This is a genomic window from Aeromonas intestinalis, assembly GCF_054052485.1.
In genome coordinates this window covers 110,833-168,503 of sequence record NZ_JBSTYK010000008.1, presented here as the reverse complement: position 1 = coordinate 168,503, position 57,671 = coordinate 110,833, and the positions used below count along the sequence as shown (strand labels likewise).

The window sequence follows — 57,671 nt, the reverse complement described above, 5'->3', positions numbered from 1 at the left end:
AGCTGAAAGACGATGGCGCCCTGGCCACCGCCCTCAAGGGCGTGATCGCCGATGACAAGGGTACCAAGGGTACTGCCGTCGCCGCCGGTATCGATGACCAGACCAAGGCCACCGCCGCCATGGCCGAGCTGGACACCTTCTCCAAGGGGATCGGCGAGGCGCGTTCCGCCTTCGGTGCCAACATCAACCGTCTGGAACACACCGTCAACAACCTCTCCAACATGAAAGAGAACACCGATCTGGCGAACGGCCGCATCATGGATGCCGACTTCGCCCAGGAGAGCACCAACATGACCAAGAACCAGATGCTGATGCAGGCTGGCATGTCCGTGCTGTCCAATTCCAACCAGATGACCGGCATGGTGACTTCCCTGCTGCGTTGATGAGTTGCCTGGCCACCTCGAGAGGGGTGGCCTTGTTATTGCTTGTGCGTTGGAAAGCACCGACTCGGTTTTTTCCAACGGGCATGCCACCGATAAGTTGATAAGGATGTGATGATGCAAGTAGATCCGGCCAGCATGGCGATGCAACTGGTAGCCATAGAGCGCCAGAACATGGACAAGCTGCTGAAGAAGCAGCTGGACAGCGTCAAGGGACAGCAGAGCGCCATCAGCACGCTCACCACCAAGTTGTCGACCTTCCAGACCATGCTGAAGGATTTGAACAAGGCGACCAACCTGCAGGCCCAAAAGGCCACCATGTCCCAGGACGGAGTCATGACGGTCACCAGCAACGGCAAGGCCAGCTCGGGTCAGTACAACTTCTTCGTGGAGCAGCTTGCCCAGTCCCATCAGGTGGGTCTGCAGCTCGATAGCGACACCACTCCGCTGCCGACCGATGGCGTCTTCTCCCTGACGGTGAAGGGCAAGACCATCGACATCGATCTGGCGACCCTGCCGGCCGGCGCCACCGCGAAGGACCTGGTCTCCCACATCAACAATGCCAAGGACAACCCGGGGGTAAAAGCGACCCTGGTGCGCACCGATGGCAAGGTGAGCATGGTGCTGACCAGCAAGGATAGTGGTGTGGAAAACGCCATCACCCTGGGTTACAGCGGCGATGCCACCAATGCGTTGGGCACGGCCGTCGCCAGCAAGACGGACATCACCCAGGCACAGGATGCCAGGCTGCGCATGGGGGGCGACAACCCGCTGACCATCACCTCCTCCAGCAACAAGATAGAGAACGTGGTCGACGGCCTGACCTTTCAGCTGACCAAGGCCCAGAAGGTGGGGGATGCCCCCCTGATGGTGACCATAGATCAGGACAAGGAGGCGGTGACCGGCTCCCTCAAGAAGTTCGTCGACAGCTATAACGAGTTGATCGATGAGCTGGCCAAGATGACCTCCAGCGATCCCAAGGCACCGGGGGCCCTCTCCTCCGACAGCGGGGTGCGCAGCCTCAAGAGTGCCCTGTCCCGCAGCGTGCGCGAGTTGCCCAATGATCTGACACTGGGCAGCCTCGGCATCAAGACCGACAAGGCGGGCAAGCTCTCCTTCAACGAGACCGACTTCAACAAGACGCTGGAGAAGGATCCCGAGCTGCTCGGCAAGGCGCTGATGGGGGATGACGGCCTGCTCAAGCGGATGAGCGATTCACTCGACCCTTATACCAAGCGGGATGGCGCCCTGAAGGGACGCAAGACGGGTCTGGAGGCGAGTGAGAAGCGGGTGAACGAGCGGATGGAGGCACTGGATCGCCGTATGGAATCCGCGTATAAGCGCTACCTCAATCAGTTCACCACCATGAACCAGATGATGCAAACCATGGGCGCATTGTGAGTCGGTGAACGCCTATTCTCCTGAATGAGTGAGTCTTTCATGTTTGAACCCCAAGATGGCTACGATGCCTATCAGTTCGCCGCCACCCAGGCCAAAGCGGCGAGTGCCGATCCCCACCAATTGGTGCTGATGCTGATGGATGGATTGCTTGATGAAATGGCACGGGCCGAGGGCCACATCCTGGCCAAACAGTACGAGCGCAAGGGGCAGTCCATCAACAAGTGCCTGCAGATCCTGGGGGGGCTCGACAGCGCCCTCGACATGGATAAGGGCGGCGAGCTGGCCAGCAACCTGCATCGTCTGTACGACTACTGTGGGCAGCGGCTGTTCGAGATCAGCGTGGCCAACGATGTCGCCGGCTTCGCCGAGGTGCACCGCATCCTGCTGGAACTGAAAGAGGGTTGGGAAGCGATGGCACGCCACCCGCGCTGAGGCGGAAGCCTTCTTTCCCCATAGTGTATAAGTTGCAGATAACTTGTTGAAATACAACATATACACATCTGGCCTGTTCCTTGCTAGTTGGCAGGGTCGTTTTATATCGGGGCCATCATCATGTCCATGACCGGGTCTGTGCATCCCAGCACGGAACAAGAGACTCGCCAGCGCCAGTTACTGGGGTTGGGGCGTCTGATACTACAACAGGCCCGTGCCGGGCAGTGGGATGCAGTGCGCCTGGCGGATCAGCGCCTCGCCCAGTTCATCGGTCATCTGCGTCAACACCCCACCCTCTGGCAGGCGCTGGCACCGGCCCGCGATCAGGTTCGCGGCTGGCACCGGGAGGCCTTCTCGCTCTGCGAGCAGGAGACCAGGCTGCGCAAGCAGGAGTGGCAGTCCCTGTCCGACAAGCGGGAAGGGCTCCAAGCCTATGACGAGGCGCAAACATGGGCATGATCCCCTTCATCGCGGCCGAGCCGGTCGCAACTTCGTCTTCGAGCGGCTTTACCCGTCTCTCTCGTCAACCCGACGGGCAGGGGGAGGCCTATCAGCCGCTGGATCTCCCGTTGGAGGCGAGCGCCTCCCCCGTCGTAGAAGAGATTGCCGTCAGAGAGCCTAACGGCGAGACGACAGATCAGCCTATGCCCGAGGTGGTGGAGCAACTGCACGCCTTTACCCATATGCCCCCAGTGTTTATCCGCCCTGAGGAAGCGTCGCGACTGCTGGTTGCCCGTCAATCGGCGGATCCCGTGCCCCAAAGCGTCACCGTTCATGAGGTCGGAGACGGTTCCCCATCCGTCTCGGCGGCGCTGCGCTCCCTGTCACGCTTCGAGCGGCAGGAGGCCGAAAGGACCCCCGTGGTGCTGCCTGCCGAAGTGAGCAAGGAGAGAGTATCCCAGCTCACGGGAGAGGCCGCCAGGATGCTGAGCCGGTCGATGGGCCAGGACGGCAAGCAGCCACCCTCCGACAAGCTGGTTGCCGGTTTACCGCCCCTGCCGGGGGCGGAGGGACGATCCGAGCGGGATGGGGTGATCACCGACCTCAAGGCCATGGCCGGGCAGCCGGTGCCCACCTCCTTGACCCGAGCGGCGGAATACCAGTGGGCACCGGCCCGTCTGGCGGACAGCCCGGCCCAGTGGGGCCAGCAACTGGTCGAGGTGCTCAAAGACAAGGTCGAGCTGCAGGTGAACCAGAACATCAAACAGGCTCATATCCGCCTCGATCCCCCCGAGCTGGGTCGCCTGGAACTGACCGTCAGGATGGATGGAGATCGCCTCAACGTGCAGCTCAACGTGACCAACCCGGCGGTGCGCGAGGCCTTGATCCAGTCGATGGAGCGGCTGCGCATGAGCTTGGCCCCCCATCATGCCGGTGGGGTCGAGGTGAATGTGGGTCAGGGGGGTGAGCAGGAGCGGGGAGAGCGCTGGCAGCAACAGGACGGGATCCTGGCGGGGCGGCGACTGTGGCAGGAAGAGCCTGGCTCGACGGACGAGCTTGCCCGGGACTGGCTCAATACCCTGGTTTGATTTTTCCATTATCCAACGATAGCGAGAGTGATTTCATAATATGCGGCGAGTCATGAAGTGGTTGATGATGGTGATAATGGCTCTGTGCCTGCTGGTGGCGCTGGCCTATGGCGCTTATCTCAAACGGGATTCCTTAGCCGTCTGGCTGGGGTTGGCAGAGGCCAAGCCCGAGCTGAGCAAGACCCCCCTGTTCAAGCCCATGGAGCGTTTCGTCATCAGCCTTGAGGGGGATAGAGAGCCCCACTATCTGGTGCTGGAGCTGGCGCTGGTCACCCATAACCCCGCCCAGCTCGAGACTCTCAATGAACTAACCCCCCTGATCCGCAATGCCATGGTGCAATATTTCAGTCATCGCTCCCACGATGCGGTGAAGAAGGAACTGCAGAATATCTCGGCTCTGCAGTCGTCCCTGCTCAGCAAGGTGGTCACAACGCTGCAGGGGTATGGCTACAAGCCCTATCTGGATGAGGTGTTGGTCACCAAGGTGCTGGTGCAATAGAGCATGATGGACGTCGGCTGGGATACCCATGACGATCACGCTGTCTCGCCCCCCCGTACCGGCGAGCAGGCGATCCTGATCCGTTACCTGTCACTGGTGAAGCGAGCCGCCAGCCACCTGCGCAGCCAGGTCTCGGCCAGCTTCGATCAGGAAGACATGGAACAGGTCGGCATGATGGGTCTGCTGGAGGCCTGGCGCCGCTACGGCAGCGAGCCTGATGCCCAGTTCGAGAGCTATGCCTTCAAGCGGATCCGTGGTGCCATGCTGGACGAACTGCGCCGCCTCGACTGGCGTCCCCGCCAGCTGCGCCAGCAGGTTCATGGCCACAATCAGGCACAGCGTGAGCTGTTCAACCGCCTTGGCCGCAACCCGACCGAACAGGAGCTGGCCGAAGCACTGGCGTGCTCCGTCGAGGAGGTGCGCCAGCTTGCTTATGCCAGCCAGGCCGAAGCCCTGCAGAGTCTGGAGGAGTGGCTGGAGAACGGCGGCAAGGCTCCGGCCACGGAATCCGGTGATGTGGATATGGCCATGACCCTCGGCAAGGTGCTTCGCTCCCTGGACAAGCGGGAGCAGTTGCTGCTTTCCCTCTACTACCAGCAGGAGCTGAACATGAAGGAGATAGCCCTGGTGCTAGGCCTGACCGAGTCGCGGGTGTGTCAGTTGCACAAGCAGTGCGTCCTTCAGCTCAAGCAGCGTTTGGTCGATTCCATATAGATAGTGCCTCTCCCCCGCGGCGAGGCTTGTTGATTTCTGCGGGAGCATTCATGCAAAAACAGATTGGTATTGGTGTTATTTTCGTTTGTGTGCTGGGAGGCTTCATGATGGCTGGTGGTCGGCCCATAGCCCTGTGGCAGCCGGCCGAACTCATCATCATCATTGGTGCCGCAGCCGGCTCCATGTTCCTTGGCAACTCCAAGGAGGTGATGCACGAGATGTGGCGCCAGGTAAAACTCTGCTTCAAGTCCAACAAGGATGAGAAGGAGATCTACCGCGAGTTGCTGACCCTGATGCATCAATTGCTGGAAGAGACCCGAAGCAAAGGGATGAAGGCGCTGGACGAGCATGTGGAGAACCCGCAGCAAAGTTCCGTCTTCCTGATGTATCCCCAGGTCTCCGAGGATCCGCAACTGCTTGGTTTCATCATCGACAACCTGCGCCTGCTTGGTATGGGCAAGATCACTCCCCACGAACTGGATACCATTCTGGAGCAGGAGATCATGGCCATCGAGGAGGATATGCTCAAACCCTCCCATGCCCTGCACAAGACAGGGGAAGCCTGCCCCGGCTTTGGCATACTGGCGGCCGTCATGGGGATCATCATTACCATGCAACAGCTCGATGGTCCCCTGAGCAACATAGGGGTCCATGTGGCTGCCGCCCTGGTCGGGACCTTTATCGGGATCTTCCTCTGCTACTGCCTGTTGGAGCCCATCAGCAACGCCATGGAGGAGATGGTGAAACGTCGTATCGGCATGCTGATGTGCATCAAGTCTATCCTCATCGCCCAGTTGCGCGGCAAGACCCCGCTGCTCTCCGTCGATGCGGGCCGCAAGATGCTGGAACCTGACGTGAAACCCAGCTTCCTCGAATTGGAAGACTGGGTGACGAATAGGGCGATGTAATGCGCAACCACGAGCAGATCATCATCAAGCGCCAGCAACGGCGCAGCAGCGGGCCCAAGAGTGGCGGTGCATGGAAGGTCGCCTTTGCCGATTTCACTTTGGCGATGATGGCCTTTTTCATGGTGCTTTGGATCCTGGCTGTCTCCAGCCAGGAGGAGCGGGAAGTGGTGGCCAGCCGCCTGCGCGACTACAGCATCATGGACAGCGAGGCGAATCCGTTCGACATCAGAAACAGCCCTTATCCGGTTGATCTGGGGGGCAATCCGTCCGTATTGGAGGAACTGAGCCCTCAGTTTGTGGAAGAGGGGCAACGCATGCCGAGACACATGGAGCGCAATCGCAGTATCTTCAATGACGGTGCCGAGGGTGGCTATGAGAGCCTGCTGGTGGGCAAGATAGAAGGAGAGCTGCAGATGAAGCAACTGGCAGGTTTCATCGGCTCCATGGCGGATCAAATGCAGGCCAAAAACAACCTGGAGCTACAGCTGGTTCCCCAGGGCTTGCGCATTCTTATTCGCGATGATGATGAGCGGGAAATGTACAGTCGCGGCAGCGCCCGCATCAGCCCTTTCTTCCGCCACCTATTGATGGCCCTGGCCCCTGTATTCCAGCGAGTGGAGAACCGGGTAATGATCTCCGGCCACACCGACAGCACCCCCTTTGCGGGAGACAACTACAGCAACTGGGAACTCTCCTCTGATCGGGCCATGATGGCAAGACGGGTATTGCTTGCCGGTGGCATGCCGCCGGAGCGAGTTGGCCAGGTGGTCGCCATGTCGGATACCATGCTGGAGAACGCAACGGATCCCAGGGGCAGTCAGAATCGCCGTATTGAACTGCTGGTGATGACGACCCAGGCGGAGAAAAATCTGGAACAGCTGTTCAGTACCCAAACCCAAGCCGCCACTCAGCAAGCCAAGGATGCCACTGCCCATGGGAACCTCTGATAGCGAACTGCCGGAATGGACCGAGTTCAACGATCCCAGACGCAAGGTTCCCCGCTGGTATCTGCACGACGGTTCCACACCCCTGGAGTCCCAGAGCTGCGGTATTGCCGCCCGCCTCATGGTCTCTGGTTTGTTGTTCGACAAGCGTATTGGCAGAGCGGTTATCAAGGATATTGGCCCGGGTGGAGTCGGCTTCCTGACTCCTTCCCGCTTCACCTTGCCTGATGTGGTCAGCCTTTGCCTGTCACCCAAGATAGTGCTGGAGTGCCAGATCACCCACAGGCGCCCCATCGGCCAGTACCTTAGTTTTTATGGTGCCCGCTGGGCCAATCCAGCGTCCGTGGATCTCGCACCCGTACTCAGCCACTGGCGGCACTGCTTCATGGCGTCAGTAGAGGGCGGGCCTGCTTCAATCCCAGCGGATCCGGCAGCGGTGCAAGGCTGAGGCCGCCACGTCCCATGTCCAGCCCTCTCGCCGGCTGCAGGAGCAGGGGGTCGTGCAGACTCTCGAGGGATACCGCCCTCACCAGCAATGGCTTGTTACTCGGCCGGGTACCGCCGGGCGCCTGACTACGGCCATAGACGATGGGGCAGTTGGTCACCCCCTGACCATCTGGCAGCTGCCAGGCGGGGTTCCAGCGGCTGGCTTCATTCATGGCAACGCCTTTTGCCTGTGCCCAGCCGAGCAGCGAGCAATTGTCCGGCTGTCGCCACACCTGGATATCACTCCCTTCCTGCCAGGATGGCAGAGTAAATTTGTAGTGAGCCGCCCTGTCCAGCAACTGCGACAGAGCGATGAAACGTGCCACATAGAGGCGTGTCTCTGTCGGCAGTGACAGTTCCCATAGATTACGTGTTCCCGCGTTGATGACGGCCTTCAGCACCCGCCCTTCCCCTGCGTTATAGGCCGCCAGTGCCAACAACCAGTCCTGGCCGAAGAACTGATACAACCAGCCTAGATAAGAGAGCGCGGCCTCGGTGGACAGGGGCAGCGAGTAGCGGCCGTCATAGCCAGGTGTCATAGGGACGGTGAAGCGGGCCGCGGTATCCGGCATCAGTTGCCAGGGGCCAGCGGCTCCCGCGGAGGAGACCACATCCAGTCGGTAGCTGCTCTCGATAAGAGGGAGGAAGGCCAGCATTGAGGGAAGCTTGCGTTCACGAACCTGTTGTTCCACCCAACGGATCAGGGGCTGTGATTGAGCGATCCTGCGTTGCAGGTGACTGCGCTGCAGCAGCAGATACTGGGTCTGCTGAGCCACCAGTTCGGCTCCCGTTCCTCCAATCGGGGTAGGAAAGCCAGCTTGCCAATGATAATTATCATAGGAGTAGCAATGAGTGCTGATGAGGAGCAACAAGAGGGCGAGCTGTCGGAACGATAATTTAATCAGGAGAGAGGACTTCTGGCGAGGCGCTGATAAAAACATGATGAATCTCAACAGTTTTTGACAATATCTGTCGACTGTTCATGTGGTATCCAGGATGTGATAAGCATGGTAACACGAGTAAAAAAGACCCCAAAGGCGGGTAGGGCGATTCAGAAGTTTCTGCTTTATCTGATCCTTATTAATTTCGGTTTGATGTGGCTCTATGTCATGTATGCAGATGAGCTGACATTCGGCTCCAATCTCCTGCTGACTTTTTTGATCATCCTCTATAATCTGCTGCTCTGTCAGCTGGTTGTTCTACGAGCCCGGCGGGCGGGGGATGGTTATATCATCTACCCAGTGGTAGGCGTGAGCATCATACTGTGTGCCGTTGTGTTGTTTCGCTTCATTATTTCCCCCTGATGGTGGTTATTTGGTGTTGCTTCTCACGGGGATGAATTAAATCCAGTCATGAATAACTCTTGAAAAATCAATTCATTTAATCGGCTGTGCCCCACAGCTACGTCAATATGTTCCCCACGCCCGAGATCCTTGCTTGAAAAGCCCTCTGCTCGTCCTTAAACTTCATGGTGGAGAAAAGTGGATCAAAGTGGTTTTATCGGGCGATTTGCCTCCTTAAACTCACCTTCGGGGACTGACATTTGTTGCGTGGCGCTCACGCCATCAGCCTGGACAGCAAAGGGCGACTGGCGATTCCGACCAAATATCGAGACTGGCTGCGCGACGAATGCGACGGCCAGCTGGTCTGCACCATCGACATCGCTCACCCCTGTCTGCTGCTTTATCCCCTGAATGAATGGGAAGAGATCGAGCGCAAGCTCAAGACGCTTTCCAGCACCAATCCCGCGGAGCGCCGCCTGCAGCGCCTGCTGCTCGGCAACGCCATCGAGTGCGAACTGGACGGCAATGGCCGTCTGCTGCTGAGCCAGCCGCTGCGCAATCACGCCGGGCTGGACAAGAAAATCATGCTGGTGGGCCAGCTCAACAAGTTTGAGCTGTGGGACGAAGCCCGCTGGCAGCAACAGATCAATGACGATATCCAGGGCCTGCCCGAGGACGATTGGGCGAGTTCACCACGACTACAGGATTTCTCTTTATAAATGACCCAAGCCGCTGAACACATCACTGTGCTGTTGCACGAAGCCGTCGAAGGGCTGGCCATCAAGCCGGACGGCGTCTATGTCGACGGTACTTTTGGCCGGGGTGGTCACTCTCGTCTCATTCTTGAAAAGCTCGGCCCCAATGGCCGGCTCATCGCCATCGATCGGGATCCCCAGGCCATTGCCGAGGCAGCCAAGATCCAGGATCCCCGTTTCGAGATCGTGCACGGCCCCTTCTCCGGCATCACCACTTATCTGAATGAGCGCGGTCTGCTGGGCAAGGTCGATGGCTTCCTGCTGGATCTCGGCGTTTCCTCCCCCCAACTCGACGATGCCGAGCGCGGTTTCAGCTTCATGAAAGACGGCCCGCTGGACATGCGCATGGACCCCACCTCCGGCCAGAGCGCGGCCGAGTGGCTGGCCCGTGCCGACGTGGATGACATCGCCTGGGTGTTGAAGACCTTCGGTGAGGAGCGTTTTGCCAAGAAGATCGCCCGCGCCATCGTCCATGACCGGGTGACCGAGCCCTATGTGCGTACCCGCCAGCTGGCGGAGATGATTGCCAGGGTCAATCCGAGCAAGGAGAAGGGCAAGCACGCCGCGACCCGCAGCTTCCAGGCCATCCGCATCTATATCAACAGCGAGCTGGACGAGATCGAGACCGCGCTGAACGGTGCCCTGCAGGTGCTGGCTCCGGAAGGGCGTCTCTCCGTCATCAGCTTCCACTCTCTGGAAGACAGGCTGGTCAAGCACTTCATCCGCAAGCACGAGAAGGGCCCCGAGGTACCGCACGGCATCCCGTTGACCGAGGCTCAGCTGGCGGGTGGCCGCAAATTGAAGTCGGTCGGCAAGGCGCTCAAGCCATCCGATCATGAAGTCACCGAAAACACCCGCGCCCGCAGCTCAGTGCTGCGGGTGGCCCAGCGTCTGGCGGATTGAGTCATGAGCGAGGTGCGCGTTCATCTGGCCAAGGAGATCATCGGGGATCTCTGGCGCCACAAGCTGCAGGTCCTGCTGGCCGTCGCCGTGCTGGTCACCGCCTTCGCGGTGATCCTGGTGACCAACATGACCCGGGGCCTGACCGCCAAGCAGAATGACCTGATGGCGGAAGAGGACAGGCTCAACATCGAGTGGCGGCACCTGCTGCTGGAGCAGGGCACCCTGGCCGAGCACTCCAGAGTAGCGAGCCTGGCCATGGATAAATTGCAGATGGCTCGCCCCCTGGTGACCACCGAGAAGGTAATAACTCAACCATGAAACGCAAGGCTGCCACCCGGGCACCGGCAAAAGAGAAAGCCAAGGCCAAAGCACCGTCACTCTACCCGTGGCGCTTTCGCACGCTGGTCTTCTTCATCGGCATCGCCTTTGCGGGTCTGATCCTGCGTCTTGCCTGGATCCAGGTGATCGATCCCGATCGGCTGCGCCAGGAAGGGGACATGCGTTCATTGCGCACCACCTCCACCCAGGCGGTGCGTGGCATGATCACGGATCGCAACGGTGAGCAGTTGGCGGTATCGGTGCCGGTCGAGGCCGTGTGGGCAGACCCCAAGACGGTACACGAGACCGGTGCGATTCATAACGAGCGCGCCTGGCTGGCGCTCTCCGCCGTGCTCAAGCTCGACATCAATACCCTCAAGCATCGCATCTCCAACCCGAGCAAGCGCTTCGTCTATCTGCAGCGGCAGGTGACGCCGGCGGTGGCGGAATACATCAAGGGGCTCAAGCTCGGTGGCATCTATCTGCGTCCCGAGTCCCGCCGCTTCTATCCGACCGGCGAGATAAGCTCCCATCTGGTGGGGGTGACCAATATCGATGGCAGCGGGATCGAGGGGATAGAGCGCAGCTACAACGAGTGGCTGACTGCGACCCCGGGTGAGATGCGGGTGCGCAAGGACCGTCAGGGCCGCGTCATCGAGCGGCTCGGTCTGGTCAAGGAGGGCAAGAACTCCAACGATCTGCAACTGAGCATCGATCAGCGGGTACAGGCGCTGGCCTACCGGGCGCTCAAACGCGCCACCGACGAGAACAAGGCGACCTCCGGCTCCATGGTGATGCTGGACGTGAAGACCGGCGAAGTGCTCGCCATGGTCAACACCCCCTCCTACAACCCGAACAATCGTGGCCAGTACCAGAGCTTCCGGGTGCGCAACCGGGTGGTGACCGATACCTATGAGCCGGGCTCCACCATCAAGCCCCTGATCCTGCTGAGTGCGCTCCAGGCAGGCGTGACCAGCTGGAAAGACACCATTCAGGGCGGCCCCCTGTTCATCGGGGCCAAGCAGATCCGCGATGTGAGTATTCACAAGGCGACCAACCTGTACGACATCCTGCGCTACTCCTCCAACATCGGCATGTCGCGCATCGCCCTGCGCATGCCGGCCCAGGAGATGATCAACACTCTCAGCATGGTGGGCTTTGGCATGGATACCGGCAGCGGTCTGATGGGGGAAAGCAGTGGCATGCTGCCCCAGCGTCGTCGCTGGTCCGATATCGAGCGGGCGACCCTCTCCTTTGGCTATGGCCTGCGGGTCACCCCGCTGCAGCTGGCTTCCGCCTACGCGACCCTGGCCAACAAGGGCAAGCGGGTGCCGCTCTCCATCATCAAGGTGACCACGCCTCCCAAGGGGGAGCAGGTCATCGATCACAACAACGCCACCGCCATGTTGCAGGCGCTGGAGTACGTGGTCGACAACGCCATTCCCAAGGCCAAGATCCCCGGCTACCGGGTCGGCGGCAAGAGTGGTACCGCCAAGGTCGCCGTCGCCGGTGGCTATGGCAAGGACTACATGGCCTGGTTCGCCGGTTTCGCCCCCGCCAGCAACCCCCGCTTCGTCATGGTCGTAGTGATCAACGAGCCCAAGGGCACTGCCTACTACGGCGGCGCCGTGGCTACCCCGCCCTTCGCCGAGGCCATGGGCGGCGTGCTGCAACTCTTCAACATTCGTCCCGACGGGATTTCTCCTGCCGTTCCCGCCAAGCTTGCCCGTATGGAGGCTCCCAATGCTGCCCCGCGCACTTGATCAACTGCTGCGCCCCTTCGGCATCCACGCCCCGGCGCTCCCCCTCACCGACATCCAGCTGGACAGTCGGCGCGTCGGGCCCGGTTCGCTGTTCGTGGCCGTGCGCGGTCACCAGATGGATGGCAGAGGCTTTATCGAACAGGCGGTGGCTCGGGGAGCCGCCGCCGTGCTGTTTGAGGAGGACGGTGAATTCGTCCCGCCCGTGCTCTCCGTTCCCTGCTACGGGATCCCCGATTTGCCCGCCAGGCTCTCCGAGCTGGCCGGTCATTTCTATCAGCAGCCCAGCGACAGATTGCAACTGGTCGGCATCACCGGCACCAACGGCAAGAGCACCACGGCCCTGCTGGTCGCGAATTGGCGCACCCTGCTGGGGGGCAAGGCCGGGGTGATGGGTACCATAGGCAACGGTCTGTTCGGCAAGCTGGTGGAGGCGCCGAACACCACCGGCAGCGCGGTGGAGGTGCAAGCCACTCTGGATGCCTTGCAGCAAGAGGGGGCTGACCTGGTGGCGATGGAGGTCTCCAGCCACGGTCTGGTGCAGCATCGCGTGGCGGCCCTGCACTTTGCGGCGGCAGCCTTCACCAACCTGAGCCGGGATCATCTGGATTATCACGGCACCATGGAAGCCTATGGCGCGGCCAAGGAAGAGCTGATCAAGCTGGTGAATGAGCCTTGTGCAGTCATCAATGCTGATGACGAATTGGGTCGCAGCTGGTTGTCCCGTTACCCCAAGGCGGTGGCCTTCGGGGTGAATGGCCCCATCGCCCATCATTCCGGGCGACAGTTGACGGCGCAGGATCCCCAATTTCACCAACAAGGTTTTCACACACAGATTAACTCCAGCTGGGGGAATGGTGTATTATCCGCCCCCTTGCTCGGCCGCTTCAACGTCAGCAATGTGCTGGCGGCCATGGGCGTGATGCTGGTGCTCGGCTACGATTTCGACGCCTTGCTGGATAGTGCCCCCAGGCTGCAGCCGGTGACCGGCCGCATGGAGTGTTTCGGCGGTGGCGATGCGCCGCTGGCCGTGGTCGATTATGCCCATACCCCGGATGCGCTGGAAAAAGCCTTGCAGGCCCTGCGGGTGCACTGCGAAGGCGAGCTCTGGTGTCTGGTGGGTTGTGGCGGCGACCGGGATCGCGGCAAGCGTCCCATGATGGCCGCCATGGCAGAGCAGTATGCGGATCGCGTGATCCTGACCGACGACAATCCCCGTACCGAGGAGCCGGCCCAGATCATGGCGGACATGGTGGCGGGTTTTCGCGATCCCGCCTCAGTGCAGATCGAGCACGACAGGGTCAAGGCGATCGGCCTGGCGCTGGCGCAGGCGAGCAAGCAGGACATCATCCTGGTGGCCGGTAAGGGCCATGAGGATTATCAGATTATTGGCACTGACAAGCGGCATTACAGCGATCGGGAAACCGTCGCCGCCGCCTTGCACACATTATTGGAGTCATTCACATGATGACCCTCAGGCTTGCCGAACTGGCGCAGGCGCTCGATGCCCGTCTGATCGGCGGTGACGCCGAGATCACGGCGGTCAGCACGGATACCCGCACCCTGGGTGCTGGCGCGCTCTTCGTCGCCCTGCGTGGCGAGCGTTTCGATGCCCACGATTTCTGCGATCAGGCGGTCGCGGCCGGTGCCTCTGCGCTGCTGGTGGAGCGGGAGCTGCCACTGGCGGTGCCTCAGCTGATCGTGGCCGACAGCCTCAAGGGGCTGGGGCGTCTGGGCAGGTTGGTGCGCGAGCGCATCAACCCGAAAGTGCTGGCCATCACCGGCAGCTGCGGCAAGACCACGGTCAAGGAGATGGCGACCGCCATCCTGCGTCACGAAGGGGAAGTGCTGGCCACTGCCGGCAACTTCAACAACGAGGTAGGCGTCCCGCTCACCCTGCTGCGCCTCGAGCCGCAACACAGGTTCGCGGTGATGGAGCTCGGGGCCAATCACCCGGGCGAGATTGCCTGGACCACCTCGCTTGCCAAGCCTGATGCCGCCATCATCAACAACGTGGCGGCCGCTCATCTGGAGGGTTTCGGCTCCCTGGAAGGGGTATTCCACGCCAAGAGCGAGATCTTCGAGGGTCTGGGGGAGGGCGGCAGCGCCATCGTCAATGCCGACAACGAATTCTGGCCGAAGTGGCAGGCGAAGGGCATTCAGTGCGCCTTCTCCATCGAGGATCAGAGCCAGCCGTTCCACGCCCGCGACATAGGCTTCAATGCCGATGGCTGCGCCGAGTGCACCCTGGTGACTCCGAACGGTGAAATCAGTCTGACCCTGGCCCTGCCGGGCCGCCACAACGTGGCCAATGCCCTGGCGGCGACCGCCGGTTGTCTCGCGCTCGGCGCGTCGTTGGCCTCGGTCAAGGCGGGCCTGGAGCAGATGGCACCGGTCAAGGGGCGCTTCTGCGTCCAGCGCTGGGGTGGCCTCACCCTGGTGGATGACACCTACAACGCCAGCGTGGAATCCGTGCTGGCTGGCATCGACGCCCTGACCGCCATGGGTGGCTACAAGGTGCTGGTGTTCGGTGACATGAAGGAGTTGGGTGAGGAGTCCGCCGCGCAGCATGCCCGGGTCGGACGCCACGCCCGCGAGCGCGGCCTCGATGCCGTGCTGACGGTAGGGGAACAGAGTCGCCACACCGCAGATGCCGCGGCTGGCCGACATTTCGATAACAAGGCGTCGTTGTTTGAAGTGCTTGCGCAAATGATAAATACACACCCGGAAATCTCGATCTTGGTCAAGGGCGCCAGGGGCTCCCGCATGGAAGATATCGTCAAGATGGTCACCGACCATCAGGAGTCTGCCACATGCTAGTCTGGCTGGCGGAACTGCTGACCCCGCACTTCACCTTCTTCAACGTCTTCTCCTACCTGACGTTTCGCGCCATCCTGTCGATCATCACCGGCCTGGTGGTGGCGCTCTGGATGGGGCCGCGCCTCATCCGCCGCCTGCAGATCATGAAGTTCGGCCAGGTGATCCGCAACGATGGCCCCGAGTCTCACCTCAGCAAGAAGGGCACCCCGACCATGGGGGGCCTGATGATCATCGCCGCCATCTTCACCTCGGTGCTGCTCTGGTGCCGCCTCGACAACCCCTATGTCTGGCTGGTGCTGTTCGTGCTCGGCGCCTACGGCGCCATCGGCTTCGCCGATGACTACCTCAAGGTGGTGCGCAAGAACACCGATGGCCTGATTGCCCGCTGGAAGTATTTCTGGCAGTCGGCGGTGGCGCTGGCAGTAGCGGTCTTCCTCTACGCCACGGCCACCCATGACGGTCAGACCCAGCTGGTGGTGCCCTTCCTCAAGGATGTGATGCCGCAACTTGGCCTGATGTTCATCGTGCTGACCTACTTCGTCATCGTCGGCACCTCCAACGCGGTCAACCTGACCGATGGCCTGGATGGGCTCGCCATCATGCCGACCGTGATGGTGGCGGGGGGCTTTGCCCTCATCGCCTGGGCGACCGGCAACGTCAACTTCGCGAACTATCTGCATATTCCCTATGTGCCCTATACCTCCGAGCTGGTGATCGTCTGTACCGCCATCGTCGGGGCGGGTCTGGGCTTCCTCTGGTTCAACACCTATCCGGCCCAGGTCTTCATGGGGGACGTGGGTTCCCTGGCCCTCGGCGGGGCGCTCGGCACCATCGCCGTGTTGGTGCGTCAGGAGTTCCTGCTGGTGATCATGGGGGGCGTCTTCGTGATGGAGACCGTCTCGGTGATCCTGCAGGTGGGTTCCTACAAGCTGCGCGGCGTGCGCATCTTCCGCATGGCACCGATCCATCACCATTATGAGAAGAAGGGCTGGCCGGAGCCGCGCGTCATCGTGCGCTTCTGGATCATCACCCTCATGCTGGTGCTGCTCGGTCTCGCCACCTTGAAGGTGAGATAAGCCATGGTCATCATCATCGGACTCGGCAAAACCGGACTCTCCTGCGTTGATTACTTCCTCGGCCGAGGCATCACGCCGCTGGTGATGGATACCCGTGCCAATCCCCCCGGCAAGGATCAACTGCCCGCCGGGGTGGAGCTTATCCAGGGGCTGGATGGGGATCGTCTCAAGCAGGCCCACATGATAGTGGCGAGCCCGGGTATCGCGCTGTCGACCCCCGAGCTGAAGGCGGCCGCCGAGTTCGGGGTGCGCATCGTCGGTGACATCGAACTGTTCGTGCGCGGGACCCAGGTGCCGGTCATCGCCATCACGGGGTCCAACGGCAAGAGCACGGTCACCACCCTGGTGGGGGAGATGATCGCCGAGGCCGGGCTCAAGGTGGGCGTCGGTGGCAACATCGGTACTCCGGCGCTGGATCTGCTCAAGCAGCCGATGGATCTCTGCGTGCTGGAGCTCTCCAGCTTCCAGCTCGAGACCACCCACAGCCTGCGCGCCGCCGCCTCCGTGGTGCTCAATCTCTCCGAAGATCACATGGATCGCTACGCGGGCATGGCCGACTACCGGGCCGCCAAGCAGGAGATCCATCAGCACTCCCAACACATTCTGATCAACCGTGACGATGCCCAGACCCAGCCCGACGTGGGTCAGGTGTGGCAAAGCTTCGGGCTGGACTGCAACGGCTACGGCCGCTGCGAGCTGGATGGTCGCTTCTGGCTGACCCTGCACGGCGAGCCGCTGCTGGCGGTGGACGAGATGAAGATCGTCGGTGCCCACAACCAGGCCAATGCCCTGGCCGCCATGGCCCTGTGCGATGCGGTCGGGATCCCCCGCGAGCCACAGCTGCGGGTGCTGCGCCGCTTCGAGGGGCTGCCTCATCGTGCCCGCTTCGTGCGTGAGGTGAACGGGGTGCGCTGGATCAACGACTCCAAGGCCACCAACGTCGGGGCGACGCTGGCCGCCGTGGCCGGGGTACGTGAGTCGGTCAAGGGCCGTCTCTTGCTGCTGGCCGGTGGTCAGGGCAAGGGGCAGGATTTTGGACCTGTTCAAGCGCTCCTCGGCAGTCAAATCGACCACATGTACTGCTTCGGGCAGGATGCTGACGTACTGCTCGCCTTGGGTGAGCAGACCGAGCGAGTGGCGGATCTCGACGCCGCCATCGCCAAGGCCGCCGCCGATGCTCGCCCAGGCGACTGGGTGCTGCTGGCCCCGGCCTGCGCCAGCCTGGATCAGTTCAAGTCCTTCGAAGCGCGCGGCGATCGCTTCACCGAGCAGGTGCTGGCCCTATGAATGCCCTGCGCGTTGTCGCCGGCTTCCTGCAACGCCTGTTGTTACCGGCGCGCCCCGCCGGTCTGTTCGATCGGCAGTTGGTGGTGCTGGCCCTGGCGCTGATGTCCGTGGGTCTGGTGATCGTCGCGTCGGCCTCCATTCCGGAAGGGATCGCCATCAACAACGATCCCTTCATGTTCGTCAAACGTCATGGCCTCTTCCTGGTGATGGCGCTCGGTATCTCCTGGTTCGTGCTGCAGGTGCCCATGGCGCGCTGGCAGCAGTACAACGGCCCCATGCTGCTGCTCGCCATCGTCATGCTGGTGCTGGTACTGCTGGTGGGGCGCAGCGTCAACGGCTCCGTGCGCTGGTTGCCGCTCGGTCCCTTCAACCTGCAGCCGGCCGAGTTTGGCAAGCTGGCGCTCTTCGTCTATCTGGCGGGCTATCTGGTGCGTCGTCAGAGCGAGGTCCGTGAGCGCTTCATCGGCTTCATGAAACCCATGGCGGTGCTGTTCGTGGTGGCCATCTTGCTGCTGGCCCAGCCGGATCTTGGCTCCGTGGTGGTGATGTTCGTGACCTCCCTTGGCATGTTGTTCCTCGCGGGGGCGCGGCTGGTGCAGTTCATCGGCCTCATCCTGGTGGGGGTGAGTGCCGTGGTGACCCTGATCATCGCCGAGCCTTACCGGATGCGGCGGGTCACCTCCTTCCTCGATCCCTGGGCCGATCCCTTCGGCAGCGGCTATCAGCTGACCCAGTCCCTGATGGCATTCGGCCGTGGCAGCTGGTTTGGCGAAGGGCTCGGCAACTCCATCCAGAAGATGGAATACCTGCCGGAGGCGCACACCGACTTCGTGTTCGCGATCCTCGGTGAAGAGCTCGGTTACGTGGGGGTGCTGGGCGCACTCTTCCTCATCTTCGCGCTGGCTATCAAGGCTCTCAAGCTGGGCCATCAGGCGCTGGTGGCCGAGCGGTTGTATGAAGGCTATCTGGCCATCGGCATCGGCATCTGGTTCAGCTTCCAGACCTTCGTCAACGTGGGGGCGGCCAGCGGCATGATGCCCACCAAGGGGCTGACCCTGCCCCTGGTCAGTTATGGTGGCTCCAGTCTCATCATCATGATGGTGGCGGTGAGCATGTTGATTCGTATCGATTTCGAGTTGCGTCAGGCCAGTGCCCAGGCGCGCGTGCGGGAGGTTTCGTGAGCAAGACGTTGCTGGTGATGGCGGGCGGTACCGGGGGACACGTCTTCCCGGGTCTGGCCGTGGCCGATCGCCTCAAGGCCCAGGGTTGGACCGTTCACTGGCTCGGCACCGCCGACCGGATGGAGGCCGAACTGGTGCCCGCCCACGGTTACCCCATCTCCTTCATCGACATCCAGGGGGTGCGTGGCAACGGCATCAAGCGTCTTCTGGCCGCGCCCTACCGCATCGTCAAATCCGTGCTGCAGGCCCGCCGCGTGCTCAAGACCATCAAACCCGATGTGGTGCTCGGCATGGGGGGCTTCGCCTCGGGTCCCGGTGGCGTCGCCGCCTGGATCGCCGGTATCCCGCTGTTGCTGCACGAGCAGAATGCGGCGGCCGGCATGACCAACAAGCTGCTAGCCCGCATCGCCAAGCGGGTGCTGATGGCCTTCCCCGGCGCCTTTGCTCCCAATGCCCGCACCGCCGTGGTCGGCAATCCGGTGCGCCCCGAAGTGGTGGCGCTGCCGGATCCCGTGCTGCGCAGTGCTGCCGACCCCCTGCGGCTGCTGATCGTCGGTGGCAGCCTGGGGGCCAAGGTGCTCAATGAGCAGGTGCCGCCCGCCGTCGCCGCCGCCGGCGTGCCCATTGCGGTGCGCCATCAGACTGGCAAGGGCAACCGGGACACCGTCGCCGCGGCTTATGCCCAGCACGGCGTCGAAGCCGAGGTGAGCGAATTTATCAAGGACATGGCGGATGCCTACGCCTGGGCCGATCTGGTGGTGTGCCGGGCGGGGGCGCTGACGGTCTCCGAAGTGGCGGCCGCCGGGCTCGCCGCCATCTTCGTGCCGCTGCCCCACGCGGTGGACGATCACCAGACCCGCAACGCCCTGACCCTGGTGGATGGCGGCGCCGCGGAGTTCCTGCCCCAATCCGAGCTGACGCCGGCCTCCCTGGCCGCCCGTCTCTCCTGGCTCGCCGGGCGCAGAGAAACCTTGCTGAACATGGCGCAAGCCGCCCGCCGCGTCGCCATCACCGATGCCGCCGAACGGGTTGCCGATGAATGCAAACGGCTTGCGACCCAAAAATGATGATCAAGATGGCACCCGCAACGCCGTGCCGTCTTATCCCGAGAATGTTGATGTCGCCGCGCGGCTGCGCGGTGGACTAAAGAGAGAAGATTATGACCAAGGTTGAACTGGCAAAACTGCGTACCGTGATCCCCGAAATGCGCCGCGTGCGTCGCATCCACTTTATCGGCATAGGTGGCGCCGGTATGGGCGGGATCGCCGAAGTGCTTGCCAACGAGGGATATCAGATCTCCGGCTCCGATCTGGCGCGCAATGCCGTGACCGAGCGTCTGGCTTCCCTCGGTGCCCACATCTTCGTGGGTCACAGTGCCGAACACGTCAACGAGGCGAGCGTGGTCGTGGTCTCCACCGCCATCAAGCAGGACAACCCCGAGCTGCTGGCCGCCCGTGAATTGCGCATCCCCGTGGTGCGCCGTGCCGAGATGCTGGCAGAGCTGATGCGCTTCCGTCACGGCATCGCCATCGCCGGTACCCACGGCAAGACCACCACCACCAGTCTGGTGGCGAGCATCTATGCCGAGGCGGACCGGGATCCGACCTTCGTCATCGGTGGTCTGCTCAACAGTGCCGGCACCAATGCGCGCCTGGGCAGCAGCCGCTACCTCATCGCCGAGGCTGACGAGAGCGACGCTTCCTTCCTGCATCTGCAGCCCATGGTCTCCATCGTGACCAACATCGAAGCGGATCACATGGATACCTATGGCGGCGACTTCTCCAGGTTGAAGGCGACCTTCATCGACTTCCTGCACAACCTGCCGTTCTACGGTCTGGCGGTGGTCTGCGTGGATGACCCCGTGATCCGCAGCCTGCTGCCGGAGATCGCCCGTCCGACCCTGACCTATGGCCTGTCTGACGACGCGGACGTGCAGGTGCTGGACTTCGAGCAGACCAGCAACCGCAGCCGTTTCCGGGTGCGCCGCAAGGATGCCGGTGAGCTGCTGGTCACCCTGAACCTGCCCGGGGTGCACAATGCCCTCAACGCCGCCGCTGCCATTGCGGTCGCGACTGAAGACGGCATCGGTGATGACGCCATCATCCAGGCCCTGTCCAAGTTCGAAGGGGTGGGTCGCCGTTTCCAGCAATATGGCGAGTTCGAGACCGGCCGTGGCAAGGCCATGCTGGTGGACGACTACGGTCACCACCCGAGCGAGGTCAAGGTGACCATCAACGCCGCCCGTGCCGGTTGGCCCGAGAAGCGCCTGGTGATGGTATTCCAGCCTCACCGCTACAGCCGTACCCGGGATCTCTACGAAGATTTTGCCGACGTGCTCTCCAAGGTGGATGTACTGGTGATGCTGGAGGTCTATGCCGCCGGTGAGGAGCCGATTCCCGGCGCCGATGGCCGTGCCTTGTGCCGCACCATCCGCTCCCGAGGCGCGATGGAACCCATCTTTGTCGCAACGCCGGACGATGTCCCGGCGGTGCTGGCGGACCTCATCGGCGAGGGGGATCTGGTGCTGACCCAGGGGGCAGGGAACGTCGGGGCGCTGGCCCGTCGTCTCGGCGAGATGAAATTGAGCGTGGATAGCATGAAATCCGGTGCCTGAGGGCCCAATGAGTATTTTGACCGCCAAGCCGGCGCCTATATAATGGCGAACCGGTCTGCAAGTGGCCGACATGGCGCGTTAAACGGGGATCGATCGGGTGGAGGCAAGGGCACAAGGGCGCACCAAGGGGGGCTTCATCGCCGGGGTGGGATTTTTCATCCTGGTCATATGGGGGCTCTACCAGACTGCGCTGGATGTTAAAGACTGGCTGACGGATGCCAGTCGGTTGCCCATGAGCGAGCTGTTGCTGCAGGGGCAACACGAATATTTGAAAGCCGATGAGCTGCGCAATGCCGTGCTGGATGGTGCCCAGTTGCGCAATTTCTTCGAGCTGGATGTGAACGAATTGCAGACGCGTTTGAACGCGCTGCCCTGGGTGGCCCAGGTGTCGGTCCGCAAGAAGTGGCCGAACAAGATCAAGGTCTACCTCACCGAACAGGATGTTGCGGCCCGCTGGAATGGCAACCGCTTCGTCAATACCAAGGGTGAGGTGTTCAGTGCCCCGGACAGGGTGAAAAAGCCGCTGATGCAGTTGTCCGGGCCCGATGATCAGGCCGCCAAGGTGCTGGAAGCCAGCCATCAGTACGAGGCCTTGCTGGCGGCCAGGGGATACAAGTTGATGGGGGTGAATCTGACCCCCCGCCATGCCTGGGAACTGACCCTGGATGGCAACATTCAGCTGTTTGTGGGGCGCTCGGATATCGCGCTTCGTCTGCAGCGGTTTATCGATGCCTTCCCGGTCATCGAACCCCGTGAGCGGGTCGCTTACGTGGATCTTCGATACGACACCGGAATGGCAGTTGGCTGGAAGAAAAGCGAAGAGAAAGTGAATGACCAACACCGCAGATAGAAATTTGATTGTCGGACTGGATATCGGCACGACCAAGGTGGCGGTACTGGTTGGCGAAGTGCTGCCGGATGGCGAGCTCAATGTCATCGGCATGGGCAGCCACGCCTCACGCGGGATGGAGAAGGGCGGGGTCAACGATCTCGACTCCGTGGTCAAGTCCCTGCGCCGTGCGGTGGAAGAGGCAGAAATGATGGCCGACTGCCAGATAAGCTCCGTCTATCTGGGTCTGTCAGGCAAGCACATCGATTGTCGCAACGAGACTGGCATGGTGCCCATCTCCGACGAGGAGGTGACCCAGGAGGACGTGGACAACGTCATCCACACCGCCAAGTCGGTGCGACTGTCCGATGAACTGCGGGTGCTGCACGTGCTGCCCCAGGAGTTTGCCATCGATTATCAGGAAGGGATCAAGAATCCGGTCGGCCTGTCCGGCGTGCGGATGGCGGCCAAGGTGCACCTGATCACCTGCCACAACGACATGGCTCGCAATATCGAGAAGTGTGTCGAGAAGGTGGGTCTGCGGGTGGATCAGCTGATCTTCTCCGCCCTGGCGTCCAGCTATGCGGTGCTGACCGAGGACGAGAAGGAGCTGGGTGTCTGCGTGGTGGACATCGGCGGTGGCACCATGGACATGTCGCTGTTTACCGGCGGTGCCCTGCGTCACACCAAGGTGATCCCCTATGCCGGCAGCACGGTGACCAGCGACATCGCCTACGCCTTTGGCACGCCACCGCTGGATGCGGAAGCGATCAAGGTGCGTTACGGTTGCGCCCTCGGCCGTCTGGTCAGCAAGGAAGACAATATTGAAGTCCCCAGTGTCGGCGGTCGTCCGGCGCGCAGCCTGCAGCGGCAGACACTGGCTGAAGTGATTGAACCCCGTTACACCGAGTTGCTCTCCATGGTGAATGATGAGCTGGTGCGGGTGCAGAGTGAGTTGAAGGCTCAAGGGGTCAAGCATCAGCTGGCGGCCGGAGTGGTACTGACCGGTGGCGCAGCCCAGATCGAAGGCATCGTGGAGTGTGCGGAGCAGATCTTCCAGAGCCAGGTCCGGGTGGGTGAGCCCATGAACATACGTGGATTGAGCGATTACGTGCAGGCGCCAGTGTATTCGACCGCGGTCGGGTTGCTGCAATACGGCCGGACCAATCAATCCACCGGCAATAACAAGGAATATGCCGCCAAGGCAAGCGTAGGTGGGCTGGTCAAACGGGTCAGCAACTGGTTGCGTGGCGAGTTCTAAGAGATTTTGCGTCAGTCAGCAAATAAAGCGGAGAGACAACATGTTTGAATTTATGGATAGCCACACTGACGAAGCCGTCATCAAGGTGATAGGTGTGGGTGGCGGCGGCGGCAACGCAGTCGAGCACATGGTTCGTCAAAACATCGAGGGTGTTGAGTTCATTACCGTCAACACCGATGCCCAGGCCCTGCGCAACTCCAGTGCCAACACCACGCTGCAGATCGGTGGTGGTATCACCAAGGGTCTGGGCGCTGGCGCCAACCCGGAAGTGGGCCGTGACGCCGCCATGGAAGACAGGGAAGCGCTGCGTGAGCTGCTGACCGGTTCCGACATGGTGTTCATCGCCGCCGGCATGGGCGGTGGTACCGGTACCGGGGCTGCCCCCATCGTGGCCGAAGTCGCCCGCGAGATGGGTATCCTGACAGTGGCTGTCGTGACCAAGCCGTTCTCCTTCGAAGGGAAGAAGCGGATGGGCTTCGCCGCTCACGGTATCGAAGAGCTGTCCAAGAACGTCGACTCCCTGATCACCATCCCCAACGACAAGTTGCTGAAGGTGCTGGGTCGTGGCATCTCCCTGCTGGACGCCTTCAAGGCGGCCAACGACGTGCTGCTGGGTGCGGTGCAGGGCATTGCCGAGCTGATCACTCGCCCGGGCCTCATCAACGTCGACTTCGCGGACGTGCGTACCGTGATGCGCGAGATGGGTACTGCCATGATGGGTACCGGTTCAGCCTCCGGTGATGACCGTGCCGAAGAAGCGGCCGAGAAAGCCATCTCCAGCCCGCTGCTGGAAGACGTGGATCTGGCCGGTGCACGTGGCATCCTGGTTAACATCACCGCCGGCATGGACATGACCATCGAAGAGTTCGAGACAGTGGGTAACGCCGTCAAGGCCTTTGCCTCCGAGAACGCGACCGTGGTCGTGGGTACCGTTATTGACCCGGAAATGCACGACGAACTGCGTGTGACCGTGGTGGCTACCGGTATCGGTGCCGAGCGCAAACCGGACATCACCCTGGTCAAGAGCAGCCAGGTGCAAGAGCGCCCGGTGCGTCAGCCGCTGGTGAGCGACATGATGCAAGGCCGCGTGATGGAAGAAGCCCCGGCCAAGGTGGTGAACGCCGAGCCGCAAGCTCGCCGTGAGCCGGATTATCTCGACATTCCTGCGTTCCTGCGCAAGCAAGCTGACTAAGCCTCTGATGGCTCTGGTTTGTTTGTTGCTTAAGGATTGTGCTATGATGGCCCGGCAACGACCATCTGGTCAGGAATTTGAGCTGTTAAGCGGATACGCCCATGATTAGACAAAGAACCTTGAAAACGAGTGTCCAGGCCACCGGTGTGGGCCTGCATTCGGGCCGGAAAGTCACAATGACGTTCCGTCCGGCGCCTGTTAACACAGGGATCGTTTACTTGCGTACCGATCTGAATCCTGTGGTAGAGCTGCCAGCCAACGCCGATCAGGTACGTGATACCGTGCTTTGTACCGCTCTGGTCAACGAAGCCGGTGTTCGTGTGTCGACTATCGAACATCTGTCTGCCGCCCTGGCCGGGATGGGGATCGACAACCTCTATGTGGAGGTTGACGCGCCCGAGATCCCGGTGATGGATGGCAGCGCACATCCGTTCATCTACCTGCTGCAGGAAGTGGGTATTCGTGAACAGAATGCACCCAAGCAGTTCGTGCGGATCAAGCAGAGCGTCCGGGTTGAAGACGGCGACAAGTGGGCGGAATTCCACCCCTATCGCAACGGCTTCAAGATGGATCTCGAGATCGATTTCCAGCATCCGGTGTTTGAAGGCCGCAACCAGCGTTGCGTGCTGGACTTCTCCGGCAGCTCCTTCGTGAAAGAGATCAGCCGTGCCCGTACCTTCGGCTTCATGCGTGACATCGAATACTTGCGTTCCCAGAACCTGGCGCTGGGCGGAAGCCTGGAAAACGCCGTGGTGCTGGATGACTACCGGGTACTGAATGAAGATGGTCTGCGCTACGAAGACGAATTCGTGAAGCACAAGATGCTGGATGCGATCGGTGACCTGTATATGTGCAACCGCAGCATCATCGGTGAATTCCGTGCCTACAAGACGGGCCATGCCCTGAACAACAAACTGCTGCGTGCCTTGCTGGCCAAGCAGGAGGCCTGGGAACTGGTGACCTTCGAGGGTGAGGGCGAGAAAGCGCCTATCGCTTACTACGACAACGGTCTGGTTCTGGCCTGATAGCTGTGCAACAGGACGTCGGTCACCTCTCCGCACCGACGTCCTGTCATTTGTGTATTCCACTCCTTAATACCGATTATCTCCCGGTTTTATTACCCGTGCGGGCCTCTGGCCTCACCTGACCGAGCAGACAAGTTTCTATGAGCATTACCCTGATCCTCCATGGCAAGCAGCGCCGCAAGGTGCACTTACCCAAACAACGTCTGGCCTGGGTCGGCGGTATTCTCTTCTCCCTGTTGGCATTGGGCGGTGGCTGGCTCTGGCAGAGCTGGCACCAGAAGATGGAAGCGCTGGAAGTGGCGCTGGTCCTCGCGCAACAACAAAAATCGACCCAAGGGGCTGATGAAGCCCGTGAACAGCTAGCCATGCTGGCCGCCCAGGTGGGCACCATGCAGGGGCAGTTGGGTCGCCTCAATGCCCTCGGCGAGCGACTGACCGAGAAGGCAGACCTGGATCCCGAGGAGTTCAACTTCAAGGAGCTGCCACCCATGGGGGGCCCCTCCTATGATGCGGATCTGGAAGTCAGCCTCAACGAGCTGCAAGATTCCATGGCACACCTCAATCGCCAGCTCAGCAGCCGTGAAGAACAGCTCTCGGTACTTGAATCTTTCATCATGAATCACCATATCACTGATGCCGGTTTTATTTCCGGCTCGCCGGTCAAGCAGGAGCGGGTCTGGATCTCCTCGGGCTTTGGTGGCCGGGTCGATCCGTTCAACGGCCGTGCCAAGATGCACAAGGGCGTGGATTTCCGGGGCAAACCCGGCACCCCCATTCTGGCGACCGGCAAGGGGATCGTCAGCTGGGCGGGACGTCACCCGGAATTTGGCAACATGGTGGAGATCGACCATGGCAATGGTCTGGTCACCCGTTATGCCCACAACTCCAAGCTGTTGGTGGAGGTGGGTACCCTGGTCGATGAAGGCCAGAAGATAGCCCTGATGGGCCGCACCGGTCGTGCGACCGGGGTGCATTTGCATTACGAAGTGTTGAAAGATGGTCGTCAGGTCAACCCCGCACGCTTTCTGAACGCCAGACGGGGTTAGGTTTTTTCTTCAGGTTCCAGTGACGGAACGCTTATATAACCAAAATAGTTGGTACCCATGATTAGCACACTGCTCACCAAGATTATCGGCAGCCGGAACGACAGAACGCTCAAGGCTTTGCGCAAAATTGTAAAACAGATCAATGCGATGGAGCCTCAGTTCGAGGCACTGTCCGATCAGGAACTGCAGGCCAAGACGGCCGAGTACCGTCAGCGTCTGGAGCAGGGTGAGACGCTGGAGCAGCTGTTGCCGGAAGCGTTCGCCACCGTGCGTGAAGCCTCCCGCCGGGTGTTCGGCATGCGTCACTTCGACGTCCAGCTGATCGGCGGCATGGTGCTCAACTCCAACCGCATCGCCGAAATGAAGACCGGTGAAGGCAAGACTCTGACCGCGACCCTGCCGGCGTACCTGAACGCCCTGTCCGGTCGCGGCGTGCACGTGGTGACGGTGAACGACTACCTGGCCAAGCGTGACGCCGAGGCAAACCGCCCGCTGTTCACCTTCCTCGGCATGACGGTCGACTGCAACGTGCCCGGCATGGATGCGTCCCAGAAGCGTGACGCCTACGCCGCCGACATCACCTACGGTACCAACAACGAATTCGGTTTCGATTACCTGCGCGACAACATGGCGTTCTCGCCGGAGCAGCGCGTGCAGCGTCCGCTCAACTACGCGCTGGTGGATGAGGTGGATTCCGTGCTCATCGACGAAGCCCGTACCCCGCTCATCATCTCCGGCCCGGCGGAAGACAGCTCCGCCATGTACATCCAGATCAACAAGCTGATCCCGCTGCTGGTCAAGCAGGACAAGGAAGACTCTGAAGAGTACACCGGCGACGGCCACTACACCGTGGACGAGAAGAACCGTCAGGCCCTGCTGACCGAGAACGGCCAGATCTTCGTGGAAGAGCTGCTCAAGAAAGAGGGGCTGCTGGCGGAAGATGACTCCCTGTTCTCCGCCACCAACATCAGCCTGCTGCACCACGTCAACGCTGGTCTGCGCGCCCACACCCTGTTCGAGCGCAACGTCGACTACATCGTCCAGAAGGACGAGATCGTCATCGTCGACGAACATACCGGCCGTACCATGCCGGGTCGCCGCTGGTCCGATGGTCTGCACCAGGCGGTCGAGGCGAAGGAAGGGGTCAAGATCCAGAACGAGAACCAGACCCTGGCCTCCATCACCTTCCAGAACTACTTCCGTCTGTACGACAAGCTGGCGGGCATGACCGGGACGGCCGACACCGAAGCCTTTGAATTCCAGCAGATCTATGGTCTGGATACCGTGGTCATCCCGACCAACAAGCCGATGGTTCGCAAGGACATGGGCGATTTGGTTTATCTCACGGCACAAGAGAAGTACGCCGCCATCATCGAAGACATCCGCGGTTGCGTGGAGCGGGGCCAGCCGGTGCTGGTGGGTACCGTCTCCATCGAGAACTCCGAGCTGCTGTCCGGCATCCTGGCCAAGGAGAACATTCCCCACAAGGTGTTGAACGCCAAGTTCCACGCCATGGAGGCGGAGATCGTCGCCCAGGCGGGCCAGACCGGTGCCGTCACCATCGCCACCAACATGGCCGGTCGTGGTACCGACATCGTGCTCGGCGGCAACTGGCAGGCGGAGATCGCTGCGCTGGAGAATCCGACCGAGGAACAGGTTCGCGCCATCAAGGAAGCCTGGCAGGTGCGTCATGACGCCGTGCTGGCCGCCGGCGGCCTGCACATCATCGGTACCGAGCGCCACGAATCCCGTCGTATCGACAACCAGCTGCGTGGCCGTTCCGGTCGTCAGGGTGACCCGGGTTCCTCCCGTTTCTACCTCTCCATGGAAGATACCCTGATGCGGATCTTCGCCTCCGATCGCGTGACCGGCATGATGAAGAAGCTGGGCATGGAAGAGGGCGAAGCCATCGAGCATCCCTGGGTGACCAAGGCCATCGAGAATGCCCAGCGCAAGGTGGAAGGTCGCAACTTCGACATCCGTAAAAATCTGCTGGAGTTCGATGACGTAGCCAATGATCAACGTAAAGTGGTCTATGAGCAGCGTAATGAACTGCTGGATACCAACGACATCTCAGAAACCATCCACGTCATCCGTGACGACGTCTACGGCGCCATCATCGACGAGTACATCCCGCCCCAGTCCCTGGAAGAGATGTGGGACGTGCCGGGCCTGGAAACGCGCCTGAAATCCGACTTCGCCCTGGATCTGCCGCTGCAGCAGTGGCTGGCGGAAGACGACAAGCTGTACGAAGAGAAGCTGCGCGAGCGCATCCTGGAAGAAGCCACCAAGCTCTACGCCCACAAGGAGGAGCTGGTCGGCAAGGAGGTGCTGCGCAACTTCGAGAAGGCGGTGATGCTGCAGACTCTGGATGGCCTGTGGAAGGAGCATCTGGCGGCCATGGATCACCTGCGTCAGGGCATCCATCTGCGCGGCTATGCCCAGAAGAACCCCAAGCAGGAGTACAAGCGCGAATCCTTCGATCTGTTCACCCAGATGCTGGAAACCCTCAAGCGCGATGTGGTCAGCATCCTGAGCCGGGTACAGGTCCAGGAGCGCGACGTGGAAGCGATGGAAGAGCAGCAGCGCCAGCAGGCGGAAGCGGCTCCCCGCACTTACACCCATGCAGCCGCCGAGAATCAGCTGGCGGACGAAGAGAGCCAGGGCGAAGCGGCGCCGGTGACCTTCGTGCGGGACGAGCAGAAGGTGGGGCGCAACGACCCTTGCCCCTGCGGCTCCGGCAAGAAATACAAACACTGCCACGGTCAGTTGACCTGATCACCTCCGTGCCATCAATGAGGCGGGCCCTGTGCCCGCCTCATTACTGTTTGAATGCCAGCGGCCCGATGGCCCCACGAATGAAGAGGTAGACGGAGTGGAAGCGAAGAAACGGATCTGGGTGGCGGTCGGCGTCATCGAAAATGAGAAAGGGGATATCTTCCTTGCCAAACGCTCCTCAGACCGCCACCAGGGCGATCGCTGGGAGTTCCCGGGGGGCAAGGTCGAATCAGGGGAAGACCTGCTCACCGCGCTGGACAGGGAGCTGTGGGAAGAGATCGGCATCCGGGTGCAGGACTGCAGCCCTTTCATGGAGCTGCATCACGACTATCCGGACAAGCAGGTGCTGCTGGATATCTGGAAGGTGACCCGCTTCCACGGAGAGCCGTTTGGCAAGGAAGGGCAGGAGTGCCGCTGGGTGCCGCTGGCTTCCCTGCATGAGTACCAGTTCCCCGATGCCAACGGCCCTATCGTGGCCCGGTTGCAGGAGCAACTGGTGCGATAGTGTAATGGCGCCGCACCAGCCCAGTGGCTCGGCGGAGAAGCACAGCGTCGTCTGTATCACGACCATGAAAAAGGGCCCGCGGGGCCCTTTTTACTGCTCGGCTTATTGCCACTGCTCCCCTTCCTCTGGGTAGGGCAACAGCTCGGGATCGATCTCGCCGGTAATGCGTTTCTCTGCATCGGCCCATTCACCGAGGTCGATCAGCTGGCAACGCTTGCTGCAGAAGGGGCGAAACAGGCTCTCGGGAGTCCATTCAACCTCGCCCTGGCAGGTGGGGCATTTTACCTTGGTGACCATGTTGTTTTCTCCTCAGCAGCAGGCGAGCTGGAAAGGCACGTCGCCTATCTGTTGCTCGGCGGTGGGCAGGAAGCGCAGGGCGAAGCGGTTCTTGTGGCCGCTCAGGGTCGGGTAGGAGGGCTGGCCGCCTGGCAGGCGGATGCGGATGAGCTCGGCGCCCTCGGCGGTGTCCTGGAAGAAGCCGTTGGTGGCGACCTGATCGCTGAAGTTGCCGGATTCCCGCCACAGGCGCAGCAAGAGCGTGATGGCGTTCATCAACAGGTTGATGTCGCTGAGCCATTGCTGCATCTGCTGGTGGCGGGTGACGGCCGGGGTCGCCAGCCAGTGATGCAACTGGGGCACATCGAAGGCGCACAGGCCGCCGGGAATGGAGAAGCGCTGGCGGATGGAGCCGAGCAGGCGATCTTCCTTCAGACGGGCGCCGGGACGAGGGGAGTGCAGCAGGCTGCGGGAGAGCTGGGTGCTCTCCTGCTGCATCCTCTGGACTTGCTCGAGGTCCACGTCCGGCAGGCTGGCCCAGTGGCTCAGCCGCTGGCCGAGACGTTCCAGATCCTTGATGAGATCGGCGCGCAGATCTCCGCGCTCCAGCAACTCCTGCAGATCGAACAACCCCTTGAAGAAGGCGATGTGTGCCCAAGGCTGGTCACTCTCCAGATTGTCGCGGATCTGGGAAAACAGGGACTCCAGACGAAGATAGGTCCGGCTTTTTTCATTGAGGGGGAAGTCGTAAATCATGCCTAATCCTGGCCAGCCATAAACCGGCCTAGTGTACTCAGTGTTGGTGGGCTTGTTGAGAGGCAAACACCAGATATGTTTGGTGCAGCGCGAAAATCCGTGCAGAAATGGTCTCACTCGACCCATTCTGGTTGTCCAGCACGTCATCTGCCGCCGCGAGGCGCTCTGCCCGGCTGGCCTGAGCCGCCAGTATGGCCTGCGCCTGTTCCCGGCTGACACCATCCCGGCGACAGGTACGCACTATCTGGGTCTCTTCATCCACATCGATCACCAATACCCGGTTGGCGAGGCTGGTGAGCTTGTTTTCGACCAGCAGAGGCACCACCAGCAGGCAGTAGGGCGAACTGGCAGCGGCGCACTGGCGCAACATCTCGCTGCGAATGAGCGGGTGAAGCAGTGCGTTCAACCACTGCTTCTCTTCTGGGTGGTTGAAGATGCGGTCACGCAAGGCGCGTCTGTCCAGTGTCCCGTCTTCCCCCAGCATAGCGGCGCCAAAATGGTCGGCGATGGCCGCCAGCGCCGGGGTGCCGGGCTTCACGACGTCACGGGCAATCACATCCGCATCGATCACGTCGATGCCGAGCGCTGCAAACTGGTTGGCGACAGTGGTCTTGCCGCTCCCAATGCCGCCGGTAATGGCTACCACATACATTGCTTGAACCTCGTTTCGTCAGAGCACCCAGTCCAGGTACCAGCGGGTGATGCTATCTCCCCACAGCAGCGCTGCCCAGCCCGCGATGGCGAGATAGGGGCCAAAGGGGATGGGATTGGCCTGATGGTGTTTGCGCAGCGCGATGAGCCCGATGCCGATGACGGCGCCGACCAGGGAGGAGAGCAGCAGCACGATGGGCAAGGCTTGCCAGCCGAGCCAGGCGCCGAGGGCTGCCAGCAGCTTGAAGTCGCCATACCCCATGCCCTCCTTGCCGGTGAGCAGCTTGAACGCCCAGTAGAGGCTCCAGAGCACCAGGTAGCCCGCCATGGCGCCCGCCACCGCATCTCCCAGCGAGACGAATCCCACCAGCAGGTTGAACAGCAGGCCGGCCCACAAGAGCGGCAGGGTGAGCTGATCCGGCAGCAGCATCTTGTCCAGATCGATGAAGGTGAGTGCAATCAGGGTCCAGGTCAGCACCAGGGCGGCCAGGGTGCCCCAGCCCGGAGTGAGGGTCGCCGCAACCACCACGGACAACAGGGCCGTCAGCAGTTCGACCAGGGGATAACGCACCGAGATCGGCGCCTGGCAGTTGCGGCAGCGCCCCTTGAGCCAGAGCCAGCTCAGCAGGGGAATGTTCTCGATGGCCGTGATGGCATGACCGCAATGAGGGCAGCAGGAGCGTGGCACCATCAGGTTGTAGGGGGGAGCAGAAGCCGCTGCGGGCTCGCTGTCGAAGTAGCTGCGGTATTCGGCCTGCCAGTCGCGTTCCAGCATGATGGGCAGGCGATGGATGACCACATTGAGGAAGCTGCCGATCATCAGGGAAAAGAGGAAGATCAGGGAAAAATAGAGCCAGGGCAGTGCCTGAGCCAGTTCGATGAGAGAGGCCATAATCAACCGCGTTTGTTGGAAAGGGGCTGCGAATGACCGGGTCTGACTAGCCGTGCTCCGGCCGGTCACTCGCGCGCAGGGGGCTAGTGTATCACAGAGCCCAGTTTGAAGATGGGCAGGTACATGGCGACCACCATGCCGCCGACCAGCACCCCGAGCACCACCATGATGAGGGGTTCGAGCAGACTGGTGAGACCGTCGACCATGTCATCCACCTCCTGCTCGAAGATGGTCGCCACCTTGGAGAGCATGTCATCGATGGCGCCGGACTCCTCACCGATCATCACCATCTGGATCACCATGTCGGGGAAGAGGTCGACGGTGCGCATGGCGACGTTGATCTGCATGCCCGCCAGCACCTCGTTGCGAATGGCCATGATGGCGGTGCGATAGACATAGTTGCCGGAGGCGCCGGCAGAAGAGACCAGGGCATCCACCAGGGGGATACCGGCGGAAAAGGTGGTGGAGAGCGTGCGGGCGAAGCGCGCCATGGCCGCCTTGTGCAGGATGGATCCCACGATGGGGATGCTGAGCACGAACTTGTCCGTGTTGTCGCGCACCTTCTGGGAACTGCGCGAGGCCCGCACATACAAGAAGACGGCGAGGCTGATGCCGCCGAAGATCAAATACCACCAATCCTGCATGAAGCGGGAGATGGCGATGACGAAACGGGTGAAGGCGGGGAGTTCGGCCCCGAAGCTCTTGAAGATGTCCTCGAACTGGGGAATGACGAACAGCAGCAGGATGGAGGTCACGACGATGGCCACCAGGATGACCATGGTCGGGTAGAACATTGCCTTCTTGATCTTGGACTTGAGTGCTTCGCTCTTCTCCCGGTAGGTGGCGATCCGGTCGTAGATGGTCTCCAGCGCGCCGGAGTGCTCCCCCGCTTCCACCAGATCGCAATAGAGATCATCGAAGTGACGGGGATGGCGGCGCAGCGCCTCGGACATGGGGGTACCGGTCTCCACATCGGCAGCGATCTGGCCTATCAGTTCGCGCACGGCGGCTTTTTCATGGCCGCGAGCGATGATCTGCAGACTCTGCACCAGGGGCACGCCAGCGGAGAGCATGGTGGTGATCTGGCGGGAGATGACGGCGATGTCCATGGGCTTGATCTTGGCGCCGCCCTTGGAAAACAGCCCCTGACTCTGCTTGCTGACCTTGGTGACGTTGACGCCCTGCTTGCGCAGCTCGATTTTGACGGTGTTGATGCTGTCGGCCTGCAATTCGCCCGAGACTTTCAGCCCCTTGCGATTGACCCCGTGCCAGCGGAAGGAGAAGACTTTTTTCGGGGTGTTCTGTCTTTGCGCTAATGTGGCCATCACTGCATCCTGCAATTGGGCGGCGGTAGCCGGAGCGGATCCTCTGTCCGGCGCATCGTGCTGTCAGATTTTAATTCTGATCAGCTCATGATTCTTGAAACAAGTGGTTTTAAAACGCCACGCTAGTTTGTGGTTATTCTGTTTATTTCCGCCAGGCTGGTGACGCCCAATCGCGCCTTCTCGAGGCCCGAGGTTCTCAGATTGCGCATCCCCTCTTTCTGGGCGATGGCGGCAATCTGCAAGGAGTTGGCCCCCTGCATGATGAGCCTGGCGATATTGTCGGACATCAGCATGATCTCGTAGATGCCGACCCGCCCTCTGTAACCCCCTGAGCACTCCTTGCAGCCCACGGGTTTGAACAACCGCAATCCCGCGATCAACTGCTGTTGGCTGAAACCGAGCTCCAGCAGTTCGTTCTCGGGGATCACCTCTGGTGCCTTGCAGTGTTCACACAGCTTGCGAGCCAGGCGCTGGGCCATGATGAGGGTCACCGAGGAGGCGATATTGAAGGCGGGCACCCCCATGTTCATCATCCGGGTCAGCGTCTCGGCCGCCGAGTTGGTGTGCAGGGTCGAGAGCACCAGGTGGCCGGTCTGGGAGGCCTTGATGGCAATCTCGGCGGTTTCCAGATCCCGGATCTCCCCCACCATGACGATGTCAGGATCCTGGCGCAGGAAGGAGCGCAGAGCACTGGCGAAGGTGAGACCCGCCTTGGGATTGATCTGCACCTGATTGACCCCCGGCAGGTTGATCTCCACCGGATCCTCGGCGGTGGAGATATTGACCTCCAGCGTGTTGAGAATGTTGAGGCCGGTATAGAGAGAGACCGTCTTGCCCGAGCCGGTGGGGCCGGTCACCAGGATCATGCCCTGGGGCTTGGAGAGGGCGTTCAGGTATTGGGCTTTCTGTCTGTCGTCGAAACCAAGCTGATCGATGTTGAGGCGTGCCGCCGACGAGTCCAGCAAGCGGATGACGATCTTCTCGCCCCACATGGTCGGCAGGGTGTTGACCCGCATGTCCATGGACTTGCTGCGGGACAGTTTCAGCTTGATCCGGCCATCCTGGGGCAGGCGCCGCTCGGCGATATCGAGCCTCGCCATTACCTTGAGGCGGGCGGCGAAGCGATTGGCCAGATTGACCGGCGGGGTGGCAATCTCGTGCAGTATGCCGTCGATGCGAAAGCGGATCCGGTACTTGGTTTCGTAGGGTTCGAAGTGCAGATCCGAGGCGCCGCGCTTGATGGCATCCATCATGATCTTGTTGATGTACTTGACGATGGGAGCATCGTCATCCGCAGTGTTGACGCTCTCGTCGAGCCGCGAACTCTCATCGGTGACTTCGAGCTCGGAGATCTCGGCCTCATCGATATGATCCATGCCGAGGGCATCCTGCTCACTCTCCATCAACTTGCCGATGGCGGTGGTCAGCTTGCTCTCTTCGACCAGCAGGGCCTCGGTGTGCAGCCCGAAGCTGAAACCGAAATCCTCCAGCGCCGACACATTGGTCGGGTCCGACATGGCGATATAGAGGGTGTGGCCCTGGGTGTAGATGGGCAGCACATGGTGCTTCTCAATCAGCTTCTGATTGAGGTATTTCTGCGGGATCTCGGCCAGGTCGAAGGCGGCAAGATCCAGCAGAGGTACCCCATATTCCAGCTCGCAGAAATCGGCGAGGGCCTTGCTGTCGAGGATGTCGTTTTCAATCAGGAAGGTCACAAAGGGCTTGCGCTGCGCCCTGGCCTGGCTCAGATAGCGCTGTGAGTCTGGCTCACTGAGGAGGGAAGAAGCGGCCAGGCTGGTGGCCAGGCCGCTATTGGGGCTAGAAGTCATGCGTTAGCAAAGGCCGTCAGTTTTGCAAGATCCTGAAATCGTCCAGAGTACTTGGCCGCCAGCTGTCACTGAGTTGGATATTAATTCATAAGTTGAGTCATCAAGATCGCTGTTTCCAGTCGCTGTGATAGTTATGACATTCGCAGCATTGGTAACTTCAACCGCAGAAGATCCTGCAGCCAAGTACTGTCCAGTTCCCGAGTTAGCGGCGGCAGCATTACCTGCGGCTACACAGTCGGTTGCTAGTGCCGCTGAGGTACCAGTAAAACCCTGAACGCAGACTTCCACGGAGGTTTTTGTTGGTCCAGTAGCGGCAATAACTTCCGAAAATTTGGCTCTTTTGGTGTAGGTCTGATACGCCGGCAGGGCGATAGCGGCCAGGATGGCGACGATCGCGACCACTATCATCAATTCAATAAGGGTGAAGCCCGACTGTTTCTTCATGTCTCTGTTCATGTCAAATATCCTTTTTTCCATGGTTCCTGAGAAGTGCCGGTGGAATTCTGTCCACACGCCAGTATCTTATCCGAGCGCTTAAGGTTGGCAACAGAGGTTGTCACCTTGTTAACCATTTTTCTGCTGTTTAGTGAAAAATATAGAAAAATCAAAGATTAAAAAGCCTCTAATGACTCTTTCAATGGCAGGGGGGGCCCATGTCACACTCCTTATGTCGTGGGATCCTGCATAAAGAAAAGGCGCCTGTGGCGCCTTTTGCAAGTTTCGAGTCCTGTAATATCTGGCAGTACAGTCAGATGGCGTTTTTGCCTGCGAGATCAGACAAAGCGCATCGAGAGATCCAGTGCTCTCACATGCTTGGTCAGGGCGCCGACCGAGATGAAATCGATGCCGGTGGCGGCATAGCTGCCTAGGGTCTCCAGAGTGACGTTGCCGGACACCTCCAGTTTGGCGCGGCCCTGGTTCAGGGTCACCGCTGCTTTCATCATGGGGACGTCGAAGTTGTCCAGCATCACGATGTCGGCCTGGGCCGCCAGAGCCAGTTCCAGTTCGGCCAGCGATTCGACCTCCACTTCGACCGGTTTACCCGGGTTGAGGTGACGCGCCTGGGCGATGGCCTCCTGAATGCCCCCGCAGGCCAGGATGTGGTTCTCCTTGATGAGATAGGCATCGAACAGCCCGATGCGATGGTTCTTGCCACCGCCGCAGGTGACGGCATATTTCTGTGCGCTGCGCAGGCCCGGCAGTGTCTTGCGGGTATCGAGCAGGCGGCAGTCGGTGCCTTCCAGCTTGGCCACATAGCGGGCGGTGAGGGTGGCGACGCCACTCAGGGTCTGCACGAAGTTCAGCGCATTGCGCTCACCGGTCAGCAGTACCCGGGCGGGACCATGGAGGCGGAACAACTCCTGATTGGGGGAGAGCTTCTCGCCATCCTGCACCAGCCACTCCACCCTGACCTCGCCGCCGAGCTGGGCAAATACCTCGTCAACCCAGGGCTGGCCGCAGAAGACACCGGCTTCACGGGTGATGACCCGGGCGGTAGAGAGGCGATCGGCCGGGATCAGCTGAGCCGTGATATCGGCGCTGGCATCCGGTAGATCCAGTGCGGTGAGGGCATCGCCCAAGTCTTCGAGTAGCGCGGCGCGCACGGCGCGGCTGATGTCTTGTTGTAGCATGCCTTATTCCTGCAGGGGTCTGAGAAGCAACTGCCTCTCCTTTTGGCGTAATTCCAGCCGGCCGAGGGCATTCATGCCCACCAGGATCTCTTCCCCGTCGGTGGCCGGATTGATAAAGACGGTCAGATCGTACAAGGTCAGCGGCCCCATCGCCAGGCTTTCGATCCGGCTGGTCTGGACCTGGATCTCACCGGCGGCGGTCTTGACCCGGCTGTGCCCGGTGGGAATGAGGCCGAGGCGCTCGGCCACCTGGCTCGGGATCGTCACCAGGGTGGCGCCGGTGTCCAGCAGCAGTTGCACCGGCTGACCGTTGATGGCACCCTCCAGACGATAATGGCCGCTGGCATCGGCCTTGAGCAGCAGGTCTCCGCTGGCGGTCACCGTGGGCTTGGCACTGGAGTAGAAGTAGAGGGTCAGCAATCCTAGCAGGGAGAGCCAGGCCAGCAGCCAGAGCCGGCGTGCCATCGGGTGCATATAGGGTCCGGTATCGTGCGAGTTGATGCCTGAGCCTAACACAATTTCATCCATGGATTCAGAGGCTTGTTTCTCGTTTCAGACGACGGGAGCGGGTTGCCATGGGATCTCTTTTCTCAGTCAGAATGAGCCGACGATGACGCAGCCCAAAGCCCTTTTCTCTATCGATGCCGACGGTTGGTGCGAGCAGGCCAGTCGGGTGCCCTCACCCCATCACAACGAGCGGACCAGCCCGGATGACATCTCCCTGCTGGTGGTGCATGGCATCAGCCTGCCTCCCGGGCAGTTTGGGGGTCCCTGGATCGACGATCTCTTCCTCGGTCGGCTGGATCCCGATGCTCACCCCTATTTTGCCGATATCCATCAGTTGAAGGTCTCCGCCCACTGCCTGATCCGACGTGACGGCGAGCTGGTGCAATACGTGCCCTTTGGTGCGCGTGCCTGGCACGCCGGGGTGTCGAGCTGGGAGGGGAGGGAGGCCTGCAACGACTTTTCCATCGGCATCGAGCTGGAGGGGACGGACGAGGCTCCCTATAGCGATGCCCAGTACGAGGTGCTGGTAGGGCTCAGTCGGGCCATATCACGGCACTATCCGTCAATTACCGCTGAACGGATCGTGGGTCATTGCGACATCGCGCCAGGGCGCAAGAGCGATCCCGGTGAGAGTTTCGAATGGGATCGTTACAAGTCGCTTCTCAATTTTGAACAGTGATTTGCAACATTAGTTTGTGTTTTTAAAATCAATGGCTTGCCACCAAGGTGAGCTATTTTTCATGCTGTTGGTTAAATGTTATCTGCAAGTCCCCCCGAAAATATTGGTCTGACCATTTTCTTTGAGCTAGGTCATAATTCCTCTTTTTTACCCCTAAAGTGGTGCCTTTAGATCTTGATGCAGATCATATTTCGGGTGGACTTTTCCCAAGCCCTCTGCTAATTTTCGCCCCATTCATAGAATTGGTAATACCAATTTAACAAAGTAGCCTCATGCCCTATATCAAGATTACTCAGCCCAAACTGGCCGACGCCATCGTCGCCGAGCTGGAAAGCATGATTCTGGAAGGCAGTTTGCAGCCGGGGCAAAAATTGCCACCCGAGCGTGAACTCGCCATCCAGTTTCAGGTTTCGCGCCCATCGCTGCGCGAAGCCATCCAGCGTTTGGAGGCAAGAGGGCTCTTGTATCGGCGCCAGGGGGGCGGCACCTATGTGCAGAATGCCTTGAGCAAGGGGATCGCCGATCCCCTGTTCGAGTTGCTCAGCACGCACCCGGAAGCCCAGTACGACCTGCTGGAGTTTCGTCACGCACTGGAAGGCATCTGCGCCTACTATGCTGCGTTGCGGGGAACGGATGCCGATTTCGAACGCATTCGCCTGGCGCAAGCCGCCATTGAAGAGGCGGGCCAGCAAGGGTCGCTGGTGGCTGAATCGGCTGCCGTTACCCAGTTCTATCTGGCGGTGGCCGAGGCCTCCCACAACGTGGTGCTGCTACACCTGTTGCGGGCCATGGGCCCCATGCTCGAACAGAACATTTTACGAAATAATGAGATTTTGAATCGCCGTCCGGGAGTGGTCGCCAAGATCCGTCGCCATCGTGCGTCACTGATCGAGGCTATCCTGTCGGGGGCTCCGGAGCGGGCCAGGGCTGCTTGTCATGAGCACCTGGCCTTTATCGAGGACACCTTGTTGGATATGCAGAGGGAAGACAGCCGGATCCAGCGATCCATGCGTCGGATCCGTCAGCAGGAAAACTAATCCCACAAGGCTTTATTGTCGAATGCTTGCGCTCTTCGCCGTGCAATGCCGTGCAATCACAACAAATAGGAACCAGCCATGTCTGATATCCTGAAGAACGATGTGGACCCGATAGAAACGCTGGAGTGGCTTGCCTCTCTGGAATCCCTGCTGCGTGAAGAGGGTCCGCAACGCGCTCAGTTCATCCTTGAACAACTGGCCGAGAAAGCCCGCATCAGCGGTGTGGACGTGGCTGAAAAGGCAAATCGCGACTACATCAACACCATTCCTGCCAGCGACGAACCGGCTTACCCGGGCGACCTGGAGATGGAACGCCGCATCCGCGCCATCATCCGCTGGAATGCCATGATGATCGTGCTGCGTGCCTCCAAGAAAGACCTGGACCTCGGTGGTCACATGTCTTCCTTCGCCTCTTCCGCGACCATCTACGAAGTCTGCTACAACCACTTCTTCCGCGCTCGCAGCGAGAAGGACGGTGGCGATCTGGTCTACTTCCAGGGTCACATCTCCCCGGGCATCTACGCCCGTGCATTTGCCGAAGGTCGTCTGACCGAAGAGCAGCTGGACAACTTCCGTCAGGAAGTGGACGGCAAGGGTATCCCTTCCTATCCGCACCCGAAACTGATGCCGGACTTCTGGCAGTTCCCGACCGTTTCCATGGGTCTGGGCCCCATCGCCGCCATCTATCAGGCTCGCTTCCTGAAGTACCTGACCGACCGTGGCATCAAGGATTGCTCCGAGCAGACCGTTTACGCCTTCCTGGGTGACGGCGAGATGGACGAGCCGGAAGCCAAGGGTGCTCTGACCGTTGCCGTGCGCGAAAAGCTCGACAACCTGGTATTCGTGGTCAACTGCAACCTGCAGCGTCTGGACGGTCCTGTTGTCGGTAACGGCAAGGTCATCAACGAGCTGGAAGGCCTGTTCTCCGGCGCTGGCTGGGATGTCACCAAGGTCATCTGGGGTCGCAAGTGGGATGAGCTGCTGAAGAAAGACACGTCCGGCAAGCTGATCCAGCTGATGAACGAGACCGTGGACGGCGACTATCAGACCATGAAGTCCCGCGACGGTGCTTATGTCCGTGAGCACTTCTTCAACCGTTACCCGGAAACCGCCGCGCTGGTCAAAGACATGACCGACGAGGAGATCTTCGCCCTGAACCGCGGTGGTCACGACCCCCGTAAACTGTTCGCCGCCTTCTCCAAGGCCGCAGCGACCAAGGGCAAGCCGACCGTCATCCTGGCCAAGACCATCAAGGGCTATGGCATGGGCGAAGCGGCCGAAGGCAAGAACATCGCTCACCAGGTCAAGAAGATGGATCTGGGCTCCGTGCGTCACCTGCGTGACCGCTTCAACCTGCCGGTCACCGACGAGCAACTGGAAAAGCTGCCGTACCTGAAGATCGAAGAGGGTACCGAAGAGCACAAGTACCTGCACGCCCGTCGCACCGCCCTGAAGGGCTACGTACCGACCCGTCTGCGCGAGAGCACCACCAAGCTGGACATCCCGGCACTGGACGCTTTCGGCCCGCTGCTGGGTGAACAGGCACGCGAGATCTCCACCACCATGGCGTTCGTGCGTTCCCTGAATGTGCTGCTCAAAGACAAGTCCATCGGCAAGCGCATCGTTCCGATCCTGGCTGACGAAGCCCGTACCTTCGGGATGGAAGGTCTGTTCCGCCAGATCGGCATCTACAGCCCGCACGGTCAGCAGTACACCCCGCAAGACCGTGACATCGTCTCCTACTACAAGGAAGACAAGCAGGGTCAGGTTCTGCAAGACGGCATCAACGAGCTGGGCGCCATGTCCTCCTGGCTGGCTGCTGCGACCTCTTACAGCACCAACGATTGCCCGATGATCCCGTTCTACATCTACTACTCCATGTTCGGCTTCCAGCGGATCGGCGATATGGCGTGGGCAGCTGGTGACCAGCAAGCCCGTGGCTTCCTGCTGGGTGCGACCTCCGGTCGTACTACCCTGAACGGCGAAGGTCTGCAGCACGAAGATGGTCACAGCCACATCCTGGCCGGCACCATCCCGAACTGCATCTCCTACGATCCGTCCTACGCCTATGAAGTCGCGGTGATCATGCAGGACGGTCTGCGTCGCATGTACGGTGAGAAGCCGGAGAACGTCTTCTACTACATCACCACCCTGAACGAGAACTATGCCATGCCGGCCATGCCGGAAGGCGCCGAGGAAGGCATCCGCAAGGGTATCTACAAGCTGGAAACCGTGGCTGGCAACAAGGCCAAGGTACAGCTGCTGGGTTGTGGCTCCATCCTGGGTCACGTGCGCACCGCCGCCCAGATCCTGGCCACCGAGTACGGCGTGGGTTCCGACGTGTTCAGCGTCACCTCCTTCAACGAACTGGCCCGTGACGGTCAGGACGCGGATCGCTGGAACATGCTGCACCCGACTGCCGAAGCGCGTGTACCTTACATCGCACAGGTGCTGGGCACCGACACCACCATCGCCGCGACCGACTACATGAAGTCCTTCGCCGATCAGGTGCGTGCCTTCGTACCGACCGAGAACTACCGTGTACTGGGTACCGATGGTTACGGTCGTTCCGACAGCCGTGCCAACCTGCGTCGTCACTTCGAAGTGAACGAGTTCTACGTAGTGGTGGCTGCCCTGACCGAACTGGCCAAGCGTGGCGAGATCGACAAGCAGGTCGTGGCCGACGCGATCAAGAAATACGGCATCGATGCCGACAAGGTTAACCCGCTGCACGCCTAAGAGAACGGAGGAGCCGTCCGGCATTGCGCCGGGCGGCTTCTTGCCAGTTTTGGTGACAGTAGAAGCAATGGCAATTACCCGGTTTGGTAGTGGTTTATAGGCCAAATGGGCCCTTGCATAGGTTAACGCGACAGACGCGTAAGAGGATAAAGCACAATGTCCAAACAGATTATGGTGCCGGATATCGGTGCCGATGAAGTGGAAGTGACCGAAATCATGGTCGCCGTGGGTGACAAGGTCGAACTGGACCAGTCCCTGATCGCCGTGGAAGGTGACAAAGCCTCCATGGAAGTACCGGCCCCTGCCGCCGGTATCGTCAAAGAGATCCTGATCAAGGTGGGCGACAAGGTTGCCACCGGTTCCCAGATCATGATCTTCGAAGCCGAAGGCGCCGCCGCGGCTGCCCCGGCTCCGGCTGCTGCCCCGGTTGCTGCCGCCGCCCCGGCCGCCGCACCCGCTGCCGCTGCCCGCAAAGACGTGCACGTGCCGGACATCGGTGACGACGAAGTGGACGTGACTGAAATCATGGTCGCCGTGGGCGACATGGTCGAAGCCGACCAGTCCATCATCGCCGTGGAAGGTGACAAGGCCTCCATGGAAGTGCCGGCACCGTTCGCGGGCCGCGTGGTCGAGATCAAGGTTGCCGCTGGCGCCAAGGTCTCCACCGGTTCCCTGGTGATGGTATTCGAAGTGGCTGGCGCCGCGCCTGCCGCCGTCGCTGCACCGGTTCAGGCCGCCGCGCCCGTGGCTGCTGCCCCTGCCGTTGCCGCCGCCAAAGAGGTCAACGTACCGGACATCGGTGGTGACGAAGTGGAAGTCACCGAGATCATGGTCGCCGTGGGTGACAAGGTCGAAGCCGACCAGTCCCTGATCGCCGTGGAAGGTGACAAGGCTTCCATGGAAGTGCCTGCGCCGTTCGCCGGTGTGGTCAAAGAGATCAAGGTGAAGGCGGGTGACAAGGTCTCCACCGGTTCCCTGATCATGGTATTCGAAGTGGCTGGCGCCGCTCCTGCTGCTGCCGCGCCGGTTGCCCAGGCTGCCGCTCCTGCACCGGTTGCCGCCGCTCCTGTGGCTGCTGCCCCGGTTGCCCAGGCCGCCGCGCCTGCTGCCGCTTCTGACTTCGTTGCCAACGATGCCTACGTCCACGCCTCTCCGGCCGTGCGCCGTCTGGCCCGTGAGTTCGGCGTCAACCTGGCCAAGGTGAAAGCCTCCGGCCGCAAGGGTCGCATCGTCAAAGAAGACGTGCAGGCCTATGTGAAGGATGCGGTCAAGCGCGCCGAGTCCGCACCGGCTGCAGGTCAAGGCACTGGCAACGGCATGAGCGTTCTGCCGTGGCCGAAGGTGGACTTCAGCAAGTTCGGCCCGGTCGAAGAGCTGGAACTGACCCGGATCCAGAAGATCTCCGGTCCTGCCCTGCATCGCAACTGGGCCATGATCCCGCACGTCACCCAGTTCGACGAAGCCGATACCACCGAGCTGGAAGCGTTCCGCAAAGAGCAGAACATCCTGGCCGAGAAGCAGAAGCTGGACGTGAAGATCACCCCGCTGGTGTTCATCCTGAAGGCTGCCGCCAAGGCCCTGGAAGCGCACCCACGCTTCTGCAGCGCCCTGTCCGAAGACGGCACCAAGCTCATCATGAAGAAGTACATCCACATCGGTGTGGCGGTAGACACTCCGGGGGGCCTGGTGGTACCGGTGGTTCGCGACGTCAACAAGAAGGGTATCTTCGAGTTGTCCCGCGATCTGGCCGAGATCTCCAAGAAGGCGCGTGCCGGCAAGTTGACCGCCGCCGACATGCAGGGTGGTTGCTTCACCATCTCCAGCCTTGGCGGCATCGGTGGTACCAGCTTTACCCCGATCGTCAATGCGCCGGAAGTGGCCATCCTGGGCGTCTCCAAGTCCGACTTCAAACCGAAGTGGAACGGCAAGGAGTTTGAACCGCGCCTGATGTTGCCGCTGGCCCTGAGCTATGACCACCGTGTCATCGACGGTGCCGACGGTGCGCGCTTCATCACCACCCTGAGTGGTGTGCTGTCCGACATTCGTCGACTGGTCCTGTAAGTGAGAGGGTGGGCCCAAAGCCCACCCTTTCTGCTTCTCATTTCATTAACAGGATTGTAAACTTGCCCCGTTTTTTTCACGGCTGCAGCCGCCTTGTCTGGCATAAGACTGTGCTGTCCGGGGATATAAGAACGACAAAGAGGTCATGATGAGTAAAGAAATCAAAACCCAGGTCGTAGTACTGGGTGCTGGCCCTGCCGGTTATTCCGCTGCTTTCCGCGCCGCCGATCTGGGTCTGGATACCATTATCGTCGAGCGTTACTCCACCCTGGGTGGCGTCTGCCTGAACGTGGGTTGCATCCCGTCCAAGGCGCTGCTGCACGTTGCCAAAGTGATCGAAGAAGCCAAGGCGCTGGCCGAGCACGGTATCGTCTTCGGTGCCCCGCAGACCGACATCGACAAGGTGCGTCTGTGGAAAGAGAAGGTCATCAACCAGCTGACCGGCGGTCTGGCCGGCATGGCCAAGATGCGTAAGGTGCAGGTTGTGAACGGCTTCGGCAAGTTCACCGGCCCGAATACCCTGGAAGTGGAAGGTGCCGACGGCAAGACGACCGTGACCTTCGACAACGCCATCATCGCCGCGGGTTCCCGCCCGGTGAAGCTGCCCTTCATCCCCCATGAAGATCCGCGCGTATGGGACTCTACCGATGCGCTGGAACTGACGACCGTACCGGGCAAGCTGCTGGTCATCGGTGGTGGCATCATCGGCCTGGAGATGGGTACCGTGTACTCCTCCCTGGGTTCCGAGATCGACGTGGTAGAATTTGCCGATCAGCTGGTACCGGCTGCGGACAAAGACATCGTCAAGATCTACACCAAGCGCGTTGCCAAGAAATTCAACATCATGCTGGAGACCAAGGTCACCGCCGTTGAAGCCCGTGAAGACGGCCTGTACGTCTCCTACGAAGGCAAGCACGCGCCGGCCGAGCCGGTACGTTACGACAACGTGCTGGTCGCCGTGGGCCGTGTACCGAACGGCAAGATGCTGGATGCAGAGAAGGCTGGCGTCACCGTGACCGAACGCGGTTTCATCGAGGTGGACAAGCAGCTGCGTACCAACGTGGCTCACATCCACGCCATCGGTGACATCGTCGGCCAGCCGATGCTGGCTCACAAGGGTGTGCACGAAGGCCACGTGGCGGCCGAAGTCATCGCCGGCAAGAAGCACTACTTCGACCCGAAAGTGATCCCGTCCATCGCCTACACCGAGCCAGAGATGGCTTGGGTCGGTCTGACCGAGAAGGAAGCCAAGCAACAGGGCCTGAACTTCGAAGTCGCCACCTTCCCCTGGGCTGCTTCCGGCCGTGCCATCGCTTCCGACTGCGCCGACGGCATGACCAAGCTGATCTTCGACAAGGAGAGCGGCCGCGTCATCGGTGGTGCCATCGTGGGCACCAACGGTGGTGAACTGCTGGGTGAAATCGGCCTGGCCATCGAGATGGGTGCCGACGCCGAAGACATCGCGCTGACCATCCACGCTCACCCGACTCTGCACGAGTCCGTGGGTCTGGCCGCCGAAGTGTTCGAAGGCTCCATCACCGACCTGCCGAACGCCAAGGCCAAGAAGAAGAAATAAGCTTCTTCCTGCCCGACAAAAGCCGCTCCCAGGAGCGGCTTTTTTGTTTTTCAAGGTTGAAAGAGATTTGTTTGAGGCTATTTGCTATGCTGAGGCCCCGCCTATCAACCACCGACAACGCCATGCAGATCCCGCCCATCCCGGAACACGAACGCCAACGCCTCGATGGCCTGCGCCGCCTCGCCATTCTCGATACTTCCGCCGAGGAGAGGTTCGATCGCATTACCCGAATGGCACGCAACATGTTCGAGGTGCCCATCTCGCTCATCTCCCTGGTGGATGAGGAGCGGCAGTGGTTCAAGTCCCGTTGCGGCCTGGAGGCGCGGGAGACCCAGCGGGATATCTCCTTCTGTGGTCATACCATCCTGGGGGAGGGGGTCTTCGTCGTGGAAGATGCGACGCTGGACGAGCGTTTTGCCGACAATCCCCTGGTGCTGGGGGCGCCCCATATCCGTTTCTATGCCGGTTGCCCCCTGCATATCGCCGGTGGCTACAAGGTGGGGACCCTCTGTCTCATCGATCGCACGCCACGTCAGCTGGATGAGCGTCAGCTGTCGCTGTTGACCGACCTGGCCGGCATGGTGGAACACGAACTCGCCGCCATCCAGCTGGCGATCCTGGACGAGCTGACCGGCATCACCAATCGCCGTGGCTTCATCATGCTGGGACAGAAGTGCCTGCAACTCTCCCATCGACAGGGGCGGGAGGCGAGCCTCTTGTTTCTCGATCTCAATCGCTTCAAGGAGATCAACGACAGCCTGGGGCACGAGGTGGGGGACGACGCCCTGCGCGAGATGGCGCTCCTGCTCTCCCGGGTGTTTCGCAACGCGGATATCTTCGCCCGCCTCGGCGGGGACGAGTTCGTGGTCTTGCTGCCGGGCATAGGCCCCGAGCTGGTGACCCGGGTATTGACCCGTTTCGAGGCGGCGCTGGCGACGTTCAACCGGGAGGCAGGAAAGCCCTACCGGCTGCAATGTTCCACCGGGGTTGCCCATTATGATCCCGCCCAGCCGGCGGATCTCGAGTCACTGTTGCAGCGGGCGGACAAGCAGATGTATGACCGCAAGAAGGGGGGCTGACGAACCGCTGCCCTCTGGATTGCCACCAAACAACAAGGGGACGCATCGCGTCCCCTTGTTGCATCTCACTAGAGCTTACAGCCGGAAGTTGCCGACCAGCTTGTCGAGCTCGCCGGCGAGCTGTTGCAGGCTGCGGCTGGACGCCGTCAGCTGGTGGGCGATGTCGGCGGTCTCCATGGTCAGCTGGTTGATGTCCTCCACGTTGCGATTGAGCTCGCCCACCACGCTGGATTGCTCCTCGGTGGCGGTGGCGACCTGGATGTTCATGTCGCTGATCTGGGTGATGTGACCGGTGATCTGGCCGAGCGCCGCATTGGCCTCGTCGGCCTGGCTGACTACGGCCTGGCTCTGGTTGCGGCCCTGGGCCATGGCGCTGACGGCGCGGGCGCTCTGCTCCTGCAGGCTGTTGATCATGGTCTGGATTTCGGCGGTGGAGGCGGCGGAGCGGCTGGCGAGGTTGCGCACCTCGTCGGCGACCACGGCGAAGCCGCGGCCCTGCTCACCGGCCCGGGCGGCCTCGATGGCGGCGTTGAGGGCCAGCAGGTTGGTCTGCTCCGAGATGCTGCGAATGGTGTCGAGAATGCTGCCGATGGAGTCGGTCTGGCTGGCCAGAGACTCGATGACGCCGGCAACCTGCTCGATCTCGGTGGAGAGGCCGACGACGCCGTGACGGGCCTGAGCCACCACCAGGGCGCCCGCATCGGCCTGCTCGTTGGCCTGCTTGGCCACGTCGGCGGCCAGCGAGGCGTTGCCGGCGATCTCGGTCACCGTGGCTCCCATCTCGTGGATGGCGGTGGCGACCTGCACGGTGCGATCCCGCTGGGCGGTACAGTTGTGCTGGGTCAGCTGGGCCTTGGCGGCGAGGTCGTTGGCGGTGGCGGCGACCTCGCGGGAGTTGTTGGCGACCTGTTCGATGGCACCGTGGATGCGGGCCACAAACTGGTTGAAGCTGCGGCCTATCTCGGCCAGCTCGTCCTTGCCGCTGAGGCTGGCACTGCTGTCCAGCGCCAGGTGACGGGCCACATCCCCGATGTGCTGCTGCAAGAAGGAAACACGGTTGCGCAGCCCGATCAGAATGAGGACCGAGACGAGCAGGGAGATGGCGAGGGCGGCGACTATGATGGCGATCATCTGGTTGCGACCGCTGCCATAGCTGCGCTCGCTCAGCTCGTTGCGTTGCTGGGCCTGCTGGATCAAGCCGTCGAGCAGGGCATTGGCCCCTTTGCGCATGACCCCATAGCTCAGGCTGTAGCGATCCCGATAGAGGGCGCGGGCCTCATCCATCCGGTTGTCCGACAACGCTTGCAGCATGGGGGTCAGCTCGTCGCGCTCCATGGCGGTGAACTGATCGAGCAGGGTCTGCGCCTCGGCGCGGGCGGCGGGGTCTACCTGGGCATTGACCGCCTGCTCCATGGCTTGACGCATCTCGGGAATATCTTCCTCACGGGTCTCCTTGACCCGGGTCATCACCCCCTTCTCGTCCCGCAGCGAGGTGTCCTGCAGCAGCATCATGTCGATGCCGACCCGCATGCGTGGAATGCGGGAGGCCACTTCCGCCATGGCCCGCATGGGGGTTGCGGTATTCTGGAACAACTCGTCGGCCTGTTGCTTGATGTGTCCCATGCTGCGCAGGCTGGCCGCGCCAACCAGCAGCAGGGCGAGGCAGGGCACGGTGACCGCCAGGATGAGTTGGTTTTTGATGGTGAGTTTGCCAGCCAGCATGTTGACTCCTTGGTTCGTTGCTGTGTCGCTAATCTAGCGGCTTGTCATGACAATCGTTGTCATGAGCGGGCCGGCACTCCATGCCGACCCGGTAAAACAAGGGCGCCGCAGCGCCCTTGGTGATCACAACCTGAAGTTGCCGACCAGCTTGTCGAGCTCGCCGGAGAGTTGCTGCAGGCTGCGGCTGGACGCCGTCAGCTGGTGGGCAATGTCGGCGGTCTCCATGGTCAGCTGGTTGATGTCCTCGACGTTGCGGTTGATCTCGCCCACCACGCTGGATTGCTCCTCGGTGGCGGTGGCGACCTGGATGTTCATGTCGCTGATCTGGGTGATGTGACCGGTGATCTGGCCGAGTGCCGCATTGGCCTCATCGGCCTGGTTGACCACGGCCTGGCTCTGGTTGCGGCCCTGGGCCATGGCGCTGACGGCGCGGGCGCTCTGCTCCTGCAGGCTGTTGATCATGGTCTGGATCTCGGCGGTGGAGGCGGCGGAGCGGCTGGCGAGGTTGCGCACCTCGTCGGCGACCACGGCGAAGCCGCGGCCCTGCTCACCGGCCCGGGCGGCCTCGATGGCGGCGTTGAGGGCCAGCAGGTTGGTCTGTTCCGAGATGCTGCGAATGGTGTCGAGAATGCTGCCGATGGAATCGGTCTGGCTGGCCAGAGACTCGATGACGCCGGCGACCTGCTCGATCTCGTCCGACAATCCGACGATGCCATGACGGGCCTGGGCCACCACCACGGCGCCCGCATCCGCCTGTTCGTTGGCCTGCTTGGCCACGTCGGCGGCCAGTGAGGCATTGCCGGCGATCTCGCCCACGGTTGCCCCCATCTCGTGGATGGCGGTGGCGACCTGTACGGTACGATCCCGCTGGGCGGTGCAGTTGTGCTGGGTCAGCTGGGCCTTGGCGGCCACCTCGTTGGCGGTGAGGGCCAGCTGGCGGGAGTTGTTGGCCACCTGTTCGATGGAACCGTGGATCTTGGCCACGAAGTTGTTGAAACCGGTGGCGACCTGGGCGAGCTCGTCGCGACCTTCCACCTTGAGGCGCTGGGTCAGATCGCCGTCACCGCTGCCGAGCGCCCGGAACAGGCGTGCCAGCTCGTTGAGCGGGCGGCTGACGGAACCCGCCAGCAGCACCCCGAGCAGCCCCATGCCGACGGCGATGACCAGGCTCACCAGCAGGATGTGCAGGCGCGCCTCGTTCAGCTCGGCATAGACTTCCGCCTCCGGCACCTGAGCCACCAGATACCAGTCGAGCAGCGGGATATAGCTGGTGGCGAGCACCACGGCCTGACCATCCACCTCGGCGTGCGTGGCGGAGAAGGGCTGCTTGGTCAGCAGGCTGCCAGCATCGGGACCGGCCAGCTGGGTCAGACTGTCGCGATCGATGCGGGCCGCGTCAGGGTGCAGTTTCACCTTGCCGCTGCCGTCGGTCATGAAGACGAAGCCGCTGTCACCGATGCGGAAGTTGGCGAGCATGCTCACCATGCTGTCGAGGGACTTGGCGAGCCCCGCCAGGCCGCGACCGTTCAGTTGCTGGAAGTTGACGAACAGTTTCACCTCGCCGTTGGCCTCGCGGAAGATGCTGAGCATCAGATCCTGCTGGCTCTTGGTGTAGTCGTAGAACCAGTTGTCCTGCTCATGGTTCAGCACGCGCAGGAAACCATCCTGGTTGTAGTAGGCGGCGCTCTGCCGGTCGGCGAAAGAGGCGGTGACCAGGCCGTATTGGGCCGTCATGTCTTTCAACTGCGCGATGAGGATGGGCTCCTGCTCCTTGGGCATGCCGCGTTCCACCCAGTCCAGCACGAAGCGATCGTTGGCCAGCTGCTTGGCGGCCCCGGCGACCGAGGTCAGATCTTTCTCGATCTCCTTGCCGATACGCTGGGTCAGGTTCGGCAGTTCCTGCTCGAACATGCGGGTCTCGATCAGCTGCTGGGCAGAGCGCTGGCTGAAATAGCCAACCAGGAGACAGGAGAGCGCCACGGCCAGGATGACGGTGGCCAGAATTTTCTGCTTGAGTGTCAGGCTTGCAAACATAGGGTGACTCGGGAGTGTGGATCTGGGGTGAGTACATATTAGCGGCCGGTAATACCTCCCCTTGAGCCGTCGATGGCGTTTATTGCCGATTAACGTTTGCGCTCACAGCAGGTCGGGACTGGTTTGGCGCCAGTTCTGCCTGTTTGCCACCGACCGCAGCCAGATGAAATCTCGCCAGCACAGTCAGTTACGGTTACAGTTCCTCATCTGACGGTGAGCATCGCGGCTCACTCGGCTCGCACTGGAACCATGGACACTCATATGCGCATCTTTCCTCTGGGATGGACCCACCTGCTAATGCTCTTGCTGACTGCCGCCCCTCTCATGGTGGCAGCCCAGAGCCCTGACCCGGCCAAGCAACATGGCGGCGCCAGGGGGGAGAGGCCAAAGGTGGCGCTGGTGCTCAGTGGCGGCGGTGCCAAGGGGGCAGCCCATATCGGGGTGCTCAAGGTGCTGGAGGAGAAGCGGATCCCGGTCGACATCGTGGTGGGGACCAGCATGGGGGCCTATGTGGCGGGCATGTACGCCATGGGGCTCAGCGCCGAAGAGGTGGAGCGAATGACCCTCGCCATCGACTGGAACAAGGGCTATCAGGACAAGGTTGGCCGCAACGAACTCTCATTGCGCAAGAAGCAGCAGAGCGAGAAATACCAGCTGCGCACCGACATCGGCATCAACGGGGATCAGACCCAGCTGCCCGACGGCTTCTTCCAGGGGCAGTCCATGGCCAGCCTGTTGCGCCACGCCACCTCCAACCTGCCAGTGCAGAAGAGCTTCGACAATCTGCCCATCCCCTATCGCGCCATGGCTACCGACATGGAGACGGTGACCCCCTTCGTGCTGGATCACGGCAGCCTGGCCAAGGCCATGCAGGCCTCCATGTCCATCCCCGGCGCTCTCAAACCCGTGGATTGGGAAGGCCGGATCCTGACCGATGGCGGTACCGTCAACAACATGCCGGTGGACGTGGCCAAGGCCATGGGGGCCGACGTGGTGATCGCGGTGGATATCGGGGCCAAGCTGCGCACCCGGGAATCGCTGAAATCCGGGCTGGCCATCATTGACCAGCTCACGACCTACATGACCCAGGTCGGTACAGAGAAGCAGAAAGCCCTGCTGGGACCGAAGGATGTGCTGCTGAGCCCGGAGTTTGGCGACATAGGTATCGCCGATTTTGCCCGTATGCCGGAGGGAATCAAGATTGGGGAGACGGTGGCGATGCAATCTTCCAGTCAGCTGGACACGCTCTCTCTCTCCCCTGATGCCTATGCCGAGTATCGCAACCAGAAGCTGAGTCGCCGTGCCGAGCGCAGCGGCCAGCCGGCCTACTACATCGACAAGGTGGAGATCATCAACAAGTCCCGCCTCTCGGACGATACGGTGCGTGCCATGTTGAAGGTACGGCCGGACAAGGTGCAGACCTATGACAGCCTGGAGGCCGGCATCCGCCGTCTCTACGCGCTGGAATCCTTCGATCGCATCACCTATGAGGTGGAAGAACGGGGTGGCGAGAACGTGCTGGTGGTCAACGCCAGCGAGAAGAACTGGGGGCCGGGATATCTCAACTTCCAGCTCGGTTTCTCCGATGACTTCGAGAGCAATTCCAACTACAACGTCGGCATGTCCTACACCCTCACCAACGTCAATGACTGGGGTGGGGAGTGGCTGACGGAAGCGTCTCTTGGCACCGCCAAGCACTTCAAGACCGACTTCTATACACCGCTGGAACCCTCCCAGACCTACTACGGCGAGGCGAGCCTGGCCTATGACAAGACCCCGCGGCGGGTCTTCTTCACCGAGCAGAAGGATTTGGATGTATATGGGCTGCGCTATCTGGATTCGGAGTACAGCTTCACCAGCGTAGATCTGGCACTCGGCTGGAACCGTCAACCCTGGAGCCGGCTGTCGTTTGGCCTTGAGGGCCAGGTTGGGGGCGTCGATATCCAGAACCTGGCGGATGCGGACATCGATGCCCTCTCCTGGGGACCCTATGTGCGTTTCGAACACGATACCCTCGACAGCCGTTACTTCCCCTACGAGGGGATCTATTGGGATCTCAAGGGGGGATATACCAACGTCCGGCTGGAGCAGACCGGTGAGGATACTGAACATGGTGAGGGGCTCAACTACCATCTGGCGCTGATCAAACCCTGGTCCTGGGGCCGCCACAGCCTCAACCTGTTGCTGGAAGGCGGCGGTTCCACCTCGAAGGAGGAGGTGCCCCTTTATGTGCAGGATCTGGGAGGCTTGTTCCGGTTGTCCGGCTTCCAGCATTACCAACTGAGCGGGCGCTACAGCCTGCTTGGGGGTCTGCGCTATATCTACCGGGTGTCGGACAACGACTTCGGCGCCTTCAAGGCACCGCTGTTCCTCGGGGGATCCATCGAGCAAGGTAACGTCTGGGATAGCGGCGAGAAGATCAGCCTGGAGAACTCCTACACCGCTGGCTCCATCTACGTGGGGGTGGAGAGCTTCCTCGGCCCCATCTTCCTCGGTTACGGCATGGCGGAGGGGGGGCATGACATGTTCTACCTGCAATTGGGCACTACCTTCGATTAAACGGGTAATGATGCCTTTTTGTTAACATTTTCATGCCTGCACGCTTTGTGTGTTTAAAAAAATTGAACGGCATTAGTTGGTTATGTAGATCCGGTGAATAACCGTACAGGCTTTGGATTTTAATTAGTCGTTAAAACTTATATAGTGGGGGGCACCCTACGGGTGTCCCGCAAGGACGATCGCCGCGAGCGTGGGCGAGCCCCAAAAAAAAGACCAAAGAGGAACTAGTCGTGCTTGAAACATACCGTAAACACGTCGCAGAACGTGCCGCCGAGGGCGTAGTCGCCAAGCCTCTGGATGCAGAGCAAGTCGCCGCCCTGGTTGAGCTTCTCAAGAACCCGCCCGCCGGTGAACAAGATTTCCTGAAAGAGCTGTTGGCCTCCCGCATTCCCCCGGGCGTGGATGAAGCGGCCTATGTGAAAGCCGGCTTCCTCACCGCCATTGCCAAGGGTGAGGCCCACTCCCCGATCCTGACCGCCGCCGAAGCGGTCGAACTGCTCGGTACCATGCAGGGCGGCTACAACATCCAGCCGCTGATCGATCTGCTGGACGATGCCACACTGGCTCCTCTTGCTGCCAAGGGCCTCTCCCACACCCTGCTGATGTTCGACTCCTTCCACGACGTGGAAGAGAAGGCCAAGGCGGGCAACGCCCACGCCAAGCAGGTGCTGCAATCCTGGGCCGATGCCGAGTGGTTCCTCAATCGCCCGGCCCTGGCCGAGAAGATCACCGTCACTGTGTTCAAGGTGACCGGCGAGACCAACACCGACGATCTGTCACCGGCACCGGATGCCTGGTCCCGTCCCGACATTCCGCTGCATGCCTTGGCCATGTTGAAGAACGCCCGCCCCGGCATCACCCCGGACAAGGACGGCGTCATCGGCCCCATCAAGGCCATCGAAGAACTCAAGCAGAGCGGCTTCCCCCTGGCCTATGTCGGTGACGTGGTCGGTACCGGTTCTTCCCGCAAGTCTGCCACCAACTCCGTGCTCTGGTTCATGGGTGATGACATCCCCCATGTGCCGAACAAGCGCGCCGGTGGTGTCTGCCTCGGCGGCAAGATTGCCCCCATCTTCTTCAACACCATGGAAGATGCCGGCGCCCTGCCCATCGAGGTGGATGTCTCCAAACTGGAGATGGGCGACGTGATCGACATCTTCCCCTTTGATGGCAAGATCAAGCGTCACGGCACCGACGAGGTGCTGGCCCAGTTCGAACTGAAAACCGAAGTGCTGATCGACGAAGTGCGCGCCGGTGGCCGCATTCCGCTCATCATCGGCCGCGGCCTGACCGACAAGGCGCGTGAAGCGCTGAGTCTGCCGTTCTCCACCGTGTTCCGTCGCCCGCAGCCGGTGGCCGATACCGGCAAGGGCTTCACCCTGGCCCAGAAGATGGTCGGCAAGGCGTGTGGCGTGCAGGGCATCCGTCCAGGCACCTACTGCGAGCCCAAGATGACCACGGTCGGCTCCCAGGACACCACGGGCCCGATGACCCGCGATGAGTTGAAAGACCTGGCCTGCCTCGGCTTCTCCGCCGATCTGACCATGCAGTCCTTCTGCCACACCGCGGCCTATCCCAAGCCCATCGACGTGCAGACCCACCACACCCTGCCGGACTTCATCATGAACCGCGGCGGCGTCTCCCTGCGTCCGGGCGACGGCGTCATCCACTCCTGGCTGAACCGGATGCTGCTGCCGGATACCGTGGGTACCGGTGGTGACTCCCACACCCGTTTCCCCATCGGGATCTCCTTCCCGGCGGGCTCTGGCCTGGTGGCCTTCGCCGCCGCCACCGGCGTGATGCCGCTGGACATGCCGGAATCCGTGCTGGTGCGTTTCAAGGGTGAGCTGCAACCCGGCATCACCCTGCGGGATCTGGTCCATGCCATTCCCTACGCCGCCATCCAGCGCGGTCTGCTGACCGTCGAGAAAGCGGGCAAGAAGAACATCTTCTCCGGCCGCATCCTCGAGATCGAAGGTCTGCCGACCCTGAAGGTGGAGCAGGCATTCGAACTGGCCGATGCCAGCGCCGAGCGCTCCGCCGCCGGTTGCACCATCAAGCTGGATAAAGAGCCGATCATCGAGTATCTGAAGTCCAACATCGTGATGCTCAAATGGATGCTGTCTGAAGGCTATGGCGACGTGCGCACCATCACCCGCCGTATCAAGGGGATGGAAGAGTGGCTGGCGAACCCGGTATTGATGGAAGCAGATAAGGATGCCGAGTACGCCGAAATCATCGAGATCGATCTCGCCACCATCAAGGAGCCCATCCTGTGTGCGCCGAACGATCCGGACGATGCCCGTCTGCTGAGCACGGTCGCCGGTGACAAGATCGATGAGGTGTTCATCGGTTCCTGCATGACCAACATCGGCCACTTCCGTGCCGCCGGCAAGCTGCTGGAGAAATACCAGGGCGAGCTACCGACCCGCATGTGGATAGCGCCGCCTACCAAGATGGACAAGGATCAGCTGACCGAAGAGGGTTACTACGGCATCTTCGGCCGGGTCGGTGCCCGCATCGAGATCCCGGGCTGCTCCCTGTGCATGGGCAACCAGGCGCGGGTTGCGGAAGGGGCCTCGGTGGTCTCCACCTCCACCCGTAACTTCCCGAACCGTCTGGGCAAGGGCGCCAACGTCTATCTGGCCTCTGCCGAGCTGGCTGCCGTTGCCGCCATCACCGGCAAGATCCCGAGCGTGGACGAGTACCTGCAGTACGCCAAGTCCCTGGACGCCACCGCGGCGGACACCTATCGCTACCTGAACTTCAACGAGATCGCCTCCTACACCAAGAAGGCGGACGAGGTGATCCTGCAGCAAGCGGTATAAGCACTGGCGCCAGCGGGCGCGAGTCATCAGATGAGAACCCCGGCCCATGCCGGGGTTTTTTTATGCTCCCTTGGCGCGAGATCATTTTATTTCATCTGATCAAAAAATGATCTCGCACCAAGGGGGCGCGTGAAGGGCGCTATATGATGCGGAGCCTTTATCGATGCCCCTCACATGGTTTTCATCGGGACGGGGTTTGCTGTTTCTCTTATGGATACCCTCATCTATGCAGCTGTTTGGATTCGATGCCTCCCGGCCCTGCTGGCGCCTGCTCTGCGCACTGCTGGTTTTCACCCTGCCCGTGACGCTCGGGCTCTGGGAGCTACATGCCAACTATTTGAATACCTTGAGCAAGCAGTCAGAGTTTGCGGCCAGCAGGGCGATGAAGCTGATGGAGGTCATGCTGGAACATGCCGAGGAGAACAATCGCAACATGTTGCCCTTGCTCGACCATCCCTGCGAGACGGCCCTGTTCGCCATGCGCAAGCTGGTGGTGCTGGCTCCCTTCGTGCGCACCACCAATCTCATCGCCGATGGCAACATCTACTGCAATTCCCTGCTGGGGAGCGTCAGCTGGCAGGATGATGCCAGTGGCTACAGCGACGGTGTGCTGCGGCTGCTGCCGGGCAATGGCATCCTGCCGAGACACCCGGTGTTGGCGGTGCGCAGCCAGGCCACACAAGGGGATGTGCTCAGCACCATAGATCGGGAATATCTGAGGATCATGCTGACCCTGAGCGCCCCGTCGCAGGGAGAGATCTTGCTGCGGGTGGGGGATGAGTGGCTCAACCACAGGGGAGACCTGATGGAGGGGAGCCCCAGATTGCCAACCCTGGCGGCGTCCGACATCACCTCCAGCCGCTACCCCATCTCCATGTATGCCGGCATGGATATCGCGTCGGTGTGGCGAGGCCTCTGGCAGGTCCGTTATCTGACCATCAGCCTGCTGCTCAGCTTCTCCTTCTCCATCGCCCTGCTGGTGTGGTGGCTGCTGGGGCGGCCAGGTTCGATGGAAGGGGATCTCAAGCGTGCATTGCGCGCCAGGGAGTTCGTGCCCTACCTGCAGCCGCTGGTGAGTTGCGGCGATGGCTGCCTGAAGGGGGCCGAGGTGCTGATGCGCTGGCAGCATCCGGTTTCGGGCCTGATCCGCCCGGACCTCTTCATCCCCCAGGCGGAGGAGAGCGGCATGATAGTCCCCATGACCCGGCAACTGATGCAGCAGGTCGCGGAGCAGTTGAGCGCCTGGCAACGGGAGATGCCGGATGACTTTCATATCGGCATCAATATCAGCGCCGTTCATTGCCGGGATCGCACCCTGGTGGGGGAGTGCCGTGCCTTTCTCGATCACTTCTCCCCGGGCCGGGTGGTGCTGGTGCTGGAGCTGACCGAGCGGGAGCTGCTGGTGGCCAACGACCAGACGCTGGCCCTGTTCAGGGAGCTGGATGACATGGGAGTCCGGCTCGCCATCGATGATTTCGGCACCGGCCACTCCAGCCTGCGATACCTGCAAGAGTTCCGGGTGGACTACCTCAAGATCGATCGCTCCTTCATCGGCCGGATCGGC

The 57,671-nt window shown here is 61.2% G+C and carries 50 protein-coding genes (2 of these 50 only partly in view); 38 read left to right on the top strand and 12 right to left on the bottom strand.

The genetic code is table 11. The features are described 5' to 3' along the window. The 10 genes from lafA to ACW5W7_RS12285 all read left to right on the top strand — a co-directional run. Positions 1 to 383, top strand: partial view of a lateral flagellin LafA gene (lafA, locus tag ACW5W7_RS12330; protein WP_438549404.1) — the final stretch only. Its footprint begins 481 nt before the window's first position; 383 of the gene's 864 nt are visible here — the last part of the coding sequence; its start codon lies beyond the left edge, outside the window; it ends in the stop codon at positions 381 to 383. Between the two features lie 114 nt (positions 384 to 497). Next, entirely contained in the window at positions 498 to 1,781 is a 1,284-nt protein-coding gene (lafB, locus tag ACW5W7_RS12325; protein WP_456501947.1) for a lateral flagellar capping protein LafB, read from the top strand. 39 nt (positions 1,782 to 1,820) lie between these two features. After that, the gene (gene lafC / locus ACW5W7_RS12320) at positions 1,821 to 2,213 is read left to right on the top strand and encodes a lateral flagellar export chaperone LafC (protein ID WP_456501898.1); all 393 of its coding nucleotides are present in this window, start codon (positions 1,821 to 1,823) and stop codon (positions 2,211 to 2,213) included. A gap of 138 nt (positions 2,214 to 2,351) precedes the next feature. Next, the gene (locus tag ACW5W7_RS12315; protein ID WP_456501897.1) at positions 2,352 to 2,672 is read left to right on the top strand and encodes a LafX; all 321 of its coding nucleotides are present in this window, start codon (positions 2,352 to 2,354) and stop codon (positions 2,670 to 2,672) included. Then, positions 2,663 to 3,742: a flagellar hook-length control protein FliK gene (locus tag ACW5W7_RS12310; protein ID WP_456501896.1), complete on the top strand. Its 1,080-nt coding sequence runs from the start codon at positions 2,663 to 2,665 to the stop codon at positions 3,740 to 3,742. Before ACW5W7_RS12315 ends, ACW5W7_RS12310 begins: the two co-directional genes overlap by 10 nt. A 40-nt stretch (positions 3,743 to 3,782) precedes the next feature. Further along, the gene (lafF, locus tag ACW5W7_RS12305) at positions 3,783 to 4,241 is read left to right on the top strand and encodes a lateral flagellar basal body-associated protein LafF (protein ID WP_456501895.1); all 459 of its coding nucleotides are present in this window, start codon (positions 3,783 to 3,785) and stop codon (positions 4,239 to 4,241) included. Between the two features lie 3 nt (positions 4,242 to 4,244). After that, entirely contained in the window at positions 4,245 to 4,955 is a 711-nt protein-coding gene (gene lafS, locus ACW5W7_RS12300; protein ID WP_456501894.1) for a lateral flagellar system RNA polymerase sigma factor LafS, read from the top strand. A 50-nt stretch (positions 4,956 to 5,005) separates the two neighbouring features. Further along, a complete protein-coding gene (gene lafT, locus ACW5W7_RS12295; protein WP_456501893.1) occupies positions 5,006 to 5,863 on the top strand; it encodes a lateral flagellar motor stator protein LafT in 858 nt (285 codons plus the stop codon). Beyond that, complete coding sequence (lafU, locus tag ACW5W7_RS12290; protein WP_456501892.1) at positions 5,863 to 6,810, top strand: lateral flagellar motor protein LafU; 948 nt, start codon at positions 5,863 to 5,865, stop codon at positions 6,808 to 6,810. The genes lafT and lafU overlap by 1 nt, the downstream gene beginning before the upstream one ends. Further along, the gene (locus tag ACW5W7_RS12285; RefSeq protein WP_456501891.1) at positions 6,797 to 7,255 is read left to right on the top strand and encodes a hypothetical protein; all 459 of its coding nucleotides are present in this window, start codon (positions 6,797 to 6,799) and stop codon (positions 7,253 to 7,255) included. Before lafU ends, ACW5W7_RS12285 begins: the two co-directional genes overlap by 14 nt. On the opposite strand, the gene ACW5W7_RS12280 is transcribed toward ACW5W7_RS12285, so the two are convergent. After that, the gene (locus tag ACW5W7_RS12280) at positions 7,191 to 8,045 is read right to left on the bottom strand and encodes a lytic transglycosylase domain-containing protein (protein ID WP_456501946.1); all 855 of its coding nucleotides are present in this window, start codon (positions 8,043 to 8,045) and stop codon (positions 7,191 to 7,193) included. The genes ACW5W7_RS12285 and ACW5W7_RS12280 overlap by 65 nt on opposite strands. Before the next feature lie 255 nt (positions 8,046 to 8,300). Between ACW5W7_RS12280 and ACW5W7_RS12275 the strand changes: the two genes are divergently transcribed. The 19 genes from ACW5W7_RS12275 (at position 8,301) to mutT (ending at position 29,926) form a co-directional block, all read left to right on the top strand. Next, a complete protein-coding gene (locus tag ACW5W7_RS12275) occupies positions 8,301 to 8,597 on the top strand; it encodes a hypothetical protein (RefSeq protein ID WP_456501890.1) in 297 nt (98 codons plus the stop codon). Between the two features lie 239 nt (positions 8,598 to 8,836). Further along, positions 8,837 to 9,295 (top strand): division/cell wall cluster transcriptional repressor MraZ, encoded by a 459-nt coding sequence (mraZ, locus tag ACW5W7_RS12270; RefSeq protein ID WP_349920799.1) that lies wholly within the window; start codon positions 8,837 to 8,839, stop codon positions 9,293 to 9,295. Further along, positions 9,296 to 10,234 (top strand): 16S rRNA (cytosine(1402)-N(4))-methyltransferase RsmH, encoded by a 939-nt coding sequence (rsmH, locus tag ACW5W7_RS12265; RefSeq protein ID WP_456501889.1) that lies wholly within the window; start codon positions 9,296 to 9,298, stop codon positions 10,232 to 10,234. It begins immediately after the preceding gene. Positions 10,235 to 10,237: 3 nt separating this feature from the next. Further along, on the top strand, positions 10,238 to 10,552 hold the full coding sequence (gene ftsL / locus ACW5W7_RS12260; RefSeq protein WP_349920801.1) for a cell division protein FtsL: 315 nt from the start codon (positions 10,238 to 10,240) through the stop codon (positions 10,550 to 10,552). Further along, a complete protein-coding gene (locus ACW5W7_RS12255; RefSeq protein WP_349920802.1) occupies positions 10,549 to 12,315 on the top strand; it encodes a penicillin-binding transpeptidase domain-containing protein in 1,767 nt (588 codons plus the stop codon). Before ftsL ends, ACW5W7_RS12255 begins: the two co-directional genes overlap by 4 nt. After that, a complete protein-coding gene (murE, locus tag ACW5W7_RS12250; protein WP_349920803.1) occupies positions 12,296 to 13,780 on the top strand; it encodes a UDP-N-acetylmuramoyl-L-alanyl-D-glutamate--2,6-diaminopimelate ligase in 1,485 nt (494 codons plus the stop codon). The genes ACW5W7_RS12255 and murE overlap by 20 nt, the downstream gene beginning before the upstream one ends. Beyond that, positions 13,777 to 15,132, top strand: coding sequence for a UDP-N-acetylmuramoyl-tripeptide--D-alanyl-D-alanine ligase (locus ACW5W7_RS12245; RefSeq protein WP_434665352.1), 1,356 nt, complete (start codon positions 13,777 to 13,779; stop codon positions 15,130 to 15,132). Before murE ends, ACW5W7_RS12245 begins: the two co-directional genes overlap by 4 nt. Further along, a complete protein-coding gene (mraY, locus tag ACW5W7_RS12240; protein ID WP_349920805.1) occupies positions 15,126 to 16,208 on the top strand; it encodes a phospho-N-acetylmuramoyl-pentapeptide-transferase in 1,083 nt (360 codons plus the stop codon). The genes ACW5W7_RS12245 and mraY overlap by 7 nt, the downstream gene beginning before the upstream one ends. Positions 16,209 to 16,211: 3 nt before the next feature. Further along, complete coding sequence (gene murD / locus ACW5W7_RS12235; protein WP_456501888.1) at positions 16,212 to 17,495, top strand: UDP-N-acetylmuramoyl-L-alanine--D-glutamate ligase; 1,284 nt, start codon at positions 16,212 to 16,214, stop codon at positions 17,493 to 17,495. Then, positions 17,492 to 18,676, top strand: coding sequence for a cell division protein FtsW (ftsW, locus tag ACW5W7_RS12230; RefSeq protein ID WP_349920807.1), 1,185 nt, complete (start codon positions 17,492 to 17,494; stop codon positions 18,674 to 18,676). The genes murD and ftsW overlap by 4 nt, the downstream gene beginning before the upstream one ends. After that, positions 18,673 to 19,743: an undecaprenyldiphospho-muramoylpentapeptide beta-N-acetylglucosaminyltransferase gene (murG, locus tag ACW5W7_RS12225; protein ID WP_434665359.1), complete on the top strand. Its 1,071-nt coding sequence runs from the start codon at positions 18,673 to 18,675 to the stop codon at positions 19,741 to 19,743. The genes ftsW and murG overlap by 4 nt, the downstream gene beginning before the upstream one ends. 92 nt (positions 19,744 to 19,835) lie before the next feature. Next, positions 19,836 to 21,290: a UDP-N-acetylmuramate--L-alanine ligase gene (murC, locus tag ACW5W7_RS12220; RefSeq protein ID WP_349920809.1), complete on the top strand. Its 1,455-nt coding sequence runs from the start codon at positions 19,836 to 19,838 to the stop codon at positions 21,288 to 21,290. Positions 21,291 to 21,387: 97 nt separating this feature from the next. Further along, complete coding sequence (locus tag ACW5W7_RS12215) at positions 21,388 to 22,140, top strand: cell division protein FtsQ/DivIB (RefSeq protein WP_456501887.1); 753 nt, start codon at positions 21,388 to 21,390, stop codon at positions 22,138 to 22,140. Next, complete coding sequence (gene ftsA, locus ACW5W7_RS12210; protein ID WP_349920811.1) at positions 22,121 to 23,380, top strand: cell division protein FtsA; 1,260 nt, start codon at positions 22,121 to 22,123, stop codon at positions 23,378 to 23,380. The genes ACW5W7_RS12215 and ftsA overlap by 20 nt, the downstream gene beginning before the upstream one ends. A gap of 40 nt (positions 23,381 to 23,420) precedes the next feature. Next, complete coding sequence (ftsZ, locus tag ACW5W7_RS12205) at positions 23,421 to 24,572, top strand: cell division protein FtsZ (RefSeq protein ID WP_349920812.1); 1,152 nt, start codon at positions 23,421 to 23,423, stop codon at positions 24,570 to 24,572. 101 nt (positions 24,573 to 24,673) lie between these two features. Further along, positions 24,674 to 25,597: a UDP-3-O-acyl-N-acetylglucosamine deacetylase gene (lpxC, locus tag ACW5W7_RS12200; protein WP_349920813.1), complete on the top strand. Its 924-nt coding sequence runs from the start codon at positions 24,674 to 24,676 to the stop codon at positions 25,595 to 25,597. A 140-nt stretch (positions 25,598 to 25,737) separates the two neighbouring features. Beyond that, complete coding sequence (locus ACW5W7_RS12195; protein WP_456501886.1) at positions 25,738 to 26,643, top strand: peptidoglycan DD-metalloendopeptidase family protein; 906 nt, start codon at positions 25,738 to 25,740, stop codon at positions 26,641 to 26,643. 57 nt (positions 26,644 to 26,700) lie between these two features. Then, positions 26,701 to 29,421, top strand: a complete 2,721-nt coding sequence (secA, locus tag ACW5W7_RS12190; protein WP_456501885.1) for a preprotein translocase subunit SecA — start codon at positions 26,701 to 26,703, stop codon at positions 29,419 to 29,421. A gap of 97 nt (positions 29,422 to 29,518) precedes the next feature. After that, positions 29,519 to 29,926, top strand: coding sequence for an 8-oxo-dGTP diphosphatase MutT (mutT, locus tag ACW5W7_RS12185; protein ID WP_456501884.1), 408 nt, complete (start codon positions 29,519 to 29,521; stop codon positions 29,924 to 29,926). A gap of 102 nt (positions 29,927 to 30,028) precedes the next feature. Here the strand turns inward: mutT and yacG are convergent, their stop codons facing one another. The 9 genes from yacG to ACW5W7_RS12140 all read right to left on the bottom strand — a co-directional run bounded on the left by yacG (position 30,029) and on the right by ACW5W7_RS12140 (position 37,760). Continuing rightward, positions 30,029 to 30,223, bottom strand: coding sequence for a DNA gyrase inhibitor YacG (gene yacG, locus ACW5W7_RS12180; protein WP_456501883.1), 195 nt, complete (start codon positions 30,221 to 30,223; stop codon positions 30,029 to 30,031). A gap of 12 nt (positions 30,224 to 30,235) precedes the next feature. Continuing rightward, positions 30,236 to 30,958, bottom strand: a complete 723-nt coding sequence (gene zapD, locus ACW5W7_RS12175) for a cell division protein ZapD (protein WP_456501882.1) — start codon at positions 30,956 to 30,958, stop codon at positions 30,236 to 30,238. 37 nt (positions 30,959 to 30,995) lie between these two features. Continuing rightward, on the bottom strand, positions 30,996 to 31,610 hold the full coding sequence (gene coaE / locus ACW5W7_RS12170) for a dephospho-CoA kinase (protein ID WP_456501881.1): 615 nt from the start codon (positions 31,608 to 31,610) through the stop codon (positions 30,996 to 30,998). A gap of 18 nt (positions 31,611 to 31,628) precedes the next feature. Beyond that, positions 31,629 to 32,501 (bottom strand): prepilin peptidase, encoded by an 873-nt coding sequence (locus ACW5W7_RS12165; protein WP_456501880.1) that lies wholly within the window; start codon positions 32,499 to 32,501, stop codon positions 31,629 to 31,631. Positions 32,502 to 32,584: 83 nt separating this feature from the next. Further along, positions 32,585 to 33,826: a type II secretion system F family protein gene (locus tag ACW5W7_RS12160; protein WP_456501879.1), complete on the bottom strand. Its 1,242-nt coding sequence runs from the start codon at positions 33,824 to 33,826 to the stop codon at positions 32,585 to 32,587. A gap of 122 nt (positions 33,827 to 33,948) precedes the next feature. After that, entirely contained in the window at positions 33,949 to 35,655 is a 1,707-nt protein-coding gene (gene tapB, locus ACW5W7_RS12155) for a PilB family type IVa pilus assembly ATPase TapB (RefSeq protein WP_456501878.1), read from the bottom strand. A gap of 3 nt (positions 35,656 to 35,658) precedes the next feature. Continuing rightward, positions 35,659 to 36,111 (bottom strand): pilin, encoded by a 453-nt coding sequence (locus ACW5W7_RS12150; protein ID WP_456501877.1) that lies wholly within the window; start codon positions 36,109 to 36,111, stop codon positions 35,659 to 35,661. 317 nt (positions 36,112 to 36,428) lie between these two features. Continuing rightward, a complete protein-coding gene (gene nadC, locus ACW5W7_RS12145; RefSeq protein ID WP_456501876.1) occupies positions 36,429 to 37,286 on the bottom strand; it encodes a carboxylating nicotinate-nucleotide diphosphorylase in 858 nt (285 codons plus the stop codon). 3 nt (positions 37,287 to 37,289) lie between these two features. Continuing rightward, complete coding sequence (locus ACW5W7_RS12140) at positions 37,290 to 37,760, bottom strand: retropepsin-like aspartic protease family protein (protein ID WP_349920825.1); 471 nt, start codon at positions 37,758 to 37,760, stop codon at positions 37,290 to 37,292. Between the two features lie 136 nt (positions 37,761 to 37,896). Between ACW5W7_RS12140 and ampD the strand changes: the two genes are divergently transcribed. The 6 genes from ampD to ACW5W7_RS12110 all read left to right on the top strand — a co-directional run bounded on the left by ampD (position 37,897) and on the right by ACW5W7_RS12110 (position 46,964). Beyond that, complete coding sequence (gene ampD / locus ACW5W7_RS12135) at positions 37,897 to 38,472, top strand: 1,6-anhydro-N-acetylmuramyl-L-alanine amidase AmpD (RefSeq protein ID WP_456501875.1); 576 nt, start codon at positions 37,897 to 37,899, stop codon at positions 38,470 to 38,472. Positions 38,473 to 38,744: 272 nt separating this feature from the next. Beyond that, positions 38,745 to 39,509, top strand: a complete 765-nt coding sequence (gene pdhR / locus ACW5W7_RS12130) for a pyruvate dehydrogenase complex transcriptional repressor PdhR (protein WP_456501874.1) — start codon at positions 38,745 to 38,747, stop codon at positions 39,507 to 39,509. A gap of 78 nt (positions 39,510 to 39,587) precedes the next feature. Next, a complete protein-coding gene (gene aceE / locus ACW5W7_RS12125; RefSeq protein ID WP_456501873.1) occupies positions 39,588 to 42,248 on the top strand; it encodes a pyruvate dehydrogenase (acetyl-transferring), homodimeric type in 2,661 nt (886 codons plus the stop codon). A gap of 156 nt (positions 42,249 to 42,404) precedes the next feature. Further along, complete coding sequence (gene aceF / locus ACW5W7_RS12120; protein ID WP_456501872.1) at positions 42,405 to 44,309, top strand: pyruvate dehydrogenase complex dihydrolipoyllysine-residue acetyltransferase; 1,905 nt, start codon at positions 42,405 to 42,407, stop codon at positions 44,307 to 44,309. A gap of 148 nt (positions 44,310 to 44,457) precedes the next feature. Beyond that, positions 44,458 to 45,885 carry a dihydrolipoyl dehydrogenase gene (gene lpdA, locus ACW5W7_RS12115; protein ID WP_349920830.1) on the top strand — a complete coding sequence of 476 codons (1,428 nt, stop codon included), beginning with the start codon at positions 44,458 to 44,460 and terminating at the stop codon, positions 45,883 to 45,885. 122 nt (positions 45,886 to 46,007) lie between these two features. Further along, positions 46,008 to 46,964 (top strand): diguanylate cyclase domain-containing protein, encoded by a 957-nt coding sequence (locus tag ACW5W7_RS12110; RefSeq protein WP_456501945.1) that lies wholly within the window; start codon positions 46,008 to 46,010, stop codon positions 46,962 to 46,964. A 75-nt stretch (positions 46,965 to 47,039) separates the two neighbouring features. On the opposite strand, the gene ACW5W7_RS12105 is transcribed toward ACW5W7_RS12110, so the two are convergent. Then, entirely contained in the window at positions 47,040 to 48,686 is a 1,647-nt protein-coding gene (locus ACW5W7_RS12105) for a methyl-accepting chemotaxis protein (RefSeq protein WP_456501871.1), read from the bottom strand. Positions 48,687 to 48,809: 123 nt separating this feature from the next. After that, positions 48,810 to 50,720, bottom strand: a complete 1,911-nt coding sequence (locus ACW5W7_RS12100) for a methyl-accepting chemotaxis protein (protein WP_456501870.1) — start codon at positions 50,718 to 50,720, stop codon at positions 48,810 to 48,812. A 261-nt stretch (positions 50,721 to 50,981) separates the two neighbouring features. Between ACW5W7_RS12100 and ACW5W7_RS12095 the strand changes: the two genes are divergently transcribed. The 3 genes from ACW5W7_RS12095 to ACW5W7_RS12085 form a co-directional block, all read left to right on the top strand. Continuing rightward, positions 50,982 to 53,279 (top strand): patatin-like phospholipase family protein, encoded by a 2,298-nt coding sequence (locus ACW5W7_RS12095; protein WP_349920833.1) that lies wholly within the window; start codon positions 50,982 to 50,984, stop codon positions 53,277 to 53,279. Positions 53,280 to 53,509: 230 nt separating this feature from the next. Then, positions 53,510 to 56,107 carry a bifunctional aconitate hydratase 2/2-methylisocitrate dehydratase gene (acnB, locus tag ACW5W7_RS12090; RefSeq protein WP_456501869.1) on the top strand — a complete coding sequence of 866 codons (2,598 nt, stop codon included), beginning with the start codon at positions 53,510 to 53,512 and terminating at the stop codon, positions 56,105 to 56,107. A gap of 226 nt (positions 56,108 to 56,333) precedes the next feature. Then, on the top strand, positions 56,334 to 57,671 hold the 5' portion of the coding sequence (locus ACW5W7_RS12085) for an EAL domain-containing protein (protein WP_456501868.1). Its footprint extends 213 nt past the window's final position; 1,338 of the gene's 1,551 nt are visible here — the first part of the coding sequence; the start codon lies at positions 56,334 to 56,336; its stop codon lies off the right edge, out of view.

What these genes read in the sequence shown, in the direction of transcription:
- lafB (WP_456501947.1), top strand. Translation starts at nt 498, where the DNA reads ATGCAAGTAGATCCGGCCAGCATGGCGATGCAACTGGTAGCCATAGAG.
- lafC (WP_456501898.1), top strand. Translation starts at nt 1,821, where the DNA reads ATGTTTGAACCCCAAGATGGCTACGATGCCTATCAGTTCGCCGCCACC.
- ACW5W7_RS12310 (WP_456501896.1), top strand. Translation starts at nt 2,663, where the DNA reads ATGGGCATGATCCCCTTCATCGCGGCCGAGCCGGTCGCAACTTCGTCT.
- lafF (WP_456501895.1), top strand. Translation starts at nt 3,783, where the DNA reads ATGCGGCGAGTCATGAAGTGGTTGATGATGGTGATAATGGCTCTGTGC.
- lafS (WP_456501894.1), top strand. Translation starts at nt 4,245, where the DNA reads ATGATGGACGTCGGCTGGGATACCCATGACGATCACGCTGTCTCGCCC.
- lafT (WP_456501893.1), top strand. Translation starts at nt 5,006, where the DNA reads ATGCAAAAACAGATTGGTATTGGTGTTATTTTCGTTTGTGTGCTGGGA.
- lafU (WP_456501892.1), top strand. Translation starts at nt 5,863, where the DNA reads ATGCGCAACCACGAGCAGATCATCATCAAGCGCCAGCAACGGCGCAGC.
- ACW5W7_RS12285 (WP_456501891.1), top strand. Translation starts at nt 6,797, where the DNA reads ATGGGAACCTCTGATAGCGAACTGCCGGAATGGACCGAGTTCAACGAT.
- ACW5W7_RS12275 (WP_456501890.1), top strand. Translation starts at nt 8,301, where the DNA reads ATGGTAACACGAGTAAAAAAGACCCCAAAGGCGGGTAGGGCGATTCAG.
- rsmH (WP_456501889.1), top strand. Translation starts at nt 9,296, where the DNA reads ATGACCCAAGCCGCTGAACACATCACTGTGCTGTTGCACGAAGCCGTC.
- ftsL (WP_349920801.1), top strand. Translation starts at nt 10,238, where the DNA reads ATGAGCGAGGTGCGCGTTCATCTGGCCAAGGAGATCATCGGGGATCTC.
- ACW5W7_RS12255 (WP_349920802.1), top strand. Translation starts at nt 10,549, where the DNA reads ATGAAACGCAAGGCTGCCACCCGGGCACCGGCAAAAGAGAAAGCCAAG.
- murE (WP_349920803.1), top strand. Translation starts at nt 12,296, where the DNA reads ATGCTGCCCCGCGCACTTGATCAACTGCTGCGCCCCTTCGGCATCCAC.
- ACW5W7_RS12245 (WP_434665352.1), top strand. Translation starts at nt 13,777, where the DNA reads ATGATGACCCTCAGGCTTGCCGAACTGGCGCAGGCGCTCGATGCCCGT.
- mraY (WP_349920805.1), top strand. Translation starts at nt 15,126, where the DNA reads ATGCTAGTCTGGCTGGCGGAACTGCTGACCCCGCACTTCACCTTCTTC.
- murD (WP_456501888.1), top strand. Translation starts at nt 16,212, where the DNA reads ATGGTCATCATCATCGGACTCGGCAAAACCGGACTCTCCTGCGTTGAT.
- ftsW (WP_349920807.1), top strand. Translation starts at nt 17,492, where the DNA reads ATGAATGCCCTGCGCGTTGTCGCCGGCTTCCTGCAACGCCTGTTGTTA.
- murC (WP_349920809.1), top strand. Translation starts at nt 19,836, where the DNA reads ATGACCAAGGTTGAACTGGCAAAACTGCGTACCGTGATCCCCGAAATG.
- ftsA (WP_349920811.1), top strand. Translation starts at nt 22,121, where the DNA reads ATGACCAACACCGCAGATAGAAATTTGATTGTCGGACTGGATATCGGC.
- ftsZ (WP_349920812.1), top strand. Translation starts at nt 23,421, where the DNA reads ATGTTTGAATTTATGGATAGCCACACTGACGAAGCCGTCATCAAGGTG.
- lpxC (WP_349920813.1), top strand. Translation starts at nt 24,674, where the DNA reads ATGATTAGACAAAGAACCTTGAAAACGAGTGTCCAGGCCACCGGTGTG.
- ACW5W7_RS12195 (WP_456501886.1), top strand. Translation starts at nt 25,738, where the DNA reads ATGAGCATTACCCTGATCCTCCATGGCAAGCAGCGCCGCAAGGTGCAC.
- secA (WP_456501885.1), top strand. Translation starts at nt 26,701, where the DNA reads ATGATTAGCACACTGCTCACCAAGATTATCGGCAGCCGGAACGACAGA.
- yacG (WP_456501883.1), bottom strand. Translation starts at nt 30,223, where the DNA reads ATGGTCACCAAGGTAAAATGCCCCACCTGCCAGGGCGAGGTTGAATGG.
- zapD (WP_456501882.1), bottom strand. Translation starts at nt 30,958, where the DNA reads ATGATTTACGACTTCCCCCTCAATGAAAAAAGCCGGACCTATCTTCGT.
- coaE (WP_456501881.1), bottom strand. Translation starts at nt 31,610, where the DNA reads ATGTATGTGGTAGCCATTACCGGCGGCATTGGGAGCGGCAAGACCACT.
- ACW5W7_RS12165 (WP_456501880.1), bottom strand. Translation starts at nt 32,501, where the DNA reads ATGGCCTCTCTCATCGAACTGGCTCAGGCACTGCCCTGGCTCTATTTT.
- ACW5W7_RS12160 (WP_456501879.1), bottom strand. Translation starts at nt 33,826, where the DNA reads ATGGCCACATTAGCGCAAAGACAGAACACCCCGAAAAAAGTCTTCTCC.
- tapB (WP_456501878.1), bottom strand. Translation starts at nt 35,655, where the DNA reads ATGACTTCTAGCCCCAATAGCGGCCTGGCCACCAGCCTGGCCGCTTCT.
- ACW5W7_RS12150 (WP_456501877.1), bottom strand. Translation starts at nt 36,111, where the DNA reads ATGAACAGAGACATGAAGAAACAGTCGGGCTTCACCCTTATTGAATTG.
- nadC (WP_456501876.1), bottom strand. Translation starts at nt 37,286, where the DNA reads ATGCTACAACAAGACATCAGCCGCGCCGTGCGCGCCGCGCTACTCGAA.
- ACW5W7_RS12140 (WP_349920825.1), bottom strand. Translation starts at nt 37,760, where the DNA reads ATGCACCCGATGGCACGCCGGCTCTGGCTGCTGGCCTGGCTCTCCCTG.
- ampD (WP_456501875.1), top strand. Translation starts at nt 37,897, where the DNA reads ATGACGCAGCCCAAAGCCCTTTTCTCTATCGATGCCGACGGTTGGTGC.
- pdhR (WP_456501874.1), top strand. Translation starts at nt 38,745, where the DNA reads ATGCCCTATATCAAGATTACTCAGCCCAAACTGGCCGACGCCATCGTC.
- aceE (WP_456501873.1), top strand. Translation starts at nt 39,588, where the DNA reads ATGTCTGATATCCTGAAGAACGATGTGGACCCGATAGAAACGCTGGAG.
- aceF (WP_456501872.1), top strand. Translation starts at nt 42,405, where the DNA reads ATGTCCAAACAGATTATGGTGCCGGATATCGGTGCCGATGAAGTGGAA.
- lpdA (WP_349920830.1), top strand. Translation starts at nt 44,458, where the DNA reads ATGAGTAAAGAAATCAAAACCCAGGTCGTAGTACTGGGTGCTGGCCCT.
- ACW5W7_RS12110 (WP_456501945.1), top strand. Translation starts at nt 46,008, where the DNA reads ATGCAGATCCCGCCCATCCCGGAACACGAACGCCAACGCCTCGATGGC.
- ACW5W7_RS12105 (WP_456501871.1), bottom strand. Translation starts at nt 48,686, where the DNA reads ATGCTGGCTGGCAAACTCACCATCAAAAACCAACTCATCCTGGCGGTC.
- ACW5W7_RS12100 (WP_456501870.1), bottom strand. Translation starts at nt 50,720, where the DNA reads ATGTTTGCAAGCCTGACACTCAAGCAGAAAATTCTGGCCACCGTCATC.
- ACW5W7_RS12095 (WP_349920833.1), top strand. Translation starts at nt 50,982, where the DNA reads ATGCGCATCTTTCCTCTGGGATGGACCCACCTGCTAATGCTCTTGCTG.